General features: G+C 38.0%; 39 protein-coding genes and 15 tRNA genes (1 of these 54 cut by a window edge). 6 read left to right on the plus strand and 48 right to left on the minus strand.

Annotated features, from left to right (window positions below):
• On the plus strand, window positions 1-290 hold the end of the coding sequence (locus tag JET18_RS21555) for a catalase family protein (RefSeq protein ID WP_202094676.1). The gene continues 724 nt to the left of window position 1, outside the view; the window shows 290 of its 1,014 coding nt (coding positions 725-1,014); its start codon lies beyond the left edge, outside the window; it ends in the stop codon at window positions 288-290.
• A gap of 122 nt (window positions 291-412) precedes the next feature.
• On the opposite strand, the gene JET18_RS21560 is transcribed toward JET18_RS21555, so the two are convergent.
• The 9 genes from JET18_RS21560 to JET18_RS21600 form a co-directional block, all read right to left on the minus strand.
• A complete protein-coding gene (locus tag JET18_RS21560) occupies window positions 413-826 on the minus strand; it encodes a nuclear transport factor 2 family protein (RefSeq protein WP_202094677.1) in 414 nt (137 codons plus the stop codon).
• Between the two features lie 3 nt (window positions 827-829).
• Window positions 830-1,357 (minus strand): TetR/AcrR family transcriptional regulator, encoded by a 528-nt coding sequence (locus JET18_RS21565; RefSeq protein WP_202094678.1) that lies wholly within the window; start codon window positions 1,355-1,357, stop codon window positions 830-832.
• Window positions 1,358-2,068: 711 nt separating this feature from the next.
• Complete coding sequence (locus JET18_RS21570) at window positions 2,069-3,112, minus strand: TerC/Alx family metal homeostasis membrane protein (RefSeq protein WP_202094682.1); 1,044 nt, start codon at window positions 3,110-3,112, stop codon at window positions 2,069-2,071.
• 176 nt (window positions 3,113-3,288) lie between these two features.
• Window positions 3,289-3,897 carry a TerD family protein gene (locus JET18_RS21575; RefSeq protein ID WP_034703446.1) on the minus strand — a complete coding sequence of 203 codons (609 nt, stop codon included), beginning with the start codon at window positions 3,895-3,897 and terminating at the stop codon, window positions 3,289-3,291.
• A gap of 59 nt (window positions 3,898-3,956) precedes the next feature.
• Complete coding sequence (locus JET18_RS21580) at window positions 3,957-4,880, minus strand: hypothetical protein (RefSeq protein ID WP_202094683.1); 924 nt, start codon at window positions 4,878-4,880, stop codon at window positions 3,957-3,959.
• A 40-nt stretch (window positions 4,881-4,920) separates the two neighbouring features.
• Window positions 4,921-6,090: a toxic anion resistance protein gene (locus JET18_RS21585; protein ID WP_202094684.1), complete on the minus strand. Its 1,170-nt coding sequence runs from the start codon at window positions 6,088-6,090 to the stop codon at window positions 4,921-4,923.
• Between the two features lie 2 nt (window positions 6,091-6,092).
• Entirely contained in the window at window positions 6,093-6,650 is a 558-nt protein-coding gene (locus tag JET18_RS21590) for a TerD family protein (RefSeq protein ID WP_202094685.1), read from the minus strand.
• On the minus strand, window positions 6,640-7,464 hold the full coding sequence (locus JET18_RS21595; protein ID WP_202094686.1) for a phosphoribosyltransferase family protein: 825 nt from the start codon (window positions 7,462-7,464) through the stop codon (window positions 6,640-6,642). The genes JET18_RS21590 and JET18_RS21595 overlap by 11 nt, the downstream gene beginning before the upstream one ends.
• A 5-nt stretch (window positions 7,465-7,469) precedes the next feature.
• Complete coding sequence (locus JET18_RS21600) at window positions 7,470-8,138, minus strand: HAD family hydrolase (protein ID WP_202094688.1); 669 nt, start codon at window positions 8,136-8,138, stop codon at window positions 7,470-7,472.
• Window positions 8,139-8,650: 512 nt separating this feature from the next.
• Between JET18_RS21600 and fusA the strand changes: the two genes are divergently transcribed.
• The 4 genes from fusA to JET18_RS21620 all read left to right on the plus strand — a co-directional run bounded on the left by fusA (window position 8,651) and on the right by JET18_RS21620 (window position 14,312).
• Window positions 8,651-10,717 carry an elongation factor G gene (gene fusA, locus JET18_RS21605; RefSeq protein ID WP_202094690.1) on the plus strand — a complete coding sequence of 689 codons (2,067 nt, stop codon included), beginning with the start codon at window positions 8,651-8,653 and terminating at the stop codon, window positions 10,715-10,717.
• A gap of 650 nt (window positions 10,718-11,367) precedes the next feature.
• A complete protein-coding gene (locus tag JET18_RS21610; protein WP_202094692.1) occupies window positions 11,368-12,900 on the plus strand; it encodes a SulP family inorganic anion transporter in 1,533 nt (510 codons plus the stop codon).
• Between the two features lie 620 nt (window positions 12,901-13,520).
• Window positions 13,521-13,952: a transposase gene (locus JET18_RS21615; protein ID WP_202094694.1), complete on the plus strand. Its 432-nt coding sequence runs from the start codon at window positions 13,521-13,523 to the stop codon at window positions 13,950-13,952.
• A gap of 12 nt (window positions 13,953-13,964) precedes the next feature.
• Window positions 13,965-14,312, plus strand: coding sequence for a helix-turn-helix domain-containing protein (locus JET18_RS21620; protein ID WP_202094695.1), 348 nt, complete (start codon window positions 13,965-13,967; stop codon window positions 14,310-14,312).
• 18 nt (window positions 14,313-14,330) lie between these two features.
• Here JET18_RS21620 and JET18_RS21625 read toward each other — a convergent pair whose 3' ends face one another.
• From JET18_RS21625 to JET18_RS21645, 5 genes are all read right to left on the minus strand, one after another.
• Window positions 14,331-15,434: a serine hydrolase domain-containing protein gene (locus JET18_RS21625; RefSeq protein WP_202094697.1), complete on the minus strand. Its 1,104-nt coding sequence runs from the start codon at window positions 15,432-15,434 to the stop codon at window positions 14,331-14,333.
• 1,425 nt (window positions 15,435-16,859) lie between these two features.
• Window positions 16,860-17,081 (minus strand): phosphate ABC transporter substrate-binding protein, encoded by a 222-nt coding sequence (locus tag JET18_RS21630; protein ID WP_202094698.1) that lies wholly within the window; start codon window positions 17,079-17,081, stop codon window positions 16,860-16,862.
• 96 nt (window positions 17,082-17,177) lie between these two features.
• On the minus strand, window positions 17,178-17,699 hold the full coding sequence (locus JET18_RS21635; RefSeq protein WP_202094699.1) for a DUF6584 family protein: 522 nt from the start codon (window positions 17,697-17,699) through the stop codon (window positions 17,178-17,180).
• 506 nt (window positions 17,700-18,205) lie between these two features.
• Complete coding sequence (locus tag JET18_RS21640; protein ID WP_202094700.1) at window positions 18,206-18,853, minus strand: hypothetical protein; 648 nt, start codon at window positions 18,851-18,853, stop codon at window positions 18,206-18,208.
• 112 nt (window positions 18,854-18,965) lie between these two features.
• Window positions 18,966-20,483 (minus strand): TROVE domain-containing protein, encoded by a 1,518-nt coding sequence (locus tag JET18_RS21645; protein WP_202094701.1) that lies wholly within the window; start codon window positions 20,481-20,483, stop codon window positions 18,966-18,968.
• Between the two features lie 609 nt (window positions 20,484-21,092).
• On the opposite strand from JET18_RS21645, the gene JET18_RS21650 reads away from it, so the two are divergent.
• Window positions 21,093-21,539: a VOC family protein gene (locus tag JET18_RS21650; protein ID WP_202094702.1), complete on the plus strand. Its 447-nt coding sequence runs from the start codon at window positions 21,093-21,095 to the stop codon at window positions 21,537-21,539.
• Window positions 21,540-21,574: 35 nt separating this feature from the next.
• On the opposite strand, the gene JET18_RS21655 is transcribed toward JET18_RS21650, so the two are convergent.
• From JET18_RS21655 to JET18_RS21820, 34 genes are all read right to left on the minus strand, one after another.
• Complete coding sequence (locus JET18_RS21655; RefSeq protein WP_202094703.1) at window positions 21,575-22,918, minus strand: SWIM zinc finger family protein; 1,344 nt, start codon at window positions 22,916-22,918, stop codon at window positions 21,575-21,577.
• 3 nt (window positions 22,919-22,921) lie between these two features.
• The gene (locus tag JET18_RS21660; protein ID WP_202094705.1) at window positions 22,922-25,618 is read right to left on the minus strand and encodes a DUF6493 family protein; all 2,697 of its coding nucleotides are present in this window, start codon (window positions 25,616-25,618) and stop codon (window positions 22,922-22,924) included.
• The gene (locus tag JET18_RS21665) at window positions 25,599-28,148 is read right to left on the minus strand and encodes a DUF6493 family protein (RefSeq protein WP_202094707.1); all 2,550 of its coding nucleotides are present in this window, start codon (window positions 28,146-28,148) and stop codon (window positions 25,599-25,601) included. The genes JET18_RS21660 and JET18_RS21665 overlap by 20 nt, the downstream gene beginning before the upstream one ends.
• A 498-nt stretch (window positions 28,149-28,646) precedes the next feature.
• The gene (locus JET18_RS21670) at window positions 28,647-29,198 is read right to left on the minus strand and encodes a 3'-5' exonuclease (protein WP_202094708.1); all 552 of its coding nucleotides are present in this window, start codon (window positions 29,196-29,198) and stop codon (window positions 28,647-28,649) included.
• Window positions 29,199-29,308: 110 nt separating this feature from the next.
• Window positions 29,309-29,851: a 3'-5' exonuclease gene (locus tag JET18_RS21675; protein WP_202094709.1), complete on the minus strand. Its 543-nt coding sequence runs from the start codon at window positions 29,849-29,851 to the stop codon at window positions 29,309-29,311.
• Between the two features lie 136 nt (window positions 29,852-29,987).
• Window positions 29,988-30,563, minus strand: a complete 576-nt coding sequence (locus JET18_RS21680) for a metallophosphoesterase family protein (RefSeq protein WP_202094710.1) — start codon at window positions 30,561-30,563, stop codon at window positions 29,988-29,990.
• Window positions 30,564-30,788: 225 nt separating this feature from the next.
• Complete coding sequence (locus JET18_RS21685) at window positions 30,789-31,733, minus strand: MBL fold metallo-hydrolase (RefSeq protein WP_202094711.1); 945 nt, start codon at window positions 31,731-31,733, stop codon at window positions 30,789-30,791.
• A gap of 49 nt (window positions 31,734-31,782) precedes the next feature.
• The gene (locus JET18_RS21690; RefSeq protein ID WP_202094712.1) at window positions 31,783-32,796 is read right to left on the minus strand and encodes an RNA ligase, Rnl2 family; all 1,014 of its coding nucleotides are present in this window, start codon (window positions 32,794-32,796) and stop codon (window positions 31,783-31,785) included.
• Window positions 32,793-33,365 (minus strand): DinB family protein, encoded by a 573-nt coding sequence (locus JET18_RS21695; RefSeq protein WP_202094713.1) that lies wholly within the window; start codon window positions 33,363-33,365, stop codon window positions 32,793-32,795. Before JET18_RS21695 ends, JET18_RS21690 begins: the two co-directional genes overlap by 4 nt.
• Before the next feature lie 127 nt (window positions 33,366-33,492).
• Window positions 33,493-33,858, minus strand: a complete 366-nt coding sequence (locus tag JET18_RS21700) for a cyclic-phosphate processing receiver domain-containing protein (protein WP_394369528.1) — start codon at window positions 33,856-33,858, stop codon at window positions 33,493-33,495.
• 18 nt (window positions 33,859-33,876) lie between these two features.
• On the minus strand, window positions 33,877-34,653 hold the full coding sequence (locus JET18_RS21705; RefSeq protein ID WP_202094716.1) for an ATP-grasp domain-containing protein: 777 nt from the start codon (window positions 34,651-34,653) through the stop codon (window positions 33,877-33,879).
• A gap of 28 nt (window positions 34,654-34,681) precedes the next feature.
• Window positions 34,682-35,494 carry an ATP-grasp domain-containing protein gene (locus JET18_RS21710; RefSeq protein WP_202094718.1) on the minus strand — a complete coding sequence of 271 codons (813 nt, stop codon included), beginning with the start codon at window positions 35,492-35,494 and terminating at the stop codon, window positions 34,682-34,684.
• A gap of 17 nt (window positions 35,495-35,511) precedes the next feature.
• The gene (locus JET18_RS21715; protein WP_202094720.1) at window positions 35,512-35,997 is read right to left on the minus strand and encodes a ribonuclease H-like YkuK family protein; all 486 of its coding nucleotides are present in this window, start codon (window positions 35,995-35,997) and stop codon (window positions 35,512-35,514) included.
• A 314-nt stretch (window positions 35,998-36,311) separates the two neighbouring features.
• Window positions 36,312-36,382: transfer RNA gene (locus tag JET18_RS21720), tRNA-Trp, on the minus strand.
• Between the two features lie 100 nt (window positions 36,383-36,482).
• Window positions 36,483-36,558, minus strand: a tRNA-Phe gene (locus JET18_RS21725).
• Between the two features lie 90 nt (window positions 36,559-36,648).
• Window positions 36,649-36,722: transfer RNA gene (locus JET18_RS21730), tRNA-Leu, on the minus strand.
• 8 nt (window positions 36,723-36,730) lie between these two features.
• Window positions 36,731-36,804, minus strand: a tRNA-Leu gene (locus JET18_RS21735).
• A 275-nt stretch (window positions 36,805-37,079) separates the two neighbouring features.
• A tRNA-Glu gene (locus JET18_RS21740) sits at window positions 37,080-37,154 on the minus strand.
• A gap of 81 nt (window positions 37,155-37,235) precedes the next feature.
• Window positions 37,236-37,322 (minus strand) — tRNA-Tyr (locus JET18_RS21745).
• A gap of 380 nt (window positions 37,323-37,702) precedes the next feature.
• A tRNA-Cys gene (locus tag JET18_RS21750) sits at window positions 37,703-37,784 on the minus strand.
• Between the two features lie 200 nt (window positions 37,785-37,984).
• A tRNA-Asn gene (locus JET18_RS21755) sits at window positions 37,985-38,058 on the minus strand.
• 146 nt (window positions 38,059-38,204) lie between these two features.
• Window positions 38,205-38,278 (minus strand) — tRNA-Ile (locus tag JET18_RS21760).
• Window positions 38,279-38,396: 118 nt separating this feature from the next.
• Window positions 38,397-38,470, minus strand: a tRNA-Ile gene (locus JET18_RS21765).
• Between the two features lie 132 nt (window positions 38,471-38,602).
• A tRNA-Pro gene (locus tag JET18_RS21770) sits at window positions 38,603-38,674 on the minus strand.
• Window positions 38,675-38,738: 64 nt separating this feature from the next.
• Window positions 38,739-38,810 (minus strand) — tRNA-Asp (locus tag JET18_RS21775).
• 8 nt (window positions 38,811-38,818) lie between these two features.
• Window positions 38,819-38,892, minus strand: a tRNA-Arg gene (locus tag JET18_RS21780).
• 103 nt (window positions 38,893-38,995) lie between these two features.
• Window positions 38,996-39,069: transfer RNA gene (locus JET18_RS21785), tRNA-Lys, on the minus strand.
• 125 nt (window positions 39,070-39,194) lie between these two features.
• Window positions 39,195-39,267: transfer RNA gene (locus JET18_RS21790), tRNA-His, on the minus strand.
• A gap of 823 nt (window positions 39,268-40,090) precedes the next feature.
• Window positions 40,091-41,110 (minus strand): tetratricopeptide repeat protein, encoded by a 1,020-nt coding sequence (locus tag JET18_RS21795; RefSeq protein WP_202094722.1) that lies wholly within the window; start codon window positions 41,108-41,110, stop codon window positions 40,091-40,093.
• Window positions 41,103-42,809 (minus strand): US12 family protein, encoded by a 1,707-nt coding sequence (locus JET18_RS21800; RefSeq protein WP_202094724.1) that lies wholly within the window; start codon window positions 42,807-42,809, stop codon window positions 41,103-41,105. Before JET18_RS21800 ends, JET18_RS21795 begins: the two co-directional genes overlap by 8 nt.
• Entirely contained in the window at window positions 42,799-45,180 is a 2,382-nt protein-coding gene (locus JET18_RS21805; protein WP_202094725.1) for a hypothetical protein, read from the minus strand. The genes JET18_RS21800 and JET18_RS21805 overlap by 11 nt, the downstream gene beginning before the upstream one ends.
• Window positions 45,171-45,914: a hypothetical protein gene (locus JET18_RS21810; RefSeq protein ID WP_202094727.1), complete on the minus strand. Its 744-nt coding sequence runs from the start codon at window positions 45,912-45,914 to the stop codon at window positions 45,171-45,173. Before JET18_RS21810 ends, JET18_RS21805 begins: the two co-directional genes overlap by 10 nt.
• Window positions 45,887-47,020, minus strand: coding sequence for an AAA family ATPase (locus tag JET18_RS21815; protein ID WP_202094729.1), 1,134 nt, complete (start codon window positions 47,018-47,020; stop codon window positions 45,887-45,889). The genes JET18_RS21810 and JET18_RS21815 overlap by 28 nt, the downstream gene beginning before the upstream one ends.
• Before the next feature lie 3 nt (window positions 47,021-47,023).
• Complete coding sequence (locus JET18_RS21820; RefSeq protein ID WP_262896565.1) at window positions 47,024-47,644, minus strand: hypothetical protein; 621 nt, start codon at window positions 47,642-47,644, stop codon at window positions 47,024-47,026.
• Window positions 47,645-47,991 lie beyond the last annotated feature (347 nt).

Genomic DNA, 47,991 nt, shown 5'->3' on the forward strand with positions numbered 1-47,991 from the left:
TCCTTATACAACTTTGTTATGATCTGAAAAATCAGCCGATCAACAGACTGAATGTAGAGTGGAAAGATTCACCGTTCATCCGGATCGGGGAAGTGAAAATCAATAAGGGAGCACTTCTTGATCCGAATAGCTGCAGCAGTGAACTCTTATCATTCAATCCTTTTGAAAGCAAGATTTTTTTCCAGCCTGTGGGGAAGATACAGAGGCTGCGTGATGAAGCTTACAAGGTTTCTGTGCAGACGAGGAGAAAGATTAATAAGCTGCTGCACGGGAAAAGTTTTGAGTTATAGGTGATGAGTTATAAATGATGAGTGATGAGTTTTTGACGTTGACCTGATTGTATTCAAACATTTTCAGGATATAGAAAAGGCGGGCCGGGTTCGGCTCACCTTGGAGTGATCTGATTGAAATTTTATCTGAACTTCCGTTCTTCTTCCTGTATAGCAACATCATTGATGCTGGCGTATCTTTTCATCATCAGTCCATTTTCATCAAACTCCCAGTTTTCATTTCCGTAGGCTCTGAACCATTTTCCTTCTTTGGTCTGGTATTCATACTCGAAGCGGACTGCAATCCGGTTGCCGGTATGGGCCCAGTATTCTTTTTTAAGCTGATAATTCAGTTCCTTTGCCCATTTTTTCTGCAGGAAACTGACGATTTCTTCTCTTCCGTTAATGAAAGTATCTCTGTTCCGCCATTCGCTGTCAACGGTGTAGGCTTTGGATACTTTTTCGGGATCCTGACTGTTCCAGGCATCTTCTGCCATCTGAATTTTTTCTATTGCCGTTTCAAGGGTGAAAGGCGGAAGCGGATGTTTCTGTTCCATAGTTTAAGAAATTAAATTATTGACTATTTTTTTTGATCTTTCAATGAGTTCATTGGATTTAAAAAGCTGGCTTTCGATGATACTGCTTTCAAAAAGCAAATAAATATGATCTGAAATTTCTTCATCCTTCAACAGCTCCGAAAAATAATGTCTAAGATCTTTTTTATGCTGCTGGATTACCTGCAAAATCTTAATATTATCCATGGGAATCTCTGATAGAATATTGAGAAAACTGCAGCCCCGGAAATGTTCTTTCTGATTCATATAGATTAAAAAATCGAAAGATTTCAGGATTTTTAGTTTAAGATTTGCTTCGTCATCACAAAAATGATTCAGTTCGCCGAACCAGTATTGATGTCTTACATTGAGAAATTCCACACATAAATCTTCTTTGGACTTAAAATGCTGATAGAAGCTTGCTTTGGCGACTTTCGCTTCGGAAATAATCTGGTTGATTCCCGTGGAATTGTAGCCCTGCTGGCTGAACAGATTAAAAGTTATTTCCAGAATTCTTTCTCTTGGGGATGCCATGTTCTGTTATTTTGTACGACAAATGTACGATAAAATTTCAACATAGACAGACTGGTCTGTTTTTTTTCCGTTTCTTTTATCACAAGGCTAGACAAAGGTTTTAATAATTATTTTTATTTTTAAGATAAACAAAGGCGTTTCACTTATTAAAGGAATACAATGTAAGCTTCATTTTTCTTAGTGGTTTTATTAATTCAGCTTTCGGGTAAATTTTTATCGCTAAGCCAGACAAAGGTTTTTAATAATTATTTTTATTTTTAAGATAAACAAAGGCGTTTCACTTAATCAAAGGAATACAATGTAAAAATGTGTCTGGTGATTCAGAATGTAAGGTTTAGGATCTCACGCGGATGGAGCGGATAGTGAATATTTTTGTGCTGTTGTTTTTTTTGAAACATTAAGAAGAGTGAAGGAGGTAAGAATAGTTAAGGGAAATCTAAAGATTTTTTTAAGCCTTGCTCTTAAAGCGGAGCTCCATCTTAATCATCTTAAAAACTTCATTTTTCTTAATGGTTTATTAATTCAGCTTTCGGGTAAATTTTTATCGCTAAGGCAGACAAAGGTTTTTAACAAATGTGTTTTTATTTTTAAGATAAACAAAGGCGTTTCACATATCAAAAGGAATACAATGAATATACTGCTGATAATAATATAAAAAGCTCCTGAAAGTGATATTTCAGGAGCTTTATATTTTTAAAGAATTCTTAAGATTTATTTATCTTCCAGTTTCTCTTTTTCCTCATCTTCCTTTTCAGGGAACATAATGGATATAAGAACAGAAAGTACCAATACACCTCCTACGATTCCCAATGAAACCGGAGACGGAATATGAATCCATGGTGCAATCAGCATTTTTACCCCGATAAATGAAAGGATAATCGCCAATCCGTACGGAAGCTTGCTGAACATATGGATAAAATTCGCCAATAAGAAATACAGAGATCTTAATCCTAAGATCGCAAAAATATTGGATGTATAAAGGATGAACGGGTCATTTGAAATTGCAAAAATCGCCGGAATAGAGTCTACCGCGAATAGAACGTCAGTAAATTCAATAACGCCTACCACTACTAAAAGCGGTGTCGCCATTTTGATTCCGTTTTGGATGGTGAAGAATTTATCACCGTCATAATTATCGGAAACCTTCCAGAAACTTTTGATCAGTCTTGCACCAGCCGTGTTGCTGTAATCTTCATCGTCATCATCGCCACCGTCGCCCCATGATTTGATCCCCGCATACACAAGGAAAAGACCGAACAGGGTCATCACCACGTTGATCTGTACCGGATGTCCGAAAATATTCATTTCAGGAAGATACGTCAGGTTAATCAGCCCTACTCCCGCAAAGATGAATATCGCTCTGAAGATCAGCGCACCGATAATTCCCCAGAAGAGTACTTTGTGATGAAGGTATTTCGGAACTTTAAAGAACCCGAAAACAAGGATAAATACAAATAAGTTATCCACAGAAAGGGCTTTTTCAATCCAGTAGGCGGCCTGATACTGCGTAAATTTCTCAATAGCCAATGCGTGGCTTGCAGGCGTTCCGTCTGTGTTGAAAACCCAATATACCACTCCTGAGAATACCATGGATAATGAAATCCATACGATAGACCAGATGGTAGCTTCTTTGGAGGTTACTTCATGGCTTTTTTTGTTGAATACTCCTAAATCCAGGAGCAGCATGATAACGACTGTTACCGCAAATCCCCACACCAAGCCCGGGTGCAATTCTAAAATACTTTGATGTTCCACTTCAGTTTATGTTATTATATGATAAAAGCAATAGATGTACTGGATGCACAAATATTGCTAATTTTTAATGTTTTTTTATTTGATATCAATCTGATCAATAAGTTTTAGCTCAAGCCTATAAAACTATTCATTTTTTCTGAATGTGCCAAAGCCCATTCTTATTGATTGTCTATTGATTATAAATAATTGGCCTGAACCGTCTGGATCGTCTGTTCCAGCTTTCTGTCCGATGTAGGATCCCCGATCGCGTTGAATTTCCATTCTCCGTTTCTCTTATAGAAAACTCCCATTACCATTGCTACGTGCCCTTTGAATGAAGCATCATTCGCAATATCGTATTTAGCGAAAACCTCTCTTACATTGGTAGGCGTTCCTTCATAAATACGGATAGAAGCAAAAGGAATGGTTCCGAAATCCTGTCCCTGGTAGCTGTTCAGTACCAAAGCCACGTGTTCTACGTTTGGTTCCAGCTGGCTGAAATCTACTGTGATCACTTCATTATCCAGACCATCGTCTCCGTTTACATCACCGGTAAGATCATCCCCGCTATGTTTTACAGAACCGTTTCTTGATTTCAGGTTTCCGAAATAGATCACTTCCGTAAGTGTTTTGTTTGAATCAAATAAGATACAGCTTCCATCTAAGTCTACTGCTTCTTTTTTAGTTCCGAAAAGTCCTTTTTTCTCAATTGCTCCCCAGTTGATTCCCACACAGGCTTGGGTAAGCTCGGCACCGTTTTCCTTTTTCAGGTTAATTCTCTGACCTTTTTGTAAGTTAATAGCCATCTTTTTATGTTTAGTATTGTTATGTATTCTAAGGCGAAATGATTGTTTTTTCTTTCGCTTTAATTGTTATTCAAATTCAAATTAAGCATTGCCCGCAGGATATTCGTTTCTTCATCGAATGCGAAAATCTTGCTCATAATATCTATATTTTCGAGGTTTTTAAGATAATCTTTCAGGACATTTTCCACTTCCGAAGGAATCGTTCTTTTCCTTTCGTTGATGGAATTTTCAAGCAGCTCATTCTTTGTTTTAAGCTGATTGATAATCGAACTCTGATTGGACTGGTTCTCTGAAATATCAATTTTTTCCAGATCGCCGTCAAATAAGTAAAGCTTTTTATCATCCACTCCAAAGATGAAATAATCATCGGACTGGAAGATCTTAAAAAGCTCATACTCGAAGGTCCCGATCAGATAGCCGCAAACAAAGCGTACTTTGAAACTCTGAATGTTCAGCCTTCCCAAAAGTTTCCTTTCTATCGTATAATCCTTATACTGATAGGCCGGAAAAGGCTGGGGTTTAAGCTGGGTTTCATCTGCTCCAGTTCTGTAGAATTCCTGTCCGTACTTTTTGTGGAAGTAGAGCACATTATTCCAGTCTGCCGTAAAGATATCTTCAGTAAGGTCTTTGTAAAGCATTTTCAGATGCTGGGAAAATATACCGCTGTACATCTTCCTGTCGGTCTGAAAACTGTCTACTCGCCTTTCCTCAAAACTTTCAATATATTTGGTATTGACGTCAATTTCGTTAATAACAGTCAGCATGTCATTTTCTTTCTGACGCTTTATTTTGGTCAGAAGCTCAATGAGGCTGTCGGTATACTGAAGGTGAAAAAGTTCCAGCTTGCTGTAGTCCAGCGCCTTATTTTCCTGAAATAAATTATGAATAATATCTGTTTTGATGTAAATAGATATGATATCAATATGTTCAAAAAAATTAGCAAGAAGTTTAAGCTTTGTTAATCTTCTTTTACTCTGAGACATTATGGTTGCTGCGTCATCACCCACCTTGGTATCCTGTTATTTAACCTCTGACATTTGCTTTTAGTTCGTGCTCCAATGTCTGAAGATCCTGATCCAGTTTTCTTCTTCCTTCCGCTCCCTGCTTTTGGATCTGTTTCACTTCATTCAATGTATTGATCAGCATTGAAGTGGTTTCTCTCAATGTTTCAACCGATACAATGGTCTGCTCATTGGCTCTTGCCACATTCACTGAATTCTGGCCCAGACGTTCTGCGTTTTTCTTCAGAATGGCTTCTGTGGTAGAAGATACTTTCTGCTGAATTTCGATATTCTGCTGCTGTCTGAACATAGCCACCGCCAGTGAAAGCTGGTTTTTCCAAACCGGAAGTGTAGTGGTAAGGATCGTCTGTGCTTTTTCAGCGATAGAAACGTTGTTATTCTGTACCAGTCTGATCTGCGGAAGGGACTGCATCATGATGATACGCACCACTTTAAGATCGGCCATTCTACGGTCTAGTCTCGCAATGAAATCTCTTTTATCCGCAATCTGGTAATCCTGGTAGTTCTGTGGAGCCGCTTCCATTAAAGCCAGTTCTCCCGCCGCTCTTTCCATTCTTACATTTCCTGCAATGACCAGTTCTTCAATAGCCTTGATGGAATTCACATTGCTTTCAAAAATAGTCTGCAGAACTGCATTATCTTTGGTTGAAGTAATGATTCCAGCGTTTACTTTATGAGCGATCTGTTCGATATTGTTGATGATCTTATCATATTTTGCGAACAGATTTTCCACCTGTGTCATGACCTTTTTCATGAACGGGATTTTGCTCAGGAAGCTTTTCACTTTATTCTGCTGAAGTTCCTCAACGTCCACATAGTTCAGTTCTACCAACAAATCGTTGATCAGTACCCCAACTTCTCCTGAGTTGGATCTTCTTACATTTCCTAAGAAGCTGTCACTCTGGTTGGATAAAGTTTTCTGAAGCTCCGCACCATAATTCACGATGGAGCCCGGATTGGTCTCATCGATAGAATTGGCCAGAAGTTCATATTTCTGTCTTTCTTCTGTCTGTAAATGGGTAAGATTTACATTTCCTTCCTTGTCCACAAGAACCGGCGGTGCTGCATTTTGTACAGGCTGGCTCGGTGGAGCCATAGGCGTTGGTTCGAATGTTTTAAGAGGTTCAATTGACCCCATTGGATCTATGGGTTGATTTTCCTGATTGTCCATAATTACTTTTGATAAATTGATACGAATTTGTCAAGACCGTCTCTCTGACCTGCCCCGACAGCTTCAAATTTCCATTCTCCGTTTCTGTTGTAGATTCTTCCGAATTCTACCGCAGTTTCAATAGAGAAATCTTCGTCTAGTTCATACTTCAGGATCTCTTCATTCGTATCTGAATTGAAAATTCTGATGAAAGAATTTCTCACCTGTCCGAAGTTCTGCTTTCTTGCATCTGCATCGTGAATGGTCACTACTACTGTAATTTCCTGAATGGCAGAATCTATTTTTGTAAGATCTATTTTGATCTGCTCATCATCTCCTGAACCTTCACCGGTAAGGTTATCCCCTGTGTGGATCACAGATTTGTCCGGAGATTCTAAATTATTATAGAAAATAAAATGATTGTCTGATACTAATTTTCTGTCTTCACCCAGTAAAAATAAAGAAGCATCAAGATCAAATCCTGTTCCCGTTGAAGTATTATTGATATCCCATCCTAAACCTACTGTGAATTTAGGTGCGTTAATGTTTTCTCTCTGTCCTTTTTGTAAGTTAATAGCCATAATAGAGTTCCGTTTGTGTTAAAGTATTGATGTTATTTTCGTATTCTTTTATTAAATGATAATTGTTACTGATCGCCAGCTCCAGAAGCAGATCCATCTGCTCCTTTTTTACTTTAGACGTAAGATAGTCAAAATTACTTGAATCCAGGCCTAAAATATATTTTACGATCCTTGTATTAAACTCGAAATCCGGCTTCCCCATTACTTCTGCAATGTGTTTGATATTTTTCACTGCATAGTAATTGAAAAAATTTTCAATCTTCGGATCAAGATCAAAATTCATCAGTTCCGCATAATAGAGGAACATAAAATCGGCTTCCACATTATATTCATTCAAAATCCTGTTCACCGTGAATTCGTGGCTTCCCGTGATTTTGATATCGTCTATAAAAATACAAAGTTTTCCGCGTAAAAAGTCCTTATCGATATAATAAGTATCATTGGCGATCAGATTTTTACGGTCTTCGAAATTCAGGTTCCCGTAATCCGTGATATACGTGTGATTCCTGTTAATCTTTGATAAAATACTGGATTTCATTCCTTTCTGGAACAAATACATATCCAGATGTTTTTTAAAGAAAAAACATAAAAAATTGGAGGCCGTAGGAATAGCCATATACGGGCTTGGAAGGACCACGATTTCTTTTTCTGTGTTTAAAAGCTCTGCATGTCCCGCAATAAATCCGTCGAATAATTCTTTAGCAAATTTTTCAGCATACGACTTCGCGCCATACTTGAAATAGCTGTATTCCGCGGGCGAAAAAGTGAATTCATCCGCCGAATGAATGTGATGTAAGCTGTATCTTTTGTTCATATGTATCAGTGTTTTAATAAGTGGGCATTGAAACCGAAATCCCTCGCTCCTTTATAATCTGCTATCGGATTGTCTCCTATATGCAGAACGCGGTGCATCGGAAGTTCCTGATCTTTAAGATGGTTCTTCACTTCCTGGAAAATAAGGGGATTGGGTTTGGAAATATTGATCTCATCGGAATAAATATGGAAATCTATATACTGGTCCAGCTCTTCCTGGATCAGAAACTTTCTCATTGTTTTTCCTTTGATAAATCCTGTATTGCTTAAAATATTGACAGTCTTTCCCTGATTTTTAATCTGATCAAAAAACTCTTTTATATTTTCGAAAATCACAACAGGCTTATATTCTAAAAACAGCTCTTCACTCTTAAGATAAAACGCTTCCAGTTTTTCTCTATCCAATTGCTTTACATCTACATCCAGAGAACCAAGAATCATTAAGTAGATTTCAAATGTATCGATATTGCCGCCTGTTACCTCATTGATCGTATTGCAAAGATCATCATAATATTTTACGGCTTTCGCAACTTCGCCAACAGATTTATCCACATTAAAAAACGAGGTGAACAGCTCAACTCTTTTCGTTTTAAATTCAGGATGAGATTTGATTAAGGTGAGCCACAAGTCAAAAGAAAAATGACAGTGGTTGTGAATGTCAATATCCGTTTTCAATAGTTTTAAGTTAAAAGTTTTATTTAGCTTTCTTGAAAAAGATTTAAAATTATTTAATCATCAACAAGTGTTTATTTGGGCTATTCTTCCCAAAGATAAAATTTTTCTCATAAATGCATTACGTACTTCTCTGTTTTAAGAAATTTTTATGAATTTTCACAGGTTTCTCATACGATCCAGGTTATTGCTTAACCATTTGTTTAAATTCGCATATCAAAAAATTTCCCTGAAAAATTTTGGACAATTAAAAAAATTATCTAGTTTTGCAACCGATTAAAATCAACAATGTCAACAAAAATGATAAATATAATAACTTTAAGTAACCCTGTGAGAGCTGTGTACTCTGGCAGCAATCAATATTTATCTGAATAGTTCCATAGATCTTTTATTACTCAAAATATATTGAAGACCTATCTGTTCAGATGGGTCTTTTTTGCTGCCTTATTTTCCGACCTCAAAACGATGAGAATACCTGATCGTATTCTCAAAATCAACAATTTAAATTCAGCAAAATGAAATATAACACAAGAAATATAGGAATTATAGCACATGTAGACGCAGGAAAAACCACTTTAACGGAAAGGCTCCTTTATTACACAGGTCTCATTCATAAGATCGGGAATGTAGACGATGGAAATACCACCATGGATAAAGACATCCAGGAAAGAAGCAGAGGAATTACCATTTCATCCGCAGCCGTATCTACGCAATGGAAAAAGGAGGAAACGGTTTATAACATCAATATCATCGATACGCCCGGACACATTGATTTCGCCGTAGAAGTCGAGCGTTCATTAAGAGTTCTGGATAGTGTGGTCGCTGTTTTCTGTGCCTCTTCAGGGGTTCAGCCGCAAACCGAAAACGTTTGGTTCCAGGCTGAAAAACATGGAATTTCAAAGATATGCTTCATCAATAAAATGGACAGGATCGGAGCAGATTTCTTCGCCCTTCTTAAGCAGATTGAAACGAAGCTTAATGCAGTTCCCATGGCGCTTCAAATCCCGATCGGAGCTGAAGCCCAGTTTGAAGGAGTGATTGATTTAATCAAACAGAAAGCTTTATACTGGACGGATGAAAACGGAGAAATCATCGCAGAAAAGGAAATTCCGGAAGATTACAAAGCTGATGCCGATGAATACAGGACGAAACTAATGGAAACCCTCGCGGAATATGATGAAACGTTCTTTGAGATTTTCATGGATCCTGAAAACCATGTCACCGGGGAAATGATCACTGAAGCTTTACAAAAGGTTTGCAGATCAGGAGCTGCGGTTCCGGTTCTCTGTGGTTCTGCCTTCAAAAATAAAGGAGTACAGCCACTTTTGGATGCGGTCGTTACTTATTTTCCGGCTCCGGATCAGCTTCCGGACATTCAGGGGAAAGATCCCGACACGGAAGAAGCTGTGCAACTGGCAAGAAATGAAACGGAAACTTTTTCAGGGCTTGTTTTTAAAGTCGTGATCGATAAACATATGGGAAGGCTTGCCATGCTCCGTCTGTATTCCGGAACCATAAAATCCGGCGATACGGTTCTGAATGTAAGAACAGGGGAAAGTTTCAGGATATCGAGAATTCTGAAGATGCAGTCGGATAAAACGTTATCAATAGAGGAAGGAAAAGCAGGTGATATTGTGGCTTTAACAGGAATAAAGGATGCTAAAACCGGAGACTCTTTAGCCGCGGTTGAAAAACCTGTCCTACTGGAAGCGATTACCATTCCTGCTCCTGTGATCAGGGTTTCGATAGAGCCTAAAACGAACAGTGATGAGAAATCTTTCGGTTTGGTTCTGGCTAAAATTCAGGAAGAAGATCCTTCATTAGTGGTGGAAAGAGACCGGCAAACCGGAGAAACTTTATTGAGCGGTCTGGGCGAACTTCACCTTGAGGTCACTCTGGAAAAGATCCGTCTGAATCATGGAATAGAAGTCAATCAGGGGAAACCTAAAGTGTCTTACCGTGAGATTTTAACGGAAACCAGAACGCACAGGGAAAAACTTTCGAAGCAGAATGGCGGAAGCGGACAGTTTGCCGATATCACTTTTGAGATCGGGCCAAGAGAAAACAATGAACCCGGTTTGGAATTCATTAATCTGATCAAAGGAGGTGTTATTCCCGGTGAATTTATCCCTTCCGTAGAAAAAGGTTTCAGAGAAGCTATGGAAAACGGCCCATTGAAAGGTTATCCATTGGAAAGTATGAAGATCAGACTTCTGGACGGCTCTTTCCATGATCAGGATTCTGGCGCATTTGATTTTGAAAATGCTGCGAGAGACGGATTCAGGGCCGCTGCTTTATCATGCAGTCCGAAACTTCTGGAACCGGTGATGCAGGTGGAAATTCAGAGTATTGAGGAATATACGGGTGCTGTAACTGCTGATATCAACCGGAGAAGAGGAATTATTTCGTCCATTGATGAAAGATCAGGAAGAAAGATTTTCACGGCGGAAGTTCCGTTAGCCTCTACATTCGGATATATTTCCGATCTGAGAACGCTGACGAGCGGAAGAGCTTCGATCAGCATGAAACTGGCGCACTATGCTTTAGTGCCTGACTTCATTGCAAATACATTAATAACCTAAAAAACGAGGGCTGTAAAGTGATTTACAGTCCTTGTTGGGTTATTGTGGGTGAATGGTCAATGGTTAATTGTGAATTTTTACTTTCCCGCAGATTTCTCAAATGGCACAGATTTTTAATTTGAACCATTAAGGGTATTGAAGAGATTAAGTTTCATTAAGAAAAAATCAAATAGATTTTTTTAAGCCGTACTGCTTAAAGCGTAGCTCAACTTAATATTCTTAAAAGCTTAATTGAATCTTAATGGTTAAATTTTCCAGAGGTTTCACTCACCCATATTTTTTTAGTAAAACTATCTATCTTCTATATTCCTTTCTTAATAATTGACCATTATTTTCTTTTCCCGCAGATTTCTCAGATGACACAGATTTTTTAATTTTTTGAATCTCCAAATCTTTTAATTCTTAAATTTTTAAATCTTTCAATCTCCCTATCCCCAATTACATTCGTTTTATTTTTTCTACCTTTGTGGTCTGTTATGAAAATATTTACAGTTACATCTTCGCCAATCACACCGCCTTAAGTAGTAAGGTGAACTATTTTCTCATATCCGGAATTTCTTTTGGATATTTATTCCTTATATATACAATCAATTTTAATAATTACACCTTATTTATTGAGTGACGGGTGTTTTATAATATATCAATAGTTTATGGAAAACATATTATCTGGTTTTCAATCATTGCGTAATGTAAATTTTAAAAACGAAATTCTGGCAGGTTTAACGGTTGCTATGACCATGATCCCGGAATCCTTATCATTTGCGATTCTTGCCGGGCTGTCTCCCCTCACCGGTTTATATGCTGCTTTTTTAATGGGAATTGTGACTGCTGTTTTTGGCGGCCGCCCGGGAATGGTTTCCGGAGGTGCCGGAGCAACAGTGGTTGTTTTAATAGCCCTGGCTTCATCTCACGGTGTTCAGTATCTCTTTGGAGCGGTGATATTGGCCGGAATTATTCAGATACTGGTAGGAACTTTTAAGCTCGGGAAATTTGTCAGGCTTATTCCCCAGCCGGTTATGTATGGCTTTTTGAACGGTCTGGCTGTGATTATTTTCATGGCTCAGGTTGTTCAGTTTAAAATTGTAAAAGACGGCATCAGCACCTGGATGGAAGGTTCGGCATTGATGATTATGGCAGGATTAACAGCTCTTACGATTGGAATGGTCTTACTTTTTCCAAAGATTACCAAAGCTGTTCCTTCATCATTGGTTGCCATTATTATTGTTTCTGCCCTGGTTTATTTTTTAAATATCGACACGAAAAAAGTAATAGATATTGCTTCTGTAAGCGGTTCTTTACCTTCTTTTCATATTCCTGAAATTCCTTTCAGTATAGACACATTAAAAATTATTTTCCCCTACGCACTGGTGATGGCCGGTGTAGGACTTATAGAATCTTTATTAACCCTGAATATGGTAGATGAAATTACCAGCACCAAAGGAAAATCTGATCAGGAAACAGTAGCTCAGGGAATTGCGAATATCACCAACGGATTTTTCGGTGGAATGGGCGGTTGTGCCATGGTTGCTCAGACTCTGGTGAACATCGGGGCCGGTGCAAAAACCAGGATTTCAGCGATGGTGGGAGCTTCAACGATCCTTATCATTATTCTTGCAGGAGGTTCTGTTATTGAGCAGATCCCAATGGCTGCTTTGGTTGGGGTTATGATGATGGTAGCCATCAGCACTTTTGAGTGGGCTTCATTCCGCATCATCACAAAAATGCCCAAATCTGATATATTTGTAGGGATTTTGGTCGCCATTATTACGGTTGTGCTTCATAATCTTGCATTAGCTGTTTTGATTGGCGTTGTAATTTCAGCACTGGTATTTTCTTGGGACAGTGCGAAAAGAATCAGGGCCAGGAAATCCGTGGATGAGTCAGGGAATAAAGTATATGAAATTTACGGACCGCTTTTCTTTGGAAGCACAACAGCGTTTGCAGATAAATTTGATATTGCCAATGATCCTGATACCATCATCATCGATTTCAAGGAATCCCGTGTGGTAGATATGTCCGCCATTGAAGCCCTTAATAAAATCACAGAAAAATATAAAGCCCTGAACAAGCATGTAGTTCTTAAACATCTGAGCCCGGACTGCATCAAACTGCTGGAAAATGCCAGTGGTTTTATAGAAGTGAATATTCAGGAAGATCCTACTTATCGTGTAATGCCAAAATAATAGAGAGACCGTTTTAAAGACGGTCTTTTTTTTGGAAAACAGCATCAAACTGAATAGCCCTCAATCCGGATATTTTTCTTGATACGTTCATTCCAATATAATTTCGCTAACTTAAAATAATTCACATATATGTGTATTTAATATGTTAATTTTAATTAAATTTTATTTTTAAAGAGTATTTTTATCCATTTTTAAGAATTAGCTTCTAATTTTTATTTAAATTTGAAACCGAACAAACAAATTATTTGGTCTATTATATAAATCAAGAAAGAAAAATAATTGGTTTGCACTAAGGTCAATAGTTAAAAATATTACGGATAAAGCTGCATGAAAAAAGGTCTTACTAAGTCTATTATATAAGGATACAGTGGAGGGATATGGGAATATAAAATTCTTAAGACAAAATAACCTGAAAATCAAATTATCGGCAAACTTGCAAAAGAATGCCGGCCATACGAATACTGCATACGGCACTGAGCTTAATGTTCCCATTTGCTGCCGCTGAGATTGATTTTCTTTGCCTGATTTTATTTTTAGACGGTTTATGCATTCACTACCGGAATGTAATATCTTATCTATTCTCTTTAGTTCATGAATTTAACAAAAATAGTACGCAATACATGTTATATAAAGAAATTCATATTGGAAAGTTTATCAAGGAGATGGTTGATGAAAATGAGATACCCATGGAGAGGATCTGTAATTTTCTCAATAAGGATGAAGCGTTTATTGAAAATATTTACAACAGCAAATCCATAGATGTGGAACTTCTGCTGAGATGGAGCAAACTGCTGGAATACGACTTCTTCAGGCTTTACAGTTCTCATCTTATCCTGTACGCACCGCCGTCTGCTGTGAATAAGAACCAGAAAAAATCTGAAAAAATTCCTTATTTCAGAAAGAATATCTATACCCAGGAAATCAAAGATTTTATCATGAAAAGGATTTTATCCGGCGAGATGACGTATGGCGAAGTGATCAAAGAATATTCTATTCCCAAAAGTACGCTTCACCGATGGCTTCAGAAGAATAATGACAATACTAACGGATAAACAGAATTCAAGATGCGTCCCAATTACAAAAAGATATACTACGATATGCTGAGGCTGGAACATCCGGAAAAGCTGAAAGACCCCAAAATAAAAGAACTTTTGGGAAAACTGAATACCACGGAGGATATCCTGAATTTTAACGAAAAAATATTCGAACAATCGAAGGAAAGCCAGATCAATAACCAGAAGCTGAAAACCTATGACAAGAAAACCATGTTCAAGCTTTTGCAGTATCAGAACAAGCATGGATTTTCCACAAGTTATATGTCCAGAAAATATAAGATCAGCAGAACAACGATCATGAACTGGAAAAAAACTTTCGAAGAAGAAATAGAACAAGTAATAAATGCCGGCGAATAATTCACCGGCATTTTTTTATTATTTAAGCGATTCTATATAATTATACATGATTTCTGTTACCAGCTCTTCAAGGCTTGCTTCCTCACTGTTCACCAGTACGGCAATCGTAAGTTTCTGTTTGGGATATACCCGAAGCAATGATCTTGCCCCATTTTCCATACCGTTGTGTCCGAAAAAATAATTACCGTAAAAATCATGACTGGTCATAACTCCCATTCCATAGCTCGTTTTAGCTCCTGAAAATAAGGTCTGTGATTTTACTGCCGTATTAATGAAATTATTTGAACTGAAAATCTGGGACGGATAGAGAAAAGCATTCCCCAGCTTCAGCAGATCTTCCGATGTTGAAAAATGGCATCCCTGGGCATATTTAAATTTGCAGTCCATGTACGGAGCCACTTCATTATTTCCTTTGTTTTTATGATAAAATACAGCGGCATCAGGATATTCTTTGCCCTCATCTATTGTTGTGTTCTCCATGTTGAGCTTTCGAATAACGTATTCATGCTGGCATTCGTCAATAGGTTTTCCACATTTTTTTTCAATGACCAGACCAAGCAGCTTGAAACCGTAATTGCTGTATAAAAAATCGGAGCCGGGGCTGAATTCAAGCTCTTCACTTCCGAAAACCTCATAAAAATCTTTTTCAGAGAAATTATTGGCCTCGTCCCATCTTTCCCTGCCTGGATTTCTTTTTAATCCCGAAAGATGCCCTGCAAGCTGCCTTAAGGTAAAATCATATTTTTTCTTTGGCAGATTCTCAAGATAATATTGAGGTGTGTTATCTATATTTAAAGAGTTATTTTCTGCCATTTTCAACAAAGTAAGGGCGGTGATCATTTTTGTGATACTGGCTATCCTAAACTTTGTCTTGTCTGGATCAGCATTTATTTTGTTTTTAATATCTGCATATCCGAAACCTTTAGAAAAAATGGGATCTCCCATATAAGATACAGAAACAGCCATTCCCGGAATATCATGCTTTTTTATAAACCGTTCGGCTATTTTCTGCGTTTTTTCGTTTTGTCTGTCAAATCTATCTGTTTGTCCTGAATATGCAGCAGGTATCAAAAACAGCAGATGGAGGATTATGGTATTTCTTATTCTTAAATAGGGCAGCATGCGCAAAAATAGTTTAATTTCTGAAGAAATATAACAAAAAATGCCGGCGAATAATTCACCGGCATTTTGATTGTAAAAAGGTAATGGGCCAGGAAAACCGGGGCTGTCGTTTGCCGGATTCGAACCGGATAACCTTGCCGGAGTGATCGGCTTCGCTATTCCTCCCCAAAAGATGCTACGATGTATTTTTCCTGTACGACACTTTTATTTTTTAAAACAAGGCAACAGCTGAAAGTGTATAAGCGTGCTCTAACCAACTGAGCTACCCTTCCTATGTCAGACTGTGTTTTTTGTGGAAGAGACGGGACTCGAACCCGTGACCCCGTCGTGATGAGCGAAGTAACACTTTTCTACGGCACTTGTTTATATTTTTTAAACAGATAAGGAAACAGGCGAAAAGAGTCTGCTCTTTTCAGAGCGTCGTTCTTACCCATAACGGGCAGTGAACCGGCAATTCTACATCTGCGTGAGACTTCCGTTTTCCGGAGAAAACTTTTGCCCGGCCGGGTTTCAATCCGGCTTCGCTGGTTCGGTCGCCCGAATTACGCTACCTTAGGACCGTTAATACGAAGGAACCCTTCTCTACGACACTTATCTGCTGTTTTCTAAATTAAAAAGAGGCTAAAGGCGAAAAGACAGACGTGTACCTTTTTCCTTACTGTTATTCGGGGATATTACACTTTTCTTAGATTTTGACGTCTAATTTTTCATTCGAAGTAAGCCTTTTCTACGGCACTCTTTATTAAAATCAAGGTAAAAAATCCGGAATCTTTCATTTTCATCTGCTCTTCCTTATTGAGCTACAACCCCGTTTACAACGGGGAAGGCAGGATTCGAACCTGCAGCCTGATGACCCGCATCGAAGTATGATTCTGAGACGACACTTGACTTTTTACTTTAAAAATTCATTTTAAATTGAAGTTTTTATAATATTACTTTTTTTAAAATCAGGGCAATAATGAAAGGATGTTTTCCTGCGTTTTGCTCTACCTGCTGAGCTACAATCCCGTTTACAACAGGGAAGACAGGGATCGAACCTGCGGCCTAAACGTTTAACAATCGAAGTATGATCCTAAAACGACACCTGATGATTTTAATTTTTTTAAGCGGTTTAAATGCTGATTATGTTATGTTTTTATATTTTTTTAAATCAAGGTAATAATGAAAGGATCTTCCGTGCATTTGCTCTACCTGCTGAGCTACCTCTCCTTTTCGAGGGAAAAGGCAGGATTCGAACCTGCGACCCAATGTTTCTAAATCCCGAAGTATGATCCTGAAACGACACTTGATTATTTTTTAAGCAGGGCATTTGGTCAAACAGAAACTCAGGACAGAGTGATCCCCTTACACCATCTGTTTCCAGAACAGGATTCGAACCTGTATTGCTGCCACCCACCGAAGCAATTCTGTTTTACGGCACCTGCTTTATTTTTTCCAGCGGGTTTTTCTGTATTTCTTCCAGTTCCGCTGGTATTTTTCGTCATGGGAATTCACCGTTTCGAAACCGTGTGGAAAGCAATATGAACACCCCATTTCATTTCCATACAATAGTCTTGAAATCTGTATCCCGGAAATTTTCTTTGGAAAGTCAATGAGTTTGTATTCATTGATTCCAAAAGCTTGTCTTAATGTCTTATATTTTTTCATGTGTATTGGGAATTAACCTCAATACACTGCTTCTTTAAGACATGGTTTATACATTTTCATGGTTATTATTTTTTATATTCAGATCAAAAGATCTTTTTAATTTAATAATAATTTGATCAGTTCAAAAAGCTTAACAATTCCTAGAATCGGTATCAGAATTATTATTCCTATTAATAAGGCGATTCCAATTTTATTTAAGAAGCTCAATTGATGATCATCTTTTGATTCCTGTTTGTATTTCCGTTTATATTCAGGAATGTGATTGGTCTTTTTTAAGCTGTCATTTTCAAGATCTTTTAAAGCACGCTGCGCACAATCACTCAGGATATTTTTATCTCCTCTGAAGACAATATCTTTTAAAATAGCATTTCCAGAATAGCTTAATGAGCGTTTATAAATCTCAACTGCATTTTCCATTTCTTTGTCATCCGGCTCGGATAAAATCCAGAATTTACCAGCTTCATCCAGAAAACCTGCTTCAAAATAGATTTGTCCCAGTTTTTTCCTTAAAGACAAATCATCCGGAAACTGATTGATAAGATTTCTAAGTCTGTTACAGGCTTTTTTCTTTCTCCCTCCTTCAAGATCCTTTTCGATTCTGTAAAAGATATTTTCCATAATTATAATTAAAAACCAAGCAACTGGCCATAAGAGTTTTTGAATGTATTCAAATTGGAAGTTTGACGATGAAACTCTTCGTGTACGGCATTGGTTTGTTTTACCGGGCGATCCAGCGGAAAGACTCTGTTTCAAGTGAAAGTCGAAGAAGTTCTTTCCTTACGGCACCGGATTAATAACAATGCAAAGTTATTTCTATAGTGCGCATTCTTTTTACGCAGTGAATTTTATTTTTATGTGAATGTGTTTTTTATATTTTTTTGTCATTGCGAGGAACGGAGTGACGAAGCAATCTCGAAATCAGGATATTTGTTCGTTTTGCCTTGAAGCAAAAGAACCAAAAATTCAAGACTTGGAAACTCCGGCTAAAAATAATCTATACTCTCTAAAAATTCTAAAACTCGCGCGAATTATATATTGCTGTATGAGTTCAAATTTAGTCTCGCGCTCAAACAGTAGAATTTTTTTAACGTTCGCATAGTTTATTTTCTTCACGCCTCCATTTCCTAGGTCGTTTTATATAGTCCGGTCAACATTTCTGAGATCTTATCAAATTTTTTTACCTCCATCTTTTCCAGAATTTTTGATATTCTGTTTTTGAAATTAATGAGCTGTTTTTCTGCTTTCTCCAGTTCAATTTTCAATTCTAATTCATCAATTTCAAGAACTGGCTGTATATTTATTAAATCTTTTAGACTTTCATCTGAATAATCTGACAACTGAACCTTCCCATTCACTTTTTTATAAAAAATCCATGGATGACCAATCCATAGCTCATCCCATTCTTCGGTTTTATTTTCAAGAATTTTTTTCCATTCTTTAATATTTCCAATATCTCCACAACAGGTTGGTAACACCAATGCTTTGTTATTTTCAATCAGAGCAATTCCACCATCAAAAGACCCAATATTTTCAAATTCATCAAATTGAAATCCCTGAAGAATAATTTCTAAATTATTATCATCAATCACCTCTATATCAAAAAGATAAGAATCTTTATCTATTGGATTAAAATTAGAATTCAGACTAAAAACAGATTTTTGCCATTCCTTATACCAAATTTCAGAATCTGGAATATCAGAATTATCTGGTAATCCATATCCTTCTTTTGAATATTTTATTGGACAAATTTCTATTACATTAGTAAGTTTCATACTCTGAGAATTTTAGTTTGAGCTTTATTTAAACTATTCGCTTGTTTTGTCATGAAAGCCATTCATCAGTCATCATTAATCAATCATCGTTTATTATTAAAAGTAGTGCCTTTTACAGCACCACTTTTTTAATCATCTGAACCGCAGATTTTTTGTCTTCCAAAGCATTCAATACATCGAAAACTTTATCTGACCAGCCTGCAACCAGGTAAACATCATTTTTTTTGATATCCAGAGGTTGATTTCCGTAACCCGCCAGATCGAAAATATATAATTTTGCATCCGGAGCTATTTGCTTATAACGGTTCCAGGAATCTTCAAAAGAATGTCCGTTTCCTTTACTGTTCCACAATTGTGTGTCGGTAAACAACATGACTTTATCTGTTTTCTCTCTCTTTTTGATCAGATCTTCAATCACCAGATAACCGTTGGTAGAATAACCTACTTCTCCTTCACGCTTGTAAAACTCATTAACGTTTCTCAAAATACCATTTTTAGGCATCGGAACTCTCTTCCAGCTGTCACCGAACATGCCGGTGATCACATTTTTACATTGTGACTGTAAAATCATAGACATAAGCAAACCGATATCGTAAAGCAAGACTTTACTTTTCGGAGAAACAGGTTTCTGCATAGAGCCTGAAACGTCTGCTGCAATCACAACTGAAGTATCAAAACCAAAACCTTTAATGTTCTTCGCGCTCACCAAAACGGCATCTTCAAGAGCTTCCAATACAGAAGACAAGTAAGGTGACTTCATAGCTTTCAATTCTCTATACGCTGCCAAAAATCTGAATGGAAGCTGTTTTGAATTCATTACCGCTTTTTCATTGGATAAATAGCTGCAGATTTTAGACATCGCATCAGAAGACACTCCTGCTTCCAGAATATTTCTAAGGTTCCTCATGGTCGCCATATAACCCAGCTTATTGCTGAAGATCAATTCTTCCCATTTATTTTTGAAAGCCAGTTTCTTTTCTGCATCATCTGCAAATTTTGTCTGACCTAAAACAGAAAGTTCCACTTCCCATGTATAAGGAGTTTCCAAAGTATCACCCACAATTTTATTAAAAACGGCCTGCTGATTTTCATCTTTCGCCTTAGGATGTACCAGAAACAGGGCATCTTTCAGGGTCACCTCAGCTTTTCTGTTGTATTTTGCAAACTGATATTCATCAAATTTATTGAAGGACTTCGCCAGACCTTTCTGGATCTGCTTTGAAAGTCTGTTCAGTTTCTTCATTTCCGTTCTTTCATTAGTCATCTGGTAATATGCGAGAAGTTCCATGATTTCATCTGCTCTCTGAACAACACCATCCACTGTTCTGCTCACCAGATCAGTACCCGAGGCCTGTTTTGCCAGTTCTGCAGTCAGCACCAGCGGAATAGAACGCAGATACATATCTTTTCTTGCATACACCGCCAGTTTAGCTACAAATTCCGGATCGTTTTTTTTGATCAGAGACTGAATTCTTTCCAATCTGTCATTGCCCTTTTCATAAGAAGTATTGGATAATCCTGTTGTAACAACAGCACTATATAATTCTTCGGCAGGTGTCATCTTAAATGCTTTTGCACCTTCGTAGTTCAATACGGTATTTTTCTCTTTCTTTAAAAAATTAAATTTCATGAGTTACTGTTTTTTTTGTTAAACATTTTGGAGGATCATTCCTCTCTGATTTCTGATGCAAAGTAAAAACAGGATTGCGCAGTGTTTTTGCGTAGCAAATATTTTTTTAATTTTTTTAATTTTTTTTAAATTCAGGAAGATTATTATTTCTTAGAATGTTTTTTAATTTCCCACAGATTCCGCAGATGTACACAGATGATTGTGTTATTCGTGAAAACATTTGTGGTATTTGTGTTTAATTTAGAATTTAGCTAAAGCCGGATGCATGGAGTTTGTTTTGAAGGTTGATGTAAATTGTTTTGTAAATTCCATCAGATCTCACGGATACGCACAGATGATTGTGTTATTCGTGAAAACATTTGTGGCATTTGTGTTTAAATTTAGAATTTGGCTAAAGCCAATGCATGGAATTTATTTTTTGAAGGTGGGCTGAAGCCCACCCCTATTGAAAATTAATAGGATCTTCTTAATCCCTAATCCCTCAACCCTACTCCCTAATCCCTAGTCCTCACATACTTTTTGTCTATCACTCATTTCCACCAAAGAAATCACGAATTTTACCGTTCTCCAAATGCATTGTCTAGCTTTGCGTACATTAAAATTCAGATTATGATCAAGGGATTGTATGAAACCCATATTCAGGTGAGTCATTTGGAAAATTCGGTCAGATTTTATACGGAAGTATTGGGTTTGAGGCTGGCTCATAGAGATGAAAACCGCCCTATTGTATTTTTATGGATTGGGGAAGGGAAAGAATGTATGCTTGGACTTTGGGAGCAGAAAGAAAACCTTCAGCCAAGACATTTTGCCTTTTCAAGCAGCACAGAAGATATTTTGAATTATTCCGTAGATTTTCTGAAAAATAAAGACCTGAAACCCTATAATTTTCTGAAAGACGGCCTTGACCAGCCTATGGTTTTTGCATGGATGCCCGCACTGGCCATTTATTTTAATGATCCGGACGGCAATCAGCTTGAATTTATTTCCATCCTCGAAGGGGAAGGAAAACCGGAACTGGGTGTGGTTTCCTACGAAGAGTGGATAAAACAGCAATAAAAAAGCAGTTTACATTTAAAAACTGCCTTTTATATTTAGATCTGCACTAATTTCTTTACAGCGAGAACGTGTTTGCATGGTCCTCTTTCACCCTGATATTTACTGAACCATTCGCAGGTACAGCGTTCTTTATCATGATCGATGATTACGGTGTGATGTACGCCCGTTCCTTCTACCCTGGCTTCGGTTCTGGCGGTGTTTTTATTTAAAATCTCAACTTTCCCTTCTTCAATAAGCTTCTCAGCATTCTTCATCCGTGGATTTAAACCGATGATACGTTCAAGTTTAAAGGGCAGCCTGCGGTAGAAAAATCCTTTCTCCTCCAGATCATAGCCCAAAAGACCCATCGCGGTGAGCCTTCCTGTGAGATTGTCTGTTGTCTTTAGACTGATATTTTCCTCTAAAGCAAATGCTGACGGATTAAAAAACTGATTGGCATAGGCATATTTATCCAGTGCATCAATCCATTCATCGGAAATATCCTCAATCAGGCTGTCCAGCACGGCTCCTTCACCGGAAAACCCTCTCCAGGTTTCTCTTGACAATGAAAAACTGAACCTTATATTTCCCATATACAGCTGCCATGTGGTAGACTGCATATCCGAGTGCGGAAATACATTCATCTGGTCAATATAAGGAAGAAGTGGTTCCAGAAGACGCAGCCTGTGAAGTCCGCCGATGCAGACAGCATCCGCCGATTTTACAGGTGAGAACATAGGCTTATTTCCTCTGATAATCAAATAATAGTCTGATTTTACAGCGCCTTTCGGGATTCCCCTGAAGAGCTGCTGGGTCTGAATTTTATTGAAAGAATGAAGCTTTTGAGATTGAGACAGGTAAATCTGAACCGTACTCAGTCCTTTGATCCATTTTACTGGCAGCGGAACCTTGCGTTCCACTACTTTATGGTCTTCTTTGTAAAGCCCGACTTCTTTTTCGCCCACAGAAAGCATGATTCTCTCATTGGGACGGATGCTTCCCAGCGCCGTGATCATAGCCTGGTTAAAATCCACATTGGTGGTTCCGTTTTCCATAAACTCCCCGTGAACGCCCTCAGGGATTACATCTACCCTTGCGTACACGCCTGCACAATGCGAAAATCCTTCAAAGCGCAGTCTGCTGTTTCCGGCAGTCACAATGGGATCTTTAAGCAGTGCCATCTGAAAAGGAGACAGGTTAAAGCTGGATTTCACAATATTGGAAAGCGTGATCAGACATCTCGCAAGTATAAACGGCTGACAGACATCTCCCCAGAAAAAGCAGGGAGCATCCGTATTCTTCTGAATTTCGCTGTACTTGGACAGAAACAATGCTTCAGATGCCTCTTTTCTTATCAAAGACGATGGTCTCCGATAATTGTAAATAAGCGTATCTTCCATAATCTATTTTTTTAGAAGAAGATTGCAGATTTTTTTCAGACTGGAGTTTTCTTTCCAGGTATTCAGTTTTTCTTTTAAGTTTTTATCAGCCTCTGATTGGTTTAAGGCCAAAACCTCGTGGTAAATATCCAATATTTTTTTCAGATTGGTCACCGGAGTTTCCATCTGCAGAAGAATATGGGTCAGCAGATCTTCCAAAGCCTGATTATGGTCTTTGCTTACATTGAGCATCTGATGCTGTACAATATCCGTAAATCGTTTTATAGGAGCCCATTCCAGCTTTTCGTGGAGCCCGATTACCTGCCCCAGCGCTGCATTGTCCATTACTTTATGGGAAACATGTTCCAGCCAGATTTCAGCTGCTGTTCCGCGGATCACTTTGTCACCGTCCAGAAAAATAGTTCCTAAAAACAGAGATCCCATTGCATCCAGCGGTTTTTTCATCTGATGCAGTGCCTGTGCAGTGCTCAGTACAAGATTTCTTTCGTAAACCTCGGCAAGCCCTGAATAGTACAGGCAATATTTAATGATCTTCGCAAAAATATTTCCAGGGGTATTGGGAAAGCTCCAGATAAAAGAAGCGACCTCAGGAAAATGTTTCTGCTCTGCAACAAAATATTCCAGGAAAAGCGAATGTTCTCTTTTTTTCAGGTGGTATTTCGGAACACTGATATTGAGCTCAACGGGATAGTAAGAATTCTTTTTGCTGTCGATGGTTTTCCAGGTATAAACTCCGGAAAGAAACTCTTCAGGAATGCCATCATAGCCGAAGTCTTTAAATTCATCAAAAACTTTTCCGGGCGAGCATGTAATTCCAGCCGTCATCCACCATGAAGGATGTTCAAATTTCCCTTTCGGAGCCTTATTTTTACTGAAAAAGAAAAGAAGCAGATCTTTATATTCTCCTTTTAATTTTTTTCCCGCCAATGCTAAGGCATCAGAAGTTTTTTCCAGTGAACAACGCTGCAATGCAAGCTGTATATCCAGATCTTCAGGTTCTGTATTCGTGTTCTGATAAATTTCCAGTCTTTCTACAAATGCTTCCGGGCTTATCCAGCACGGTTCATGGGTTATTGTAGACAGCAGCGGGGTTGCATCTCCCGATATGATTTTATCAAAAACATGGACTGCAATTCGCTTGAAAGGTTCCATAGCCAAACCTCCCGCATAGGTATCTTTTAGAGGGCCCAGTTTCTTATAATAACTGGAATATACTTCTCTTGTAGCCTCATCTTCGCTGGTTCTTTTATATATTTTTTCCAGATTCTTAAGCTGAACCGGAAATTTTTCCAATAATAAAAGTCCGTAATTGATGATCAGATTGCACAACAGGACATTAAAATGATGAACCTCCCATTTTGCAATGGTTTTACAGGCTTTTTGAAATACAGGTTCAAAAAGTTTTACAGATTCTTCATCCGTTTCATTTCCAAAACGTATAAATCCATCCAGGGCCAGATCATAATAATAAGTTCCCGGATTTTCTATGGCCTGGGGAAGAAAAAACATCAGGTCTTCAAAGCTCTCAGGCTTCTGAACCCTGCTTTCTTCGCTGATCAGTTCCAGTTTTTCCGGCTCTACACCATCCAGTTCCAGCTGTCTGCTTTCTATGTACTGAACCAATCCCGGTCTTACATTAGCCAATATATTATCCGCATAATGAGACAGGGCTTCCTTTATTTCTTCGGAAACGGGAATATATTTCAGAATGATTTTCGCTGCTTTGGTCTGAATGCTTTCATCTTTGCTTACAAATGCTGCACTTAATGCCAGGCCCAGATTCAAAGTATCTGTTTTTCTTTTCTGAAAAATTCTTTCTGTAACCGTAAGGCTGGCTGCCACTACCGTTTTCACTTCGGAACTTAACAGATTCGGAAGAAAATGAGAAAACTCTCCGGTTCTGAATGCCGGATCAGTGACTACTTTTTTCAAATGAGCCAGAACAGTATTCACCGCCTTCGACTGTACAGAAGCCAGCCCTGCCATCAGTTCGTCCTGAAGCATGATCAGTTCCTCATCAGAAGGCTTTAATGCATTGAATGCATCCATGAACCATCCGGTCACATTTTTATTAAAATTCCTGTTAGCCGCAAGAAGGCATTCTTTGAGAAATCTTTTTCTTTCAATTTTATTTTCTGTGATCAGCTTCTGAACCGTCGGAAACCACTCTCTTGTAAAAGGAAGTGACTTCGATGGAAATTCACACAGATACCAGAAGTGGGTTTCAAGCGTATCGGGATTTTTTTCCAGATCATACGGCTGAAGGCTTAAGTGATATCCGAGCAGCTCCGGTCTGGGCTGTACATAGCCTTTTTCTGCCCATCCCAGAATATCCTGATAATTAAATGCCGTAAATTCCGCTTCTATAGAATCGTTGATAAAGTCTGAAAACCAGGGCGGACATCCCCATTCCAGGATCTTTCCGGTCTGTTCTTTGTCTCTGAAAAAACTCCAGTAATTTTTCCCGTAATGCTTCTGATCCATGCAGACAAATGATGCAATATCAATGATTGAATGCTGGTCTGCAGAACCGGCAGTATGGTAGGAGTTTTTCGTCATTACAATCTTACTGATCTCCCTGTCCAGCTTTTTTATGGTAGGGATCAGGGCTTTCCTTTCTTCCGGGCTGAGCTGCTTCAGAAAGGGTATAATCTCATGTGCTTTTTCCTCATTAAGGATCTCATAAAGTCTTTCTTTCATTTGTTTTTAATTTGATAATAATTTTTTTCAGGTTATTTTCGTTTTGCCATTCTTTTAGCTTTACGGCAACAGCAGAATCAGTTTTGGCCTGATTAAGATGCAGCAGTTCATCATAAATCTCCAGAAGTTTTTTAAGATTAAAAACAGGTTGATTTACTGTTGTGAGAATGGATATTAATAGTTTTTCAAAAGCCCGGTTATGACTGGGATTCAAGCCTGTAAAGGCCGTAAGTCCATCTGTCAGTCTTTTAACGGGGACAAGTCCGAAGTTGATCTTTTCACCGATCATTAATCCTAATGCTGCGGTGTCAAAATCATCCGAAATTATCTTGCCAATAAGCGCTTCAAAAGCCGTACCAGAGAAGGTTTTATCTTTACTGAACATACCGGCGGAAAGGAATAAATAATGCATTTGCTGCCAGGGAAGATCCAGCTGCATCCACGCATCTAAAAATTCCGTATTGGTCCGGCTGTCATATTGATACACTGAATTGGACAGTGTTTCGTTGTATTTTTTAGCAAAAACAGATCCCGAAAAATGGGGAGCTGTATGTAAAATCCGGATCAGATCCAGATCATAAACTCCATGGTATGAGTTGAATAAATGTTCCAGAAGAGAACCGTCATCCGGAACAGCTTTATTTTCAATGGTCACTGTAAGTTCAGGAATTTCTTCTGCCACATATCCTTTATAGATCTTGCGGGTTCCGGTTTTTCTGTCAAAATTCCCTTCAAGATAAGATTTTTCATATCTGCCAGTAAAATATTCAGGATCGAAAAGAGGTTCAAGCAGTTTATAATAATCTTTACTAAGTTCTTTCCGGGCGTATTCCTTTAATTCTTCCAGCTGATGGTTTTTTACTCTGAGTATTGCTCTTTCGAGATCGAAAGGAACGGGAAACTCTTCGTTAGTCTGGTATATTTTTAACCGGTCAACAAGTACATGCGGATCAATCCAGCACGGTGTCTTGTCCGGCAGTGAAAGCAACGGGAGCTTTTTCCCTTTTTTTAAAAGCTCAGAAATTCCCAGAAGCAATTGCTGATAGGCTTTAAAAATGAGTGGAGTGCGTTTTCCAACCCAGTTTTCAAGGTCCGGAAATTCTTTTTTCGCTTCAATGAGTACCGGAGATGGCTTTTCTCTTTTCATCAGACCATAGGCCACAAAAAATGAGGCATACAGATGATGCATTCCTGATCCTCCTTTAATTTTAAGAGCCGCTTTAAAAGCCGGATCCAGCTGTGTTATATGTCCGGGATTAATCTCCGGATTCAGTCTCATCAGGACATCAATAAAAAGATCAAAATCATTGGGGTTATTGTGACTGAAAACCTGTGGAGCAAAAAACATCAATTCTTCCACGGTTTCAATGGGAGAAACGGGTTGAGAGACATGCCAGACGGTAGATTCCGGATGTTCATCTGTTTTATCTTCCTTCTGATTTTTTTCGCTTAGCAGGAATTTGTCAAGCAATAACACAGCATCTGAAAGAAGTGATCCCGCATAAGACTGTATTTCGTTTTTGATATGTTCAGAATCAGGATCAGCATATTTTGCAATGATCTTTGCCGCTTTTATCTGGATCGCGGCATCTTTATTCAGGAAAACCGGCATCAGGAATAAGCTTATTGTTTCCCCGTATTTTTTATTATTCTTTGCTATTTTCTCAAGAGACTGCATCAGGGCATTCAGTACAGTTTTCACCTGAATACTGGCTAAAGGCGCAATTGCATTGAGAAAATCATCATTCTTAAAATCTTTTTCCGTAAGTATCGGACTTAAAATTTTCAATACCGGAACAAAAAGAGAATGTTGAGTAGCATGGAAAATAGAAAACAGCTGATCCTGAAGTCCTAAAATTTCAGAATGTGCTGGTTTCAGATCAGAAAAAAGTTCCAGAAACCAAATATTATGGTCTTTCGAGAAATTTAAACTGATGGCATTCAAGCATGACTGCAAGACCCGTAAACGTTCCAACTTATTTTCGCCAACCAGATGATTTACAATAGATTTCCAGTTTTTTTCGCTGTTAGGATTAGCCGTAATTTCGGAATTATATTGAAACAAAAGCCAGATGTGAGCTTCCAGTGTTTCCGGATAAGTAAAAAGGATTTCTTCCGTTGTATGCGTTGAAAATATGGATTCTGAAAGCAGATGGGCACAGACTTCATCCCTTAATGTAAGATAGCCTTTCTTCTCCCACTCTATGACTTTGAGATAGTCTATATTCCTTAAAAAAGGATAGGAATTTCCAATCCATTCCGGGACATAGGATTCGAACAGCTCATCAACAAAACTGACTGGTAATGCATAATAGCCGGGAGCCTGTTTTTCATATTGATCCTGAGTAGGGCTGGATGCCAGAAGGGCAAGCATAGAGACGTGATTATGACCCCAGTCTTTATTTAAAAATTTCTTTAAAATGACTGCAGTTTCTTTCTTCTCTTTTGGGGTCAGCTTTTTAAGAAAAGGAATTATTTCTTTGATTTTATAATTTAAATAAATCCTCTTCAATTCATCTTCAATAAGCATAATTCCAATCTTGAGCGACTAAAATAACAAAAAAATGAGTGTCAGAAATTAAATTATCCCTTTAAAGTGAGTTTTTTAACAAAAAATTATGCTTTCTGGAGCAGTTTCGCAGGCATTTCTGAATAAAAGTTAAAAAGAATTTTTATATTGTTTCTGAAAAAAGAGCCATAATTCTTTATTTTATGGGATGCTGCTTTTTGAAATTCTTTTGTATGAAAAATAGTTTTGTGGAAAATTTCCTGTGCTTGCTTCAAACCTTATAGGTTTCGCGTTGGGATATCAATGGTTTGTTGGTGTATCGCGAAGGCGCAAAGCTTATGATGCTGGAGTTTTTTAAGGCGCAAGAAAATCAGAGATTTTCAGCAATTCTTTACGTAAGATTTTGTTAGGATAATTCTACTCCGGATACATTCTTTGTTTTGGGGATGAGTAGAAATAAAAAACTCCCTTTTTGGGAAGGGAGTCGTTGTTTACATCGTAAAATTTATTGGCCTACTTTTAAGCTTTATTTAAGCACCAGTGAAGGATTTTCGCGATATTCTTCGCATCGTCCACACCTCTGTGGTGGGTACCTTCGAGTTTGAGATTCAGCTCGCCCAAAGCTCTGCTCATACCCACACTTTTTCTCACGGTTGGATGGAGCTGGCCGAATAATGTTTTCACATTGATATGGTCATCACTTAACGGATAATCCACATTGAATCTTCTGGCCTGATCCTGCAGCATATTCAGGTCATAGTTTCCGTAGCTTGCCCAGGTAAGGTCTTCGGAGTCATATTCTGCACGGAGGATATCCAGCGCATCTTCCAGCATAATGCCTTCATTATCCAGCATGCTTTGCGTGATGGACGTGAGTTCTGTACAGAAAGGGCTTACCTTCGAGTACTGGGGTTTTACCAAAATCCCTTCATTCTTTGAGACCTTGCCTGTAGCAGCATTCATAATGCATACTCCAATTTCTATGATCTCGCTTTCCTGGCCTCTCGGCGGTCTGTCGTTCCAGCAAGTGGCTTCCAGGTCTATAATTAATATATTTTCTGTTGTTTTCATTTGTTTAAAATTTAATGTTTTAAAAGAAGGAAGATGGGAACTGGAGGAAGAAAGTTTAAGGTATACTTTATTCACTTCTCTCTTCCGGCTTCAAACTTTCCTCTTAGGGATTACTCCAAAATCTTCCTTAAAATTTTGGCAGCATTGTAAGCATCGTCTGATCCGCTGTGGTGGTTTCCTTCAAAATTCATATTCAGATGATCCAGAGCTCTTCTCAGTCCAATCATTTTGTGAAGTCTGAAATGGCCTCTGAACTCTTCCATGATATTCAGATAATTTCCGTCAAAAGGGTTTTCTATTCCCAGCCAGTCGCACTGCTCGAAGATCTGCTCTTTATCGAAGTTTCCAAAACCCGCCCAGGTAAGTGTTCCGGGATTGTATTCTTCTATAATTTTTTCGCAGGCTTCTTCGAAATAGATTCCTTTTTCTTCAATCAGCTCCGGAGTGATTCCGGTAAGTTTTGTACAGAAATCGTTGATCTCTGATCTTTCAGGGATTACGTAGATGCTTTGTTTTTGGGAAATGGTTTTTGACTTTAAATTGAGCCTGCAGATCCCTATTTCTATAATATCAACGTTCTGGCCAATGGGAATCCTGTCATTTTCCCAACAGGTCGCTTCCAGATCGATGATTAGTATTTCGTTTGTGTTCATAGTTTTTTTGTAAAATGTAAAAAAGTATAATGTATTCATGTAAAAAGTAAAATGTATTCATGATGATGGCAGTTTTTTGTGTCACTGACCGCCACTCATCACTCATCACTCATCACTTATCACTCATTCTCATTACTTATAATTCTTTGTTCTCTCTTGCTCCAAACGGCGGCGTCCATTTTTTGCGCTTCATAATTTCTTTAACTTCTTCGTAGGAAATCGGATAAAAATCGTGGCAGTCTACGCCTACATCAAAGCTTAGTGCCATTTCATCATCCGGCAATGTTCCGTGTGAATGGCCGTAAAGCTGCCATACCCCGCGGTGTGAGCCGTTCCAGCTGCGCATGGCGTAATGCAGGAGAATAATTTTCTGCTTGCCATTGGCATTTTCAGACTCATCAATTTTTAATTCGTGGTAATCCCTTATCGAATCAAATCGTTTGGGATAGGTAAGCGCAGCACCCTCATGGTTTCCTTTGATCAGATGGATATTGCCATTCAGCCTGTCCAGGATTTCTTTGGTGAAATCAGGTTTTCCCAGACTGATATCGCCAAGATGGTAGACTGTATCGCCGATACCGATCTTTTCATTCCATCTTTTAATCAGTTCTTCATTCATATGGTCTAGGGACTCAAAAGGCCGCTCTGAGAATTTTATAATATTGGCATGACCGAAATGATGGTCAGCTGTAAAAAATATATTAGGTTTCATTTTTTTAATAATTTTTTTGTTTAATTTTTACTACGTTTTTCCCACGGATTACACAGAATACACAGATGTTCTGTTGATTTGTGTAAATACTTGGTGGTACTTGTTTAAAAAAAAGACCGTTTTCTTAACCACGGATTGCGCAGATTTTCACAGATGATTGTGTTTATTTGTGAAAATTATTCGTGCTATTTGTGTTTAAAGATGCTTTGTAGTTTTAATTTTTAATTAATTTTCGCGAAATGCTTTATAAAAAGCAGTTTCAATTTCACTGACATCGTTTTCCGCATATCTTCTTGAAAAGTGAATAGGAACGGCATCTTTCACCCGACAGTCTTTCATAATCTGTCCTGACGCAGAAGCAAAACTGTGATAATTAAGCTTCGCCAACTCCTGATCCGAATCTTTATAAAAACTCTCAATATAAACGAGGTCTGCCTCGCTGAATACTGCTTTTATTTTTTCATAATTTTCTTTATCTGCTGCATGATCCATGATTACCCCAAGCCTGTAACCGTGGTTTTTCGTCAGTAAATAAAACAGATCAGATGCTTTGTACACCGTTCCTTCAATCTCAATTTCTTTATCTTCATCATTATTTTCAAAAGCTGTTTTCAGTTCGCTGATCCATTTTCCTTTTCTGAAACCGGAAGCCTCTTCATGAAAGGTTACTGAATCTTTCTCGCTGAACAGATAAGCGATGGAATCTGTTTTATGATCAAGAATTGCAAAGTTTACATTCACCTGATCATCTTCAAAAAGAAAGTTCTGAGTCTTCACGAATTCCAGATTCCAATGCGGAGGACGGATCACATATACATTAATCTCTTCAGGAGAAACAATTTCCCTGATTTCATATTCAATGGCTTTTTCATCGATCAGGTTCCATGTGTAAGATTTCAACCGGGATTCAATCTGATGGTGGATATTTTTCGGTCCGCAGATGACCACTTTTTCTCTGCTTCCGATCTGATGTCTGAAAATTCCGTCAAAATTTGAAAAGTGGTCAATATGCGTATGGCTGATGAACACCGCCGAAAGTGACTGTATTTCTTTTACTATCAGCTGGCTGGCTTCACCGCAATCGCACAAATAATGCTTTCCTGAATTGGTGATTTTTATTAATATGCTGATGTCTTCTCTTAAAAGACTTTTTATTTCTGCCTGTATCATTTTTCTTCGTTTTTAAACATAAAAAAGTTCCGGTAAAATATACCGAAACTTAAACTTTAAGAGTCATAAACTCTTCTTTTATACAATCAATTACCAAAGTATTCAACTTTTTATTGATCCTTTTCTGCTCTTCTTTTTCTATGCTGCCAAAAGCCTCAGGAAAATCTTTTCCGAAATCTTCCAGAATATCCTGTGCAAAAAGACCTATAATTCTGCCCATCATCCTGGGTTCAAATTCGCCTGTTTTGCTTACTACATTATTCAATCTGTTCGCTGTCGCATATTTCTGGATTTCTTCCCAAATATTCTGAGCTGTTTCACTGAAATGCACCTGTTCCTTCATGGGTCTGTCTTTTTTAACCATTTTGGATTTTTCAGTCCACTTTTCGTTCTTATTTTTCAGAATGACTCTTGAACCGTTTCCAAAATATCTGGTTTTCAAAGTTTTGACAATGGTTCCTTCGCAGATATTGTTTTCAATTTCAGGCAGGCCAAGCCATCCCGGAATTTTAGTATCAAAAACGTTCGGAAACTTCAAAGCTTCTTCCAAAGTGCCCTGAAATAATATTTTAGCATAGAAAAATCCGGTTTCCTCAAAAATTTGATTCACCCTATCGGTATCCAGATAAGTAGTTCCGTTCAGCTTAATATCGAATCCATAAAATTCGTTATGAGGTGCGTATTCAATGCCTTTTTGTACTTTGATAGCATCTTTTACGGGTGCTACTTCTTTATGTTTGTAGCCACCTCCGAATAGTTCCCCATAAATCACTACGGTTTCCAATTCCGGATGAATGTTTTTTACTTTTTGGAACAAATCCATTACATTTTTTCTGTAACGTTCTAAAATATGGTGTGCATTGTAGAATTTCTCATCTTTTTCAATGAAAGCGGTTCTCTTACCGATTTTAATTTCCTTTCCGTCGGTAAAGAAAGAGAAATTAGCCCCGTGAACCTTTTCCTGCACAATGAAAACCTCACCCCCAAAACCCTGAAGTCTGATCTGTTCGATCATACGGGCCTGGTAAGCGTTTTCTATCGTGTTATATGTTTTGAAAATCATTTTTTTAAATTTTTAATCGTTTCTGACTCATTATTCTTCATTTGAGTAAGGTGTCGCTGCGAGTGAAGTGAAAGGAAATAAATGTATTCATACACATTGATTTTTCCCAGGTCATTCACCGTCATTGTTGTTTTACAAAGGAGACCTTCGCCGTTTTTCATGAGGTTTAAATAATCTGAACACTGGTGATACTGCTGGGCCATTAAATTTCTGATTTCATTCAGGTTTAACACTCCTTTCGGCTCCATATGTTCCGGTCTTATCCATTCGAAGGCACCATGTTTCCCTACTTTCTCAAATTTTTCATGATCGAAACTGTAGTTTTTTATTTCGGAATCCAGATCAAGCTCAAGATGATTCCGCATTGCTTTTTTTGAACCTTTTTCAATGAGAATGAGCAAATAAAAGTTCGTAAGATAAATATGTTCCAGAATCTGCTGAACGGTCCAGCCTCCGTTTGAAGGCTTGTGGTCCAGTGTTCTCTTATCTTTATCAAACCATCTGTCTACTTCATCAAAACTGAGTTTCAAATGCGTTTTTATATCCTGAATGAATCTAAAAATATCCATAACATTTTTGTATAGTTTTTAAGATCAATCATCTTCAGCTTCTTCTTTTCTATCATCTTTGATATGATGATGGTGCAAAGTAAAAAAGTAATGACGCAATCTTTTTGCGCTGCTCTGAAAATATTGATTACAATTGTTTAAAATTTTCTAAAAGGCTTAGAATATTTTCCTTTCCTACGGGATTCATGGAATGACAGTAGAATTTGGGCAGATCTAAATAATGATCCATACAATATTCTACCAGCCATTTGGCGCAGTCATATCCGGTTTTTTCAGCAAATGTATTGGTGTCCGGTTCCAGGTAATGTTCATCCGCCAGATCATGATCAAAAGATATCATTTCCGGAAGTCCTTTTTCCAGAATCCTGTTGACAAACTGCTCGTAATTCCGAACAATATGCCAGTCTTTTCTGAGGAAAATACCCTGTCTGGTATAATGATACGCCTCAATGGGATATCTTATATCATCCAGAAATAATAATCTTTTGGTCATTTCCATCCTGTTTTTTTTTTAATTTGAAAAGTAAATATTCAATGCTTTAATAATACTTTTCACATTGGTATTGGGATAAAACCCGGAACTGTTGATACAGTTGATTTCTACAATCTTCCAGCCTTTATCTGTTAAACAAATATCCATTACAAAAGCTTTCTCAAGATTAAAAAGCCCGATCATTTCATTGGCGAAAATAAGTCCGTCTTCTGAAATTTTTTCTTCGAAAGGAACATCATCATTAAATTTATAATATCCTCCATCTACAATTTGTCCTCCTATAATCCAAAGTCTTGCTTCTTTTATGGTATGCTTTGCTTCTGAAACCTGCACGATTGAATCTTTAGTAATTCTATTAGATTGACTTTCCAATGCTTCAAAAATGAAGTCTTTCCATTCAATCTCTGTGAAAACTCTTCCTGTAAAAATTTTAGCTTCATTGTAAGGTTTTATGAATTTTTTTTCATCATTCTTCCAAACAAGGTCTTCTGAAACTTTATGAACAGAAACTTTATAATTAAGGAGATTTTTTCCATAAAATCTGGAATACACCTCATACAAGTGATTCCCTCCATAAAAAGAACCTGGAAACCAATCTGAATTTTGTTTTGCCAGCCTTGCAATCGTCACAGAACCATACACGAAAACATCCTTTCTGTCTGTTTTAAAGTCTATTTTCTCTGCTGTTGGTAGAATATTAATTACCTCGTAATCAACATTTAATTCTTCCAATGCATTAAAAATTTTGTAATGATCCGGATCTAAATACACATTAGCCTGAATTAAAAAATACATGGTTATCAGTTTTTTTATTTGATTCTTTTTATTTGTTTTTCACTGTTTTCGAAATTTCCAGTTTTGTATCTTCAGGAAATCCGGAAAGACCGGGGATATCATTATATTCTACAATTGTTTTCTCTCCGTTTTCTGCTTCCAGAACATCAATAGCAACAATATCAGCCTTAATATTTTCCTGTAACAGTTTCACTTTTTCTATCCATTCTTTTTCGGGTTCAATGATCTGATATTCCTGAGTCAGAGAATTGGCCTTCCAATATTTTCCTTTTCTTTTCATTGCCCAAACCTTATCATTAATCGCCAAATAGCGGATATCATATTTATAATCGATGAATTTTTCAACGGTTACATAATCCTGATGAATGAATAGCAGATCTTTGAGTTCTTCCCACTGTTCTTCGGATGTCACCAAACTTTTTCCGAATCCTCCATGATGATTTCCAACTTTCACTACGAAAGGAAATGGCATCTGTAGATTTTTCAATTGGCTGGTTTTGGTTGTTACATCAAAATCTATCACAGGTAACCCAAGTTTCCTCAATGTATTCAACATAGATAATCTGTCATATCCTTTTAATAATGTCTCCGCAGAATTCACACATGGAATTCCTGAATATTCTATCAGTTCTAAAATATTTCGATGTTTTGGCTCTGGATTTAAGGCTCCCAGCCGCCAAAATATTACATCAGGTTTACAGACACTTTCTGCATCAACAGCATACAGAGAAGAATTTTTCACTATAAATTCTGAAGTTTGAAGACTTTTTTGAACAATATTAAATCCATCAAAATAATCTTTCCAATACTTTTCTCCATTAATAAGTAAAACTGTTTTCATTTTTTTAAATTAAAAGATTAAACCATCATATCAGCACAGTTGGAGCTTGCAAATGCATAAGGTTTTGCCTTAAACACATATCCCATTCCCAGAATGTAGCCCATTGCATCTTTTAATGCGGTATTTGACTTAAAATCGGGGTCGGTATTAATGTCTGCGTGTACCTCCATTCCCACCCCATAAGCATCCAGAATGGCACAGATAGCGTAAGCAATTTCTACGGATCTGTTCACCTCATTCAGCATTCTTTCCTTGATACTGATCTTCTGTATTTGTCTGTCTTTTCTGATAAAGGTAAACGCTCCTTTTCCTTCCCGAACAAATACAATTGCGGTTGCATAACTGATGGCATCGCCATACACGTGGGAGTCTGATCCCACACATACTTTCAGTCGGTGGCCGTTAGCCTGTTCGCGGATAATGGCTTCTTCTACCAGCTGTGTGATAGGTTTCCGGAAAAAAATTCCTTTCATATTCTGCCATACTTCTTGTTGCGTTTCCATTTTTTCTACATGTTTTAAATTTGCTTTACATATTAATTTGTCAATGGTGAATGGTCAATTTGTTTCACAATCAATTTTTTAAAATTCACTTACGAAGTAAAATTCACCATTCACGATTCATGATTCACTACTGTCAATGGTAAATTGTCAATTCGTTTCACTGTCAATCTTTTAAAATTCACTTACGAAGTAAAATTCACGATTCACTTTTGTCAATGGTGAATTGTCAATTCGTTTCACGGTCAATATTCTAAAAATTCACTTACGAAGTAAAATTCACTATTCACCATTCACTATTATCATTCCCATTTTTGCACTCCGAACAGGACTCGAACCTATACCATCAGTTTTGGAGACTGAGATGCTGCCATTACACCATCAGAGTATTTTTTATAATTGATCAATGATGATTGATAATTGATGCTTATGTCAATTTTACTATCTGCTATTGATCATTAATCACTGATCAACCATCATTGATATTTTGGTGGAACAGACAGGAATCGAACCTGTACCTTTAGTTTTTCAGACTAACGTGCAGACCTGCTACACCACTCTTCCGTTTTTTATGAGTAATAAGTAATCCGCAATGAGTAATATTTTGCGTGCTTAATTATTACTTATTACACATTATTTATTGCTTATTTTTTGTACCTCTCCCCGGATTCGAACCGGGACTTTACGGGGTTTAAAGCCGTTTTCTCTGCCAGTTGGAATAGAGAGGCAATTCTTGTACGGAAAGGGGGACTCGAACCCCCAAAACCTTGAGCCTAAATCAAGTATGTCTACCATTTCCACCATTCCCGCGTTTTTTTTATAAATGATCATTGATAAGTGATAAATAATTTTTAAAAACGTAGATTTTTTATCAATTATAATTTATCAATGATCGTTTATAAGTGAAGGTCAGAGAAAGCCTGTCTGTATAAAACTATGCCTGTTAGTGTTTGTAAGATCTTCTGCGCTCGACAAACTTTTCTCTTTCCCGTTTTTCTGTGAATGATCAGCGAATCAATTTATTTCCTCGATCTGAACTTTCATGGTATTTCATCATTTTGAATTGATTTTTTGACCATTCACATTGGTACTCCATAAGGGAATCGAACCCTTATCATCTGCTCGAAAGGCAGGCGTCCTAACCGTTAGACGAATGGAGCGTTTAAACCAACTGACCAGGACTCGAACCTGAACAACAAGAGTACTTTTCCTGCATGCTGCCGTTACATTATCAGCGGTTTTGGTGGAAGTAGCAGGATTCGAACCTGCTCAGCAATGAAGCAACAGATTTACAGTCTGCCCCGACTCTCCAACTTCGGCGTACTTCCAGATATAATGAGTAATAGGTAATTAGTAATGAGCAATTTTCTAACTTCTAACTTCTAACTTCTAACTTCTAACCTCTAATTTCTATTTGAAGAAAAACAAAGCCTGTCTTTAATTTTTTGTTTGATATAAGAACTTCTATGCTCGACAAACTTTTTCTTCTTCTGAACTAACTAAATTTTATAAATGATAAGTGATGAGTGATAATTGATCGGTAATCCTGTAACGACCACTCACTTCTAATTTCTAATCTCTAACTTCTAACCTCTAATTCCTATTTGGAAAAAAACAAAGCCTGTCTTAATTTTTTGTTTGATATAAGAACTTCTGCGCTCGACAAACTTTTACTTTTCTCCGGAACTAATCTCATTTTAGTTATTTGAGATGGTTATGGGATTCAAACCCACTCAGTTTTCACAACGGTTTTGCAGACCGCCCCGACTCTTCCACTTCGGCGAACCATCGAATGATAAATGATAATTGATAGTGAATAGTGAATAGTGAATAGTGAATCTACATACTCTCTAACTTCTAACTTCTAATTACTAACTTCTAATAAAAAAAGAAAAAGGCTGTCTGTATTTTCCGTATTTGGCGTAAAGATCTTCTGCTCTTGACATACCTTTTTTCTCTTCTTTTGAAACAATTAACATTTAGTTATCTGCGATTCCGGAAAGACTCGAACTTTCAACTTCCGGTTTAACAGACCGGCGCTCTAACCCATTGAGCTACAAAATCATTTTTTTGTGTGAATGGTGAATCGTCAATCCGTTTTACTGTCAATTTTTAAATTCACCTGCGAAGCAGAATTCACTTTTCATTTTTCACTCTTCACTCTTCACTCTTCACTCTTCACTCCTCATTCTTCACTTTCCCCTCTCTTGTAATTTCGGAAGGACTCGAACCTTCAGCCTCCGGTGTATCAGACCGACGCTCTAACCCATTGAGCTACGAAATCTTTTTTTTGTGTGAATGGTAAATCGTCAATCCGTTTTACTGTCAATTTTTAAATTCCCCTGCGAAGCAGAATTCACTTTTCACTCTTCATCATTCACTCTTCACTTTCCCCTCTCTTGTAATTTCGGAAGGACTCGAACCTTCAGCCTCCGGTGTATCAGACCGGCGCTCTAACCCATTGAGCTACGAAATCTTTTTTGTGCGAATTGTAAATCGTCAATCCGTTTTACTGTCAATTTTTAAATTCACCTGCGAAGCAGAATTCACTCTTCACTCTTCACTCCTCATCATTCACTCTTCATTTTTTCCCCACGGCAAAAACTCGTCTGGAAAGCAAGATTCGAACTTGCAACCTCCCGCGTCCAAGGCGGGTAAACAACCACCGTTATCTTTCCAGTTTTTCAGATTCACTTCCATTTTTTTCCGGGAGACAGCCGGAGCAAAATTTCCATGAATCTTAGCGGTCTATGCGGGAATCGAACCCGCAGTGCCCAAGAGACAGTCGGGCAGGTTAGCCATTACCTCAATAGACCTTTTTTTGTAATTCTGAGAGGAATCGAACCTCTAACCTTCGGTTTAGAAAACCAACGCTCTATCCAATTGAGCTACAGAATCAATAATTGATCAATGGTGTTTGATGAATAATAATTATTCGTAGTATGATCACTCCTATTTTTCATCTTTCTAACTTCTAACTTCTAATCTCTAACATCTATCGTAATCCCAGAAAGACTTGAACTTTCAACCCCCGGTTTAAAAGACCGGTGCTCTAACCTGTTGAGCTATGAGATTGTTTTTTATTTTGTGAATGGTCAATGGTCAATTCGCTTTGCTCGTCAATTTTAAATTCACTTGTGAAACAAAATTCACCATTCACCATTTACACTTAGCAAAATTTCTCCATTTCCATTCACTTTGGGTATCTTCGGGGATCGAACCCTGTTCTCCGGTTCCACAGACCGGCGCTTTACCAAATAAGCTAAAGAAACCATAAAAAAAGCACCTCTTTTCGGGAGGTGCTATATATATTCTGACGTAAGAGATCATTAGCTGACCCACGTATATAAGCACCTTTTAATTATAAATTCACTATCGAGAATAATACATGCATATCCTTTCGGCTCCTGTCCGTGTAATCTTGAATACTGATTAGATATGTTATGTAATTGTTTCATTATATTCTTGTTATTTAAAAAGTTTTTGAATCCTGAAAACCTGTTGCTTTCAATTTTCGGTTGCAAAGTAAGTATGAAATTTTTTAATCTGCAAATTTATTTTTCATTTAAACCATTAATAATCAATTGGTTAAATTCAATTTTCAGCATAAGAAATATCTGTCCGCAATATCCTGCGGATCTCTTAAATACCTAAATGACTGTCTCTCATCGGGTTACTTATCACTCTTATTTATCGTATTAAATGTTCATTATTAATTAAAAATTTTTCGTTTTTATGGTTATTTTTTTTCATTCTAAATAATTTATGGCCTAAAACACAAGAAACGCCTCGACTTATCGAGGCGTTTCTGCAGTATTTTGTTTAAATTTTTACGGGTTTATTGTAAATAATTTTCAAAGCAAGCACATTTCGCCTCATTCCATATCATCCATTCGTATCCGAATAATCCTTTTATTGAAGGGCTATCGCATAGATTTACATTGATATGTGCTCTTTGTATTGTCATAATTTTCTGGCGCAAAGATATGAAAAATTGTTTTTCACAAATGCTACTGCTGTTTTTATATGGCCAGCAAGGTGGCAGAACAGAACCCCGTTTAATGTTTCAATTCTTAAATCTTGAAATCCTTCAATTTTAATTCCTCAACATCTTATTCCTTCCCGTCTTAAATCTGGAAATATCTTTCAGAATAACACTATCATCAGGATTGAAATGTTTCAGTTCATTGATGATCTCAGAACGTGTTCCTACTTTCTCCGCAATGATTTCATAGGCAATACTGCGGGTTACAGACTGCAGCTTAGGATCTTTTTTGAATTCATGCTTCATGGCTTCAAGATAGATGACCTTTTTGTATGAAGGCGTCTCCTGATAAAGATTCTGAATTTCCTTTTCCAGTTTTTTCACATCAAAAACATTCGCAAAATAATTATTCAGGCAGTTGAAAGCATCTTTATCTTCGTTCCAGCCCTTCAGCAGGATTTTTTGCGCTTCTTCAGGCTGTTCCATTTTTTTGCTGTAAATCAGGGACGCTTTTACCATCTGGTTGTTCGCTGTATAGTCATCCGCAACCATCCGGTAGTAGCTGTGGGCATTTGGAATATCATTCAGTTCTTTGTAAAGGTCGCCTACTTTTTCTTTCTGCTGCATTTCTTTGTACAGATCGATCGCTCTTTTGTACTGCTTTGCTTTTTCGTAGCAGGATGCCGCTTCTGCTTTATTGTTCAGTTTTTTAAGATAAACCGCTGCCGCCTCATTGTAAAAGCCTCCGCTTTCCAGAGTTTTTGCGCCACGGAAGTTGTCCTGAAGAAGGTTCATGTATACTTTAGCCGCTTTTTTATAATCTTTCTCGGCGATATATTTTTCGGCGAGTTCTTCATATTTACTTCTGATCCGGTCAAATAATGATGTTTCCAGATAAAAATTCCCACCTCCGGAACCTCTTCTTCCTGAATTTTTCCTGTTCTGTTCTTTATCTTTTAATGCGGTGATGACGATCATGATAATAAAAGCGGCAATAATGAAAACCGCCATTGTGAAAATCACGCTCCAGACGCTTTCGTGAAAAAGCTGTGCTGCAATTCCGATGATCTTAAACACAGTCAGGATCATAAATGCAATCAGGAACTTGTCTATAAATTTCTGTTTATTCATCGTCATCAGAGTTTAAAATGGTTTTATCTTCACTGAACAGACGGTAAAGAAGAAGGATCACAAAAATCACCAGGATCCATACGAACCAGTTGTATCCGAACATTTTTATCAACGGATAAAACAGATACACAAGCATCGAAACAAGGACCACAGACAATATCATCTTCACCCAAAGCGGCACATTGTCACCACCCAGGTTTAAGGATTTCTTTTTGAAAATAAAAGAATAAATTCCTACCGCCCCGAACATGAAAATCACCAGATAAAGGATATCGGAAACCTTTGCGTTTTCCTTAGGACCATTATCATCTGACTCCAGGGTTCCTGTTTTTGAATCTTTAACGGGAGACGGAGGAAGCTCTGTAATATCAAGGGTTCCATACAACCGTCCGAGCGAATCCGCCATCAGCACCTGTTTTTTCATTAAAACAGATTTTACAATTCCTCCATCAACAGGTTTTCCTTTTGAATACTGTTTCAGTGAATCTGAAATCCGGCGTTCCATTTTTGCTTCCTGCTGAACCAGATGTCTGGTAATCTTTTTTGAATAAACAATTTTCAGGGAATCGCGGCTGTTTTGTTCTCTGGCATTGAGTTTTTCAATATCATTTCCTACTTCCCCGAGGTTTCTGCCACCTGATTTTTTATACCTTTCCCTGTCATTTTTATCTTTTGACATCGCAGCCCCTGCCGCTGTATATTCACTGGAAAGTTTTTTTCTTTCTTTTCCGTAAATAGAATCAATTTTCATGTCAATATCCGTCACACCGGACTGATAAGCAATGATATCTGCCTGAAGTTTTTCTGTTCCGTTCATAATTTTCCCAGACGAAACCAGAAAATCTTCTTTCTGGGTTTTGTCTTTGTCCGAAGGCAGAAAAATTCTTAAAAGTATTGCGATCACCACAACACTCCAGAAGATCCACCGGAAATTCCGGCTTCCCACAGTTTCTTTTTTATCCTGTGAACCTCCGAACAAGGCACTCAGCCAGCTTTCTCCAAAGGTAAACTGTCCAAATCCGTCACCTCTTGAAGTTCCCATGATATCCAGCGGAACTCCCAGTTCTACGGCTCTGTCAGGATATTTTTCTATATATTTTAAATATTTTTCAATTTCTTTTTTATTTCCTGCCATTACTTTTTTAAGGTCAAAAGGCAGATTTTTCATCCATTCTTCTTCATTTTTCGGCTGCTGAAGACCAGCCAGAACTTTCTCGTCATCCATTTCAACCGTGAAACTTTCGATATGCTGGGAAATTTTCACGCCATTCGAAGGTTTTCTTACTTTTCCTATTGAAATTTCAGGTTCCTGTATCACGGAAAGCCAGTCTATTTCTTCTGTCAGCTTCACAAAACCAAACTCAGGGTGCATGATCACAAACCTGCAGCCGACAGACTGCCAGTCTTCAGGATTGATTTTGGGATAAAATATCGTATTTTCAGGGATAAAAAGCCGGTCATCCACACATTGAAAGTAAGCATTTTTTCCAATGTCCTGAGGAGCTTCGTCATAGAAAACCAACAGACATCCATATAAAATATTGGGCTGGTCCGCCGGAACAGCATAAGACTTAACTTTATTGAGGTCTATTCCCAGCAATTCCATCTCCTGAAGCCACACCACGGGTGACGGGTCTTTGATTAAAAGGCCTTTTTTAGGATAGCTGTTTTTCGGAAAAGGTTTTATTCTAAGTTCCATAATCCAGGATCTGATCAATAAATGCTGTTAAATACATGGAATACATTTCCTCCATTGTTTTCACTTTCAGTAAGGTCTGCTTCGGAAGATAATATTCTGATCCGCCGTATTCCGAATTGGTGGCCAGGGCCAGAAAACCATATTCTGTGGAGGGAATATAAAATGTAGGAATTCCGGTATTGCTGCTCTTAAAAGTAAGCATTCCTCGGGAATCCGTAATGACCTCGCTGCCGTCCTGAAATGTAAATTTATTTTTATTCTGCTCTGCAAGGATCTTAACTGTAAATCTGTTTTTATATAAATTCAGGGAATTATCATACAGTTTGCAGAGTTCATTTCCTGAGATCACGAGATTATTGTTTTCGTTGATTCCCATTCTGTTGAAATTGCTGATGATTTTCATTCCGCTGCGATTCAGTTTGGCTACTTCTGTTTCTGCTTTGGCTACATTCTTGTCTATTTCACCATCATCATTGAAAATTGATTCTACAAATGCATTTCCTTCTAAACTGATTTTATAAAGAGAGGAATTCATAGGCTGATGCAGATAGAAATTTCTTCCGAAATAAATCAGATGATAGGAATTGGGAATATTCAATCCGGTAACGTTCTGCTCGGAATATTCTTTAGTATTCAGATTAAGCTTTGAGACCAGTTTTTTATCAGCCTGGTACTGGCATAAAATGAACTGCTGCTGTTTATTTTTAGCCAACGCAAACTGTCCTCTTGGTTTTACAGAAATATCTTCGATTAAAACCTCGCTTCCATGATAGGTTTTATAATAATCATAGGAGTTACGGTCATAATAATTATCCGAAAGGTAAGTTTTCAGCAGCTGCTTTTTTGAGCTTAAAATATAAAATTCGCCTTCGTATAAAAACTGGGCAATTTTGCTGGACGGCGTTGGAAACAGGATTGGGTAATTCTGCGGAAGATCTGTTTTTTTGCCATTAATTTGCTGAACTTTCTGCCTGCGTTCCGGCGGGTTTGCCCATAGCTCCTGAAGCGGAAGTTTAATCTTCTGAATATGTTTTCGGGCTCCTTTATGGTGTTTATAAAAATTCAGTTCACCGTAAGAGTCAGTCGTGATCAGGAATTTTAACCTGTCCCTGTTTTCGTGAATCACCTTCCGGACCTTTTCATCGGCAAGATTTTCCTGATGGGTAATGAAGAACACTTCAAGATCTTTTTCCGAATGCTCTTGATTAAAAAACTTTTCCAGCACTTCTGAAACTTCCAGCACCGGACTTACGTGATTAAGGTTTTCAATCACCTGCTCAGGCTTATCCAGAGAAATAGGAATCCCGGTCTGCCCCAATGCAAAAACTTTACACTCTGAATGGGCTTTGGGATGCCTGATGACCGCAATTGCCGATGCAAAAGCCAGTACTTTCGGCGTTCCCCAGTTTCTCAGGGAAGTATCTATTAAAATAATCCGTTCAAAAATATTTTCTTCCGGCGGTATTTCTCTTTGAATATATAATGCTTCATTATTGGCCACGCGGTTCATAAATACCTCATCATCATTGGCAAATTCCGACAAAAGCATTCTGTGGAGATCACCTTTGTTCGCCATATCTGAAATTCCTCCAATAGGCTGCTCACCGGGAGAAAGATGGCGCATAGGAATTCTCAACCCGCTCCAGATCCTTTTGATCAGGCTTCCTACCTGAAACGTTTTAGGCTCTTCAATGAGCTGCTGGATAAAATCTTTGTCGGTTTCTATGGTTGTCTCTTCCTCCACGACTTCGTCATCCAGCTCCGGTTCATCAATGTGATCGCGCATGGCATCAATGATGGACTGGGTAGTAGGAAATCTTTCGTTTAAAAGATTAAGAGTACTCAGATCTTTATTAATCGCTGACGGCCCTGCATATTTTTTTTCAGCACTTGCAGCCAGCATATGAGGTCTTTTGTAGTAGACAGCCAGAATCATTTCGGCTCGGCTCGGCGCTATTCTGTTGTGGGCGTCCTGAAACAGGGTCTGAAGAAGTATCATTCTGTTTTGTCCCTGTTTATAGACTTTATTTAAGGATTTCAGCTTTTCAAGGAATTCAATGCTCTTTTCTGCGGTAAAATCAAAGTTTCCGATACTGTGAAAATTCGCGGTATGTTTCAGAGGTCCGGCAAAATCGGTGTAGCCGTCCTGCATGGCGTACAGAACAATCAAAAGGGCACCGAACGGCGGCCATCCCAATGGTTGAAGTTCTTTCAGAATCTCTATCACATAAGGTCTGTAGGCTATAGCCCCAACCCCCGGAATCGAGATGAGGTTGTTATCATGGTACCCGGAATCCCCGGCAATATCCTCGTCGGTCTCCCACTCCCAAAAGTAGTTTTCATATGACTGGAAATATTCGTTCAGATCCATTCTTTTGTTTTTTCGGTAAGACGGAATGAGCTTACAGACAGCGGCCGTAAATCTTCTTTTTTAATGGGAAGATAGGTTCCGTCTTCATTCCATAAAAGCCATTTGTCCGACCCTTTATTATATTGCTGCTGAAGGAGAGAACTTAGATTTTTAAATTCAAAATCGAATCCTGCAGGCAGAAGATGCCCGTGTTTTGTCCAATAGGTTTTCCCCGGAAGACTCAACAAAGGAGTTCCGAGAAATAATGCTTTATCATTAATCACCGCCCATTCTATTTTTTCAAGCTTAAAATTCTGCTGGAGTGGGATGTTTTCTTTAATTTCTGATAGAATGCTTACTAATGCTACCACAGGATGTTCTTCGCTGCCGGGTTTTAATCTGACCTGAATTTTTTCATCGATTCCAAAATAATTCTGGTTCGAAGCCGGGAAGGTAAGACGCAATGCTTTGTCTATTGGTGACCACAGCAAAGCGGTTCTCATTTTTTTGCTAGGAACCAAAGCTTCTTTTTTAAATAAAAGCCCTTCGCGCAGTTCATACAATATAAAATCGGGCAGCTGCTGAATTTCCGCAGATACAGCCTGCTCTTCAGTGAAACCTTTCAGCCACACTGTATCATCATCCACTGCGATCTGTACATTTTTCCAGTCTCTGACAGCGCCTAAAAAATCTTCATCAGCCCGTGGAAGTTCTGCCCAGAATTCTTTTATACGCTTTGAAGGATCTTCTGCCATAAGCTTTCAATTTCTTGCTGGATATACTGTTTCTGCTCGGGATTTCTGATCCAGTCGCAGCGGGTCTGCAGGTATCTCAGTTTATCTTTGATGACATTCTGCTCTTCAAAGCTGAGGGTACCGCTGTTCCATTTTTCCACGAGGATCTTTACGTCTTTCATCACTTCCTCCGGATTGGGAGTTTTGTTCTGCATCGCCTGGGGATGGGACTTCGGATGATCATCTTTTTCAATAGTCCTGTTGATAATTCCTTCCAAGATCTCAATCTGCTCTTCCGTATCCCAGATATGTTTCAGTACCCATAAATCAGAAAGTACAGCTTCATTTCTTTCGCAGATGAGTGCACTGGCTGCAATCAGGTTTTGAAGTTTTACCGCTCTACGATCGGAGATGGCAATTCCCGTATTCCGAAGGCTGATGATGGTGTTCAGATAGACTTCATAAATAGGTCGGAGATCTACTGTTTTACATAAATTCTGAAGCTCTCTGATCTCGTCGGCATGAATCTCAGGAATATCCGCATCCGTTTCGTTTTCCAGCTTTCTTCCGGCAAGAAGTACCTGCTGAAGAAGTTCGGGATTTACATAATCTACATTAATTCTCACCAGAAAACGGTCAAACAGAGCGTTCAGTGATTCATCTTCAGGAAGCACATTGCTGGCCCCCACGAACATGAGTGCGGGCAGTTTTTTTGTTTCTTTTCCTCTTTTGAAGATCTTTTCGTTCAGCGCCGTCAGCAATGAATTCAGGATCGCTGAATTGGCATTGAAAATTTCATCCAGGAAAACCAGTGAAGCCTCAGGCATCATGCCTTCCGTATTGGTGAGAAGTTCACCTTCTTTTAATTTCCTGATATCAAAGGGCCCGAAAATTTCGTTCGGTTCTGTAAAACGTGTTAATAAATATTCAAAGTTTCTGCCGTCTTTCACTGTTTTTGAAAGCGTTCTTACAATCGCTGATTTCGCGGTACCCGGAGGTCCGTACAAAAATGCATTTTCTTTTGCCAGCAGACATATTCCCAGCAGATCCACTACATCATTTTTCCCTACGAAGGTGTCTTTTACGTAGCTGAGAACGGTATTAAATTTTGTGATATTTTGAGTCATTGATTATTCTTCAGTTATTATTTTTAATTCTCTCCAAAATTCCTCCTTATACATTCCAAACTCCCCGATAAGCAGCTGATTAAGATATGGAATTTCAGCAAGTTCATAAGCTTTCTTTTCTACAATTCTTTCCAGATACAATTTCCGGTATATTTTGTCTTTCAGTTCCTTTTCCCAGTCGATTTTTTCAAGATGAAGAGGATATCCTATCCCTGAATAATGAAACCGGGTAAGAATATCTTCCAGAATGCCCACCAACGGATCATTGGGATCAGCGGTATGAAGCAGGGATGCAATCTGAGGTAAAAATCTCAATGATAAATCCGCAGACAAAACAGAAGAAGTATCCTGTGCTATTTTCAGTTTCGGGATCAGCTTATCGAGATCTTTTGCTGTATTTTCCCGGATAAGATAGAGCTGGGTACTGTGATACAACACTTTTGCCGCCCAAACTGCCGCTTCTTTATGACAGTGAATTTCTGTTGACAAAAATTCCAGTCTCTCTTTTTCAAATTCTGTTTCAAAATAATCTCCGGCTTCCATTTCCTCCTTCTTTGAGATCTCCTGTATGTTTGAAAAAACAGTCATGCTTCCGCTTTTCCGCAGCAGAAAAATAGTATCCAAAAATGGGGAGCCCGTTTGCATCATCTAACAAAAATAAAACTATTTCGCAGAGAATAAAATTTTTATATGAATGATTGCTCATTAAATAATGTTTACGTTGTGGAATGGATAAAAACGTTGATTTAATGAGGGTGAAATGCTTTTCTGGTGTTTTTTGTTTGTGCGAATTTTTTTCTTCCAATTAATAAAAGCTCATAGGTTTTGGAAACCTATGGGGTTTGTGGTGTTTGCGGATATTTATTTAAGGATATCGGTTTTGGGTTTTTGGTTGGGGGGGGGGGGGGGGGGGCGGCCAACACCAAACCCACCACAAACCCCACAAAAATATATAAATTAAAAAAAAAAAG

This window comes from Chryseobacterium endalhagicum, assembly GCF_016745235.1.
In the GTDB taxonomy this organism is placed as follows: domain Bacteria; phylum Bacteroidota; class Bacteroidia; order Flavobacteriales; family Weeksellaceae; genus Chryseobacterium; species Chryseobacterium endalhagicum.

Excerpts from the sequence above, each read along its gene's own strand:
- JET18_RS21650 (WP_202094702.1), top strand. The coding sequence starts at position 21,093 with ATGATCAAGGGATTGTATGAAACCCATATTCAGGTGAGTCATTTGGAA.
- JET18_RS21660 (WP_202094705.1), bottom strand. The coding sequence starts at position 25,618 with ATGAAAGAAAGACTTTATGAGATCCTTAATGAGGAAAAAGCACATGAG.
- JET18_RS21685 (WP_202094711.1), bottom strand. The coding sequence starts at position 31,733 with ATGATACAGGCAGAAATAAAAAGTCTTTTAAGAGAAGACATCAGCATA.
- JET18_RS21710 (WP_202094718.1), bottom strand. The coding sequence starts at position 35,494 with ATGAAAACAGTTTTACTTATTAATGGAGAAAAGTATTGGAAAGATTAT.
- JET18_RS21565 (WP_202094678.1), bottom strand. The coding sequence starts at position 1,357 with ATGGCATCCCCAAGAGAAAGAATTCTGGAAATAACTTTTAATCTGTTC.
- JET18_RS21705 (WP_202094716.1), bottom strand. The coding sequence starts at position 34,653 with ATGTATTTTTTAATTCAGGCTAATGTGTATTTAGATCCGGATCATTAC.
- JET18_RS21815 (WP_202094729.1), bottom strand. The coding sequence starts at position 47,020 with ATGACTCAAAATATCACAAAATTTAATACCGTTCTCAGCTACGTAAAA.
- JET18_RS21695 (WP_202094713.1), bottom strand. The coding sequence starts at position 33,365 with ATGGATATTTTTAGATTCATTCAGGATATAAAAACGCATTTGAAACTC.
- JET18_RS21655 (WP_202094703.1), bottom strand. The coding sequence starts at position 22,918 with ATGGAAGATACGCTTATTTACAATTATCGGAGACCATCGTCTTTGATA.
- JET18_RS21620 (WP_202094695.1), top strand. The coding sequence starts at position 13,965 with ATGCGTCCCAATTACAAAAAGATATACTACGATATGCTGAGGCTGGAA.
- JET18_RS21575 (WP_034703446.1), bottom strand. The coding sequence starts at position 3,897 with ATGGCTATTAACTTACAAAAAGGTCAGAGAATTAACCTGAAAAAGGAA.
- JET18_RS21805 (WP_202094725.1), bottom strand. The coding sequence starts at position 45,180 with ATGGATCTGAACGAATATTTCCAGTCATATGAAAACTACTTTTGGGAG.
- JET18_RS21690 (WP_202094712.1), bottom strand. The coding sequence starts at position 32,796 with ATGATTTTCAAAACATATAACACGATAGAAAACGCTTACCAGGCCCGT.
- JET18_RS21645 (WP_202094701.1), bottom strand. The coding sequence starts at position 20,483 with ATGAAATTTAATTTTTTAAAGAAAGAGAAAAATACCGTATTGAACTAC.
- JET18_RS21670 (WP_202094708.1), bottom strand. The coding sequence starts at position 29,198 with ATGAAAACAACAGAAAATATATTAATTATAGACCTGGAAGCCACTTGC.
- JET18_RS21680 (WP_202094710.1), bottom strand. The coding sequence starts at position 30,563 with ATGAAACCTAATATATTTTTTACAGCTGACCATCATTTCGGTCATGCC.
- JET18_RS21610 (WP_202094692.1), top strand. The coding sequence starts at position 11,368 with ATGGAAAACATATTATCTGGTTTTCAATCATTGCGTAATGTAAATTTT.
- JET18_RS21590 (WP_202094685.1), bottom strand. The coding sequence starts at position 6,650 with ATGGCTATTAACTTACAAAAAGGACAGAGAGAAAACATTAACGCACCT.
- JET18_RS21810 (WP_202094727.1), bottom strand. The coding sequence starts at position 45,914 with ATGGCAGAAGATCCTTCAAAGCGTATAAAAGAATTCTGGGCAGAACTT.
- JET18_RS21700 (WP_394369528.1), bottom strand. The coding sequence starts at position 33,858 with ATGACCAAAAGATTATTATTTCTGGATGATATAAGATATCCCATTGAG.
- JET18_RS21615 (WP_202094694.1), top strand. The coding sequence starts at position 13,521 with ATGTTATATAAAGAAATTCATATTGGAAAGTTTATCAAGGAGATGGTT.
- JET18_RS21665 (WP_202094707.1), bottom strand. The coding sequence starts at position 28,148 with ATGCTTATTGAAGATGAATTGAAGAGGATTTATTTAAATTATAAAATC.
- JET18_RS21595 (WP_202094686.1), bottom strand. The coding sequence starts at position 7,464 with ATGAACAAAAGATACAGCTTACATCACATTCATTCGGCGGATGAATTC.
- JET18_RS21630 (WP_202094698.1), bottom strand. The coding sequence starts at position 17,081 with ATGAAAAAATATAAGACATTAAGACAAGCTTTTGGAATCAATGAATAC.
- JET18_RS21715 (WP_202094720.1), bottom strand. The coding sequence starts at position 35,997 with ATGGAAACGCAACAAGAAGTATGGCAGAATATGAAAGGAATTTTTTTC.
- JET18_RS21675 (WP_202094709.1), bottom strand. The coding sequence starts at position 29,851 with ATGAACACAAACGAAATACTAATCATCGATCTGGAAGCGACCTGTTGG.
- fusA (WP_202094690.1), top strand. The coding sequence starts at position 8,651 with ATGAAATATAACACAAGAAATATAGGAATTATAGCACATGTAGACGCA.
- JET18_RS21640 (WP_202094700.1), bottom strand. The coding sequence starts at position 18,853 with ATGAAACTTACTAATGTAATAGAAATTTGTCCAATAAAATATTCAAAA.
- JET18_RS21585 (WP_202094684.1), bottom strand. The coding sequence starts at position 6,090 with ATGGACAATCAGGAAAATCAACCCATAGATCCAATGGGGTCAATTGAA.
- JET18_RS21580 (WP_202094683.1), bottom strand. The coding sequence starts at position 4,880 with ATGTCTCAGAGTAAAAGAAGATTAACAAAGCTTAAACTTCTTGCTAAT.
- JET18_RS21795 (WP_202094722.1), bottom strand. The coding sequence starts at position 41,110 with ATGAATAAACAGAAATTTATAGACAAGTTCCTGATTGCATTTATGATC.
- JET18_RS21635 (WP_202094699.1), bottom strand. The coding sequence starts at position 17,699 with ATGGAAAATATCTTTTACAGAATCGAAAAGGATCTTGAAGGAGGGAGA.
- JET18_RS21560 (WP_202094677.1), bottom strand. The coding sequence starts at position 826 with ATGGAACAGAAACATCCGCTTCCGCCTTTCACCCTTGAAACGGCAATA.
- JET18_RS21800 (WP_202094724.1), bottom strand. The coding sequence starts at position 42,809 with ATGGAACTTAGAATAAAACCTTTTCCGAAAAACAGCTATCCTAAAAAA.
- JET18_RS21625 (WP_202094697.1), bottom strand. The coding sequence starts at position 15,434 with ATGCTGCCCTATTTAAGAATAAGAAATACCATAATCCTCCATCTGCTG.